This window comes from Agrobacterium sp. fls2-241-TYG-188a (assembly GCF_030209845.1).
This window is the reverse complement of record NZ_JARVRD010000011.1, coordinates 113,796-171,466: the sequence shown is the minus strand read 5'-3', so window position 1 is coordinate 171,466 and position 57,671 is coordinate 113,796. Positions and strand designations below refer to the sequence as shown.

General features: G+C 55.8%; 51 protein-coding genes, 1 tRNA gene and 1 pseudogene (1 of these 53 only partly in view). 25 read left to right on the top strand and 28 right to left on the bottom strand.

The features are described from left to right. Nucleotides 1-145: 145 nt before the first annotated feature. Nucleotides 146-1,513 (bottom strand): cytochrome P450, encoded by a 1,368-nt coding sequence (locus tag QRN85_RS24250; protein ID WP_113221512.1) that lies wholly within the window; start codon nt 1,511-1,513, stop codon nt 146-148. 119 nt (nt 1,514-1,632) lie between these two features. Between QRN85_RS24250 and QRN85_RS24245 the strand changes: the two genes are divergently transcribed. The 4 genes from QRN85_RS24245 to QRN85_RS24230 all read left to right on the top strand — a co-directional run bounded on the left by QRN85_RS24245 (nt 1,633) and on the right by QRN85_RS24230 (nt 6,967). Beyond that, nucleotides 1,633-2,295, top strand: coding sequence for a TetR/AcrR family transcriptional regulator (locus QRN85_RS24245; protein ID WP_113099775.1), 663 nt, complete (start codon nt 1,633-1,635; stop codon nt 2,293-2,295). 485 nt (nt 2,296-2,780) lie between these two features. Beyond that, on the top strand, nt 2,781-3,155 hold the full coding sequence (locus QRN85_RS24240) for a hypothetical protein (protein ID WP_113221513.1): 375 nt from the start codon (nt 2,781-2,783) through the stop codon (nt 3,153-3,155). Between the two features lie 216 nt (nt 3,156-3,371). Further along, nucleotides 3,372-5,576, top strand: a complete 2,205-nt coding sequence (locus QRN85_RS24235) for a FepA family TonB-dependent siderophore receptor (RefSeq protein ID WP_162739364.1) — start codon at nt 3,372-3,374, stop codon at nt 5,574-5,576. Nucleotides 5,577-5,659: 83 nt separating this feature from the next. Next, nucleotides 5,660-6,967: a class I SAM-dependent methyltransferase gene (locus QRN85_RS24230; protein ID WP_284760437.1), complete on the top strand. Its 1,308-nt coding sequence runs from the start codon at nt 5,660-5,662 to the stop codon at nt 6,965-6,967. 12 nt (nt 6,968-6,979) lie between these two features. Here the strand turns inward: QRN85_RS24230 and QRN85_RS24225 are convergent, their stop codons facing one another. Then, nucleotides 6,980-9,001, bottom strand: a complete 2,022-nt coding sequence (locus tag QRN85_RS24225; RefSeq protein ID WP_284760436.1) for a glycosyl transferase family protein — start codon at nt 8,999-9,001, stop codon at nt 6,980-6,982. Nucleotides 9,002-9,198: 197 nt separating this feature from the next. Between QRN85_RS24225 and QRN85_RS24220 the strand changes: the two genes are divergently transcribed. The 4 genes from QRN85_RS24220 to QRN85_RS24205 all read left to right on the top strand — a co-directional run bounded on the left by QRN85_RS24220 (nt 9,199) and on the right by QRN85_RS24205 (nt 12,876). After that, complete coding sequence (locus QRN85_RS24220) at nt 9,199-10,125, top strand: siderophore ABC transporter substrate-binding protein (protein ID WP_113221573.1); 927 nt, start codon at nt 9,199-9,201, stop codon at nt 10,123-10,125. A 78-nt stretch (nt 10,126-10,203) separates the two neighbouring features. After that, on the top strand, nt 10,204-11,166 hold the full coding sequence (locus tag QRN85_RS24215) for an ABC transporter permease (protein ID WP_113221518.1): 963 nt from the start codon (nt 10,204-10,206) through the stop codon (nt 11,164-11,166). Between the two features lie 4 nt (nt 11,167-11,170). Further along, the gene (locus QRN85_RS24210) at nt 11,171-12,124 is read left to right on the top strand and encodes an iron chelate uptake ABC transporter family permease subunit (RefSeq protein ID WP_284760450.1); all 954 of its coding nucleotides are present in this window, start codon (nt 11,171-11,173) and stop codon (nt 12,122-12,124) included. Then, entirely contained in the window at nt 12,121-12,876 is a 756-nt protein-coding gene (locus QRN85_RS24205) for an iron ABC transporter ATP-binding protein (protein WP_113221519.1), read from the top strand. Before QRN85_RS24210 ends, QRN85_RS24205 begins: the two co-directional genes overlap by 4 nt. A 734-nt stretch (nt 12,877-13,610) precedes the next feature. Here QRN85_RS24205 and QRN85_RS24200 read toward each other — a convergent pair. The 12 genes and pseudogenes from QRN85_RS24200 to QRN85_RS24145 form a co-directional block, all read right to left on the bottom strand. Continuing rightward, nucleotides 13,611-13,684 (bottom strand) — tRNA-Gln (locus QRN85_RS24200). A 467-nt stretch (nt 13,685-14,151) separates the two neighbouring features. After that, nucleotides 14,152-15,199 (bottom strand): annotated as a pseudogene (gene adhP, locus QRN85_RS24195) (alcohol dehydrogenase AdhP). Nucleotides 15,200-15,386: 187 nt separating this feature from the next. Beyond that, the gene (locus tag QRN85_RS24190; RefSeq protein ID WP_113221521.1) at nt 15,387-16,079 is read right to left on the bottom strand and encodes a ParA family protein; all 693 of its coding nucleotides are present in this window, start codon (nt 16,077-16,079) and stop codon (nt 15,387-15,389) included. 117 nt (nt 16,080-16,196) lie between these two features. Next, entirely contained in the window at nt 16,197-17,282 is a 1,086-nt protein-coding gene (locus QRN85_RS24185; RefSeq protein ID WP_113221522.1) for a protein-glutamate methylesterase/protein-glutamine glutaminase, read from the bottom strand. 9 nt (nt 17,283-17,291) lie between these two features. Next, nucleotides 17,292-18,119 (bottom strand): CheR family methyltransferase, encoded by an 828-nt coding sequence (locus tag QRN85_RS24180; RefSeq protein WP_284760449.1) that lies wholly within the window; start codon nt 18,117-18,119, stop codon nt 17,292-17,294. 35 nt (nt 18,120-18,154) lie between these two features. Continuing rightward, nucleotides 18,155-18,649, bottom strand: coding sequence for a chemotaxis protein CheW (locus tag QRN85_RS24175; RefSeq protein ID WP_062588527.1), 495 nt, complete (start codon nt 18,647-18,649; stop codon nt 18,155-18,157). A 3-nt stretch (nt 18,650-18,652) separates the two neighbouring features. Continuing rightward, nucleotides 18,653-20,350 (bottom strand): methyl-accepting chemotaxis protein, encoded by a 1,698-nt coding sequence (locus QRN85_RS24170; protein ID WP_284760431.1) that lies wholly within the window; start codon nt 20,348-20,350, stop codon nt 18,653-18,655. Between the two features lie 164 nt (nt 20,351-20,514). Beyond that, complete coding sequence (locus QRN85_RS24165; RefSeq protein WP_284760429.1) at nt 20,515-22,326, bottom strand: methyl-accepting chemotaxis protein; 1,812 nt, start codon at nt 22,324-22,326, stop codon at nt 20,515-20,517. Between the two features lies 1 nt (nt 22,327). Then, a complete protein-coding gene (locus tag QRN85_RS24160) occupies nt 22,328-22,870 on the bottom strand; it encodes a chemotaxis protein CheW (RefSeq protein WP_062588533.1) in 543 nt (180 codons plus the stop codon). Further along, nucleotides 22,867-24,858: a chemotaxis protein CheA gene (locus QRN85_RS24155; protein ID WP_284760426.1), complete on the bottom strand. Its 1,992-nt coding sequence runs from the start codon at nt 24,856-24,858 to the stop codon at nt 22,867-22,869. The genes QRN85_RS24160 and QRN85_RS24155 overlap by 4 nt, the downstream gene beginning before the upstream one ends. Further along, entirely contained in the window at nt 24,855-25,223 is a 369-nt protein-coding gene (locus QRN85_RS24150; protein WP_062588537.1) for a response regulator, read from the bottom strand. The genes QRN85_RS24155 and QRN85_RS24150 overlap by 4 nt, the downstream gene beginning before the upstream one ends. Next, nucleotides 25,220-25,534 (bottom strand): STAS domain-containing protein, encoded by a 315-nt coding sequence (locus QRN85_RS24145; protein ID WP_112963100.1) that lies wholly within the window; start codon nt 25,532-25,534, stop codon nt 25,220-25,222. The genes QRN85_RS24150 and QRN85_RS24145 overlap by 4 nt, the downstream gene beginning before the upstream one ends. Nucleotides 25,535-26,395: 861 nt before the next feature. Between QRN85_RS24145 and QRN85_RS24140 the strand changes: the two genes are divergently transcribed. The 6 genes from QRN85_RS24140 (at nt 26,396) to QRN85_RS24115 (ending at nt 32,685) form a co-directional block, all read left to right on the top strand. Then, nucleotides 26,396-27,631, top strand: a complete 1,236-nt coding sequence (locus QRN85_RS24140; protein WP_062588543.1) for an ABC transporter substrate-binding protein — start codon at nt 26,396-26,398, stop codon at nt 27,629-27,631. A 158-nt stretch (nt 27,632-27,789) separates the two neighbouring features. Next, nucleotides 27,790-28,692, top strand: coding sequence for a carbohydrate ABC transporter permease (locus QRN85_RS24135; protein WP_062588546.1), 903 nt, complete (start codon nt 27,790-27,792; stop codon nt 28,690-28,692). Continuing rightward, nucleotides 28,685-29,626: a carbohydrate ABC transporter permease gene (locus tag QRN85_RS24130; RefSeq protein WP_284760423.1), complete on the top strand. Its 942-nt coding sequence runs from the start codon at nt 28,685-28,687 to the stop codon at nt 29,624-29,626. Before QRN85_RS24135 ends, QRN85_RS24130 begins: the two co-directional genes overlap by 8 nt. A 5-nt stretch (nt 29,627-29,631) precedes the next feature. Further along, a complete protein-coding gene (locus QRN85_RS24125; protein WP_062588550.1) occupies nt 29,632-30,720 on the top strand; it encodes an ABC transporter ATP-binding protein in 1,089 nt (362 codons plus the stop codon). 45 nt (nt 30,721-30,765) lie between these two features. Further along, nucleotides 30,766-31,527 (top strand): sugar phosphate isomerase/epimerase family protein, encoded by a 762-nt coding sequence (locus QRN85_RS24120; protein ID WP_284760419.1) that lies wholly within the window; start codon nt 30,766-30,768, stop codon nt 31,525-31,527. Nucleotides 31,528-31,551: 24 nt separating this feature from the next. Then, nucleotides 31,552-32,685 (top strand): Gfo/Idh/MocA family protein, encoded by a 1,134-nt coding sequence (locus QRN85_RS24115; RefSeq protein ID WP_284760418.1) that lies wholly within the window; start codon nt 31,552-31,554, stop codon nt 32,683-32,685. A gap of 40 nt (nt 32,686-32,725) precedes the next feature. On the opposite strand, the gene QRN85_RS24110 is transcribed toward QRN85_RS24115, so the two are convergent. Both QRN85_RS24110 and QRN85_RS24105 read right to left on the bottom strand, forming a co-directional pair. Beyond that, the gene (locus QRN85_RS24110; protein WP_284760415.1) at nt 32,726-33,535 is read right to left on the bottom strand and encodes an endonuclease/exonuclease/phosphatase family protein; all 810 of its coding nucleotides are present in this window, start codon (nt 33,533-33,535) and stop codon (nt 32,726-32,728) included. Between the two features lie 73 nt (nt 33,536-33,608). Beyond that, on the bottom strand, nt 33,609-35,069 hold the full coding sequence (locus tag QRN85_RS24105) for a phospholipase D-like domain-containing protein (protein ID WP_284760414.1): 1,461 nt from the start codon (nt 35,067-35,069) through the stop codon (nt 33,609-33,611). Between the two features lie 239 nt (nt 35,070-35,308). Here QRN85_RS24105 and QRN85_RS24100 point away from each other — a divergent pair, with 239 nt between their 5' ends. After that, nucleotides 35,309-36,601 carry a L,D-transpeptidase family protein gene (locus tag QRN85_RS24100; RefSeq protein ID WP_284760412.1) on the top strand — a complete coding sequence of 431 codons (1,293 nt, stop codon included), beginning with the start codon at nt 35,309-35,311 and terminating at the stop codon, nt 36,599-36,601. Next, complete coding sequence (locus tag QRN85_RS24095) at nt 36,598-36,831, top strand: sulfurtransferase TusA family protein (protein ID WP_284760411.1); 234 nt, start codon at nt 36,598-36,600, stop codon at nt 36,829-36,831. Before QRN85_RS24100 ends, QRN85_RS24095 begins: the two co-directional genes overlap by 4 nt. A 14-nt stretch (nt 36,832-36,845) precedes the next feature. Here QRN85_RS24095 and queE read toward each other — a convergent pair whose 3' ends face one another. The 8 genes from queE to QRN85_RS24055 all read right to left on the bottom strand — a co-directional run bounded on the left by queE (nt 36,846) and on the right by QRN85_RS24055 (nt 44,831). Next, nucleotides 36,846-37,583, bottom strand: a complete 738-nt coding sequence (gene queE / locus QRN85_RS24090; RefSeq protein WP_284760410.1) for a 7-carboxy-7-deazaguanine synthase QueE — start codon at nt 37,581-37,583, stop codon at nt 36,846-36,848. Continuing rightward, nucleotides 37,580-37,948 carry a 6-carboxytetrahydropterin synthase QueD gene (queD, locus tag QRN85_RS24085; RefSeq protein ID WP_284760448.1) on the bottom strand — a complete coding sequence of 123 codons (369 nt, stop codon included), beginning with the start codon at nt 37,946-37,948 and terminating at the stop codon, nt 37,580-37,582. Before queD ends, queE begins: the two co-directional genes overlap by 4 nt. After that, complete coding sequence (gene queC / locus QRN85_RS24080) at nt 37,948-38,658, bottom strand: 7-cyano-7-deazaguanine synthase QueC (RefSeq protein WP_113099728.1); 711 nt, start codon at nt 38,656-38,658, stop codon at nt 37,948-37,950. The genes queD and queC overlap by 1 nt, the downstream gene beginning before the upstream one ends. Before the next feature lie 125 nt (nt 38,659-38,783). Continuing rightward, entirely contained in the window at nt 38,784-40,763 is a 1,980-nt protein-coding gene (locus QRN85_RS24075) for a phosphatase PAP2 family protein (protein WP_284760408.1), read from the bottom strand. Between the two features lie 162 nt (nt 40,764-40,925). Further along, nucleotides 40,926-41,747, bottom strand: a complete 822-nt coding sequence (locus QRN85_RS24070) for an ABC transporter ATP-binding protein (protein WP_284760407.1) — start codon at nt 41,745-41,747, stop codon at nt 40,926-40,928. Beyond that, the gene (locus tag QRN85_RS24065) at nt 41,744-42,784 is read right to left on the bottom strand and encodes a FecCD family ABC transporter permease (protein ID WP_112963088.1); all 1,041 of its coding nucleotides are present in this window, start codon (nt 42,782-42,784) and stop codon (nt 41,744-41,746) included. Before QRN85_RS24065 ends, QRN85_RS24070 begins: the two co-directional genes overlap by 4 nt. Continuing rightward, complete coding sequence (locus tag QRN85_RS24060) at nt 42,781-43,824, bottom strand: FecCD family ABC transporter permease (RefSeq protein WP_112963087.1); 1,044 nt, start codon at nt 43,822-43,824, stop codon at nt 42,781-42,783. The genes QRN85_RS24065 and QRN85_RS24060 overlap by 4 nt, the downstream gene beginning before the upstream one ends. Next, the gene (locus QRN85_RS24055; protein WP_112963141.1) at nt 43,821-44,831 is read right to left on the bottom strand and encodes an iron-siderophore ABC transporter substrate-binding protein; all 1,011 of its coding nucleotides are present in this window, start codon (nt 44,829-44,831) and stop codon (nt 43,821-43,823) included. Before QRN85_RS24055 ends, QRN85_RS24060 begins: the two co-directional genes overlap by 4 nt. A 228-nt stretch (nt 44,832-45,059) precedes the next feature. Here QRN85_RS24055 and QRN85_RS24050 point away from each other — a divergent pair, with 228 nt between their 5' ends. Beyond that, nucleotides 45,060-47,195: a TonB-dependent siderophore receptor gene (locus QRN85_RS24050; protein ID WP_112963086.1), complete on the top strand. Its 2,136-nt coding sequence runs from the start codon at nt 45,060-45,062 to the stop codon at nt 47,193-47,195. A gap of 33 nt (nt 47,196-47,228) precedes the next feature. On the opposite strand, the gene QRN85_RS24045 is transcribed toward QRN85_RS24050, so the two are convergent. Continuing rightward, nucleotides 47,229-48,128 (bottom strand): helix-turn-helix domain-containing protein, encoded by a 900-nt coding sequence (locus tag QRN85_RS24045; RefSeq protein ID WP_284760406.1) that lies wholly within the window; start codon nt 48,126-48,128, stop codon nt 47,229-47,231. 399 nt (nt 48,129-48,527) lie between these two features. Between QRN85_RS24045 and QRN85_RS24040 the strand changes: the two genes are divergently transcribed. Continuing rightward, on the top strand, nt 48,528-49,733 hold the full coding sequence (locus QRN85_RS24040; RefSeq protein WP_113094106.1) for a low temperature requirement protein A: 1,206 nt from the start codon (nt 48,528-48,530) through the stop codon (nt 49,731-49,733). Nucleotides 49,734-49,746: 13 nt separating this feature from the next. Here QRN85_RS24040 and QRN85_RS24035 read toward each other — a convergent pair whose 3' ends face one another. Beyond that, nucleotides 49,747-50,301 carry a helix-turn-helix transcriptional regulator gene (locus QRN85_RS24035; RefSeq protein WP_062588579.1) on the bottom strand — a complete coding sequence of 185 codons (555 nt, stop codon included), beginning with the start codon at nt 50,299-50,301 and terminating at the stop codon, nt 49,747-49,749. A 105-nt stretch (nt 50,302-50,406) separates the two neighbouring features. On the opposite strand from QRN85_RS24035, the gene QRN85_RS24030 reads away from it, so the two are divergent. The 3 genes from QRN85_RS24030 to QRN85_RS24020 all read left to right on the top strand — a co-directional run bounded on the left by QRN85_RS24030 (nt 50,407) and on the right by QRN85_RS24020 (nt 52,103). Then, nucleotides 50,407-51,123, top strand: coding sequence for a CoA transferase subunit A (locus QRN85_RS24030; protein WP_062588581.1), 717 nt, complete (start codon nt 50,407-50,409; stop codon nt 51,121-51,123). Between the two features lies 1 nt (nt 51,124). Beyond that, nucleotides 51,125-51,784: a 3-oxoacid CoA-transferase subunit B gene (locus QRN85_RS24025; protein ID WP_112963083.1), complete on the top strand. Its 660-nt coding sequence runs from the start codon at nt 51,125-51,127 to the stop codon at nt 51,782-51,784. A gap of 172 nt (nt 51,785-51,956) precedes the next feature. Beyond that, on the top strand, nt 51,957-52,103 hold the full coding sequence (locus tag QRN85_RS24020) for a DUF1127 domain-containing protein (protein WP_082469737.1): 147 nt from the start codon (nt 51,957-51,959) through the stop codon (nt 52,101-52,103). Between the two features lie 326 nt (nt 52,104-52,429). Here the strand turns inward: QRN85_RS24020 and dinB are convergent, their stop codons facing one another. Beyond that, the gene (gene dinB, locus QRN85_RS24015) at nt 52,430-53,518 is read right to left on the bottom strand and encodes a DNA polymerase IV (RefSeq protein ID WP_502870832.1); all 1,089 of its coding nucleotides are present in this window, start codon (nt 53,516-53,518) and stop codon (nt 52,430-52,432) included. 105 nt (nt 53,519-53,623) lie between these two features. After that, nucleotides 53,624-54,220: a TetR/AcrR family transcriptional regulator gene (locus QRN85_RS24010; protein WP_162723417.1), complete on the bottom strand. Its 597-nt coding sequence runs from the start codon at nt 54,218-54,220 to the stop codon at nt 53,624-53,626. A 316-nt stretch (nt 54,221-54,536) separates the two neighbouring features. Between QRN85_RS24010 and QRN85_RS24005 the strand changes: the two genes are divergently transcribed. From QRN85_RS24005 to QRN85_RS23990, 4 genes are all read left to right on the top strand, one after another. Next, entirely contained in the window at nt 54,537-55,445 is a 909-nt protein-coding gene (locus QRN85_RS24005; protein WP_284760446.1) for an XdhC family protein, read from the top strand. Nucleotides 55,446-55,571: 126 nt separating this feature from the next. Continuing rightward, complete coding sequence (locus QRN85_RS24000; RefSeq protein WP_112963081.1) at nt 55,572-56,102, top strand: 2Fe-2S iron-sulfur cluster-binding protein; 531 nt, start codon at nt 55,572-55,574, stop codon at nt 56,100-56,102. Then, nucleotides 56,099-57,088, top strand: a complete 990-nt coding sequence (locus tag QRN85_RS23995; RefSeq protein WP_112963080.1) for an FAD binding domain-containing protein — start codon at nt 56,099-56,101, stop codon at nt 57,086-57,088. Before QRN85_RS24000 ends, QRN85_RS23995 begins: the two co-directional genes overlap by 4 nt. Further along, nucleotides 57,085-57,671, top strand: partial view of a xanthine dehydrogenase family protein molybdopterin-binding subunit gene (locus QRN85_RS23990; RefSeq protein WP_112963079.1) — the beginning only. The gene runs 1,714 nt beyond the window's last position; the window shows 587 of its 2,301 coding nt (coding positions 1-587); its start codon is at nt 57,085-57,087; its stop codon lies off the right edge, out of view. Before QRN85_RS23995 ends, QRN85_RS23990 begins: the two co-directional genes overlap by 4 nt.

Genomic DNA, 57,671 nt, shown 5'->3' with positions numbered 1-57,671 from the left:
CATGGGCTCGCCATTAAGAGCGATTGTCGATTTCCATCAAACCCGGTTAGATCCGAATTGCTTTCGACTGGAACCCAAGTTCGGCAGCTGTTGTTGAAGTAGCGTAAGCGGTATGCGCCGCTTCGATACAGAGACAGTCCAGCTTCTAACGCAACACCTGTTTCAACCGTAGAGCTTTGTTCGGACGCAGTGTAACCTTCATAATTGGTTTAGGCGCTTGAGGCTCTATCGTCGCCAACCGAACTTTTTGCAGTATGACGGCTAAGATGGCGACAGCTTCCATCATCGCAAACGCGTTGCCGATACACACCCGAGGCCCGGCTCCAAAAGGCATATAGGCGTAACGGTGTCTTGCTTTGGCTGCCTCTGCGTTGAAGCGATCGGGAACGAATGCTTCGGGATCCGACCATATCGAGGCGTGGTGATGAACCGCGTAAATCGGAACGATTATCACGGTGCCAGCTGGTACGAGGTACTCGCCAAGCTTAAAGTCATGCAAGGCGGTTCTCGTGATGATCGGGGCAGGTGGATAAAGCCGCATCGACTCCGAAAAGACCTGGCGCGTATAGATCAGCTTAGAAACGTCTTCGGCTGTTACCGAACGCCCTCCCGTTACCGTATCGATCTCGGTCAGAACCTTACTTTCGATGTCGGGATGTCGGGCGAGCAGATCAAATGTCCATGACAGACCGAGCGCGGTAGTCTCATGGCCCGCCGTAATAAAAGTCATGAGGTTGTCGACGACCTCATCATCGGTCATCTTTCTTTCTGTCTCGGGGTCGGATGCGGACAGCAGCATATTAACCAGATCATGCCGCTCGTCAGGCGTGCTCCGTCGCTTCTCGATAACGCCCAGAAGGCTCGTTCGCAGAAACGTCACGGCTTCGTCCGCTTTGCGGCGCCCTGGATACGGCATCCATTCCGGTGCGTGCAGAAGGCCGAGCGCAAAACTCCAGCCGGTGGGACCCAAAAAGTCGGAAATGCCCGCCTCGACACGATCAACATCGATACCATTGCCGCCGGACATCATCGTCTCGACGATAATGTCGAACGTGGTGCGCATCATCTCATGGCCGATGTCCAGCGTACTCCGACTTTCCCGCAGCCACCGATCCCGGGTCCGCTCCGCAGCGGCAATCATTGCTGGCTGAAGCTCAAAAAGCTTCTCATGACGAAATGCGCCTGCGACCGACTGGCGTTGCCATTTCCAGTGCGCGCCATCCCCAGTCAACAGACCTTGGCCCAGCGCTGGCCCGAGGGTCCGTTGCACTTGATCCCCCTTCCAAAGGCAATCGGCATTCTTGACCAGAGCTTCATGGATAAGCGCCGGGTCGGCAAGATAGACCTTCATCTCTCCCGCCATCTTGGTGAAGACAAGCGGTTCCGTGAAAATCTCAGGTGGGAGTGCGTCCAGAGGGTTACGAACAACAGCCGCAAGCGCCTTTAGCGTTGATTGGTGTGTCAGCGGAAAGCTCTTCTTCGGTCCATTACTAGTCTTGCGAGCGGTGTCCATGCTGTGGCTCCTTGATTGCCAACCGGCAATACAGTACTTGTCTAAGGTAGGCGCCTTAGATAATTAAGGTGGGCACCTCATTTTTGCAAGGGGTAAGTTAGTTGAAGGCGGAGGTCGACGTGGGAACGACAAAACGGGTGAGCACACGGGATCGTATCCTCGACGCTAGTCTAGTTCTTTTCAACGACAGGGGACCGGACCTCGTGACGACGGCCGAGATCGCACGCGCCGTCAGAATCAACGAGGGCAACCTCTATTACCACTTCAAAACAAAGGCGGCGATTTTGGAAGCATTGTTTCATAGGCTTGAAGGTGACGCCGCCTTGTTCATGAAAGAAGCCGCTGTCAGTGCCTCCGGCCAACCTGGTGTCTATTCACAGTTCATGCGCCGTTGGTTCTCAATTGTCTGGGACTACCGACATATGTTCCGTGATCTACCAAGAATGATTGCGATTGCACCTTCCCTGCTAGAACCAGCTCGGTCGCTCAGTCTTGGAATGCGGGTCGTCGTTGAAGCCGCGTTGCGCCAGATGAGTGATGCACACCGGATTAGCGTTCCTGACCTTGAGGTTCCACAGCTGCTTGCCAATGTCTGGATCGTCTCGACCTACTGGCCGATCTATCTCACCCTACAGGAGGGTGTCGAAGACCTTGGGCCGGAACATCTCGACTGGGGGTTGAAGCAGGTTGCGAGCTTGTTCAAACCCTATCTATCCGACGAGGCAAAGATTGAGCTGGAAACGATGCTTGGACTCTCGTTCAAGAGGGTAGCGATGGATTAATGGACCCGCATACGTCAATGACAAAAGGAGTCTAGGTCGAAAACTAAAAATTTCTGTCAGCTAAGATGCCGACCCAAGGCAATCCCTATTCGATCACCGGCGCCACTACTGAGTTGGATAGACACCAGATCCATCTACTGGCACGGAGCCGCACCGTGGTCCCCTTTCGGATACCTCGGCAGCCACACGGCGAAAATGCAACTGCAGTTCATTGGATGGCCCCAGTAGAACTCAAATTGACTGTTGAGTATTCTCTAGCCTGTGCCCCGCTGTGTTTCTCGCATGTCCATGCCTGAAAGACGCCGGGCCTTCCGCGTACGACCAGCTCTGAGTCGACACCCTACTTCCAGCTCATGTGATCTGCCGCGGTGCATCCGAACGGTGCTCTGTCTTCACCGAAGCGTCTTTTCAGCTGATCGCAGCCCCATCGGTTCAGCGGTACAGGCATCACATTGTTGACGTCCATGCTAGGAGATTGAAATTGTGTGGGTGAGGTCTTCACATACCAGAGCCAAAAAACGGCACAGGCCGACAATCAGCAAAAGCAACGTCTCGAAGAAAATTTGCAGTCCTTTCCAAGCTGGCATCATCTTCTTCTCTGCAATGACTGCCGGCGCTTGATCGATTCCAATTTGATTTGCGAAGGACGCCAGTGCCGCGTTTCGCTCTTCGTCGGTCAATTTCTGCCGCAAGCACGGCATATCGATGCTAGCGTCTACAATACACAGCGAAGTATCGCGGCATGGACGAGTCGATACCCACAAAGTGAAAGCGAGAACGAGAGCCCCAGACTGAAGAAGTTGCTCGCCGAGGCCATACTGGACAATGCGATCCTGGAGGATGTCGCTGCAGAAAAATAATGATGCCTGGTGTGACGCAGGATGCGCTGGCTCAAGTGTGAGCGCGGGATCGACTGAGCTAGGGTCGGGCGTCCGCGAATCCGCCAAAGATTTTGCGCATTTGTGAATTCAGAATTGTTCTAAAACAAAGTCATTGAAATCCTAATGGCCCTGTCGGAAATAGCTGACAAAATTTGTCATGTATTGCGGGGGCCGAACTTGATGCCGAATATGAGAATGAACGTCCGACAGAATCAACAGCGCCAATATCTTTCGGCGACGGCTCTGGGCGTAATCTTTTTGGTCGGGGCGACGCCGGTTTTTGGTCACGAGGCTGAAGAGAAGGAGACCGGCACCACTGTTCTGAAGACGATCGTGATCACCGCTGACGAGCAGTTGAAGCACGCACCTGGTGTATCGACGATTACGTCAGACGACATAGCCAGAATGCCACCGGCCAACGATATTTCTGAGATTATCCGCAAGATGCCGGGCGCCAACCTTACCGGAACAACGGCTTCGGGACAGCGCGGCAACCAACGCCAGATCGAACTTCGTGGTATGGGACCGGAAAATACCCTTATCCTGATTGACGGCAAGCCGGTTCTTTCGCGCAATTCTGTTCGCATGGGCCGTGCGGGCGAGCGCGATTCACGCGGCGATACGAACTGGGTTCCCGCCGAAGCGATCGAACGGATCGAAGTTATCCGCGGCCCAGCCGCCGCCCGCTACGGTTCCGGTGCTGCTGGCGGCGTGGTCAACATCATCACCAAAAACCCTACAAAACTTTCCGGCTCGGCGACCACATATTTAAGCGTTCCGCAGCATTCCGAGGAGGGCGGTACGCGGCGCGGCAGCTTTATCGTCGGTGGACCGATTTCGGATACGATGTCGTTCCGCCTGACCGGCGGGTATGCCAAGACGGACGCGGATGATGCCGATATCAACGCGGATGCCAACGTCACCACGGATCCCGCCGCTGCAGGTCGTGAAGGTGTTGTTAACAAGGATATACGCGGCCTCCTTACTTTCGAGCCGACCGCCGATCACGCCTTCGATCTAGAAGCAGCTTTCAGCCGCCAGGGTAACATTTTCGCAGGTGACCGTCAGCTCTCTGCCGTCAATCCCACGTTGACGTCGATGATCGGAAAGGAAACCAATGTGATGAAACGCGGTACCCTTTCGCTGACGCACAGGGGGAACTACGACTTCGGTGATTCCAATAGCTATGTGCAGTGGGAGCGCACATTCAACAAGCGCCTTCTCGAAGGTCTCGCCGGTAGCTCCGAAGGTGCAATCAACACAGGCGAATTCGGCACGAGCCGTCTCGATAATCTGACGGCGAAATCCGAATGGGATATCCCGCTGGAAATCGGGGTGCCGCAGACCGTGACGCTGGGTGCGGAATTCCGCGGCGAATGGCTGGACGACCCGGTATCCACGCGTCAGGGCGTCACCACGGGTGTGACGATCCCCGGCGTATCCAACAGCGGACGCGATCCAAAGAGCAACGCCTGGATGATCGGCCTCTATGCCGAAGACAATATCGAGGTCACGGATGAACTGACCCTCACACCGGGCCTTCGTTTCGATCATCATAGCGAGTTTGGCGCAAACTGGAGCCCTAGCCTTAACGCCTCCTACGAACTGACGGAAACGGTATCGCTGAAGGCCGGCATCGCCAGAGCTTTCAAGGCACCAAACCTGTTCCAGCTGAACCCCAACTACGTCTATTTCTCAATGGGCAACGGTTGCCCAGTCGATTACCCGAACCTCGGTAACGGTTGCTATGTTGTCGGAAATCCCGATCTCGATCCGGAAACATCGATCAACAAAGAAATCGGCATCAATTATACCAACGACGACGGCTGGAATGCCGGTGTCACCTATTTCCATAACGACTATAAAGACCGTATCACAGCCGGTGTCGTACCGGAGGGTGTGTCGAACAGAGCCCAATATTTCCAGTGGTACAATGTTCCCGAAGCTGTGGTTTCGGGACTTGAAGCAAATCTTGCAGTACCGATCAATGACGTACTGACCTGGTCCACCAATGCGACCTACATGATCGAATCGAAGGACAAGCAAAACGGCCAGCCGCTGTCGCTTGTGCCTGACTACACGATCAACACATGGTTGGAATGGCAGGCGCGTGAGGATCTGCAACTGACGCTTTCCGCGACCCATTACGGCAAGACCGAATCTCCGAAATTGCTGGCAACCACGGGCGCCACCGTGACGAATCCTGACCCTCGCGACCCCTATACGCTGGTTAATCTGGCGGCGAATTATGACATCAACGAACATTTCCGGCTCGGCGCCGGTGTCAACAATATATTCGACAAGCGGGTGTTCCGCGAGGGAAGTGGTAACGATGCCGGTGCAAATACCTACAACGAGCCCGGCCGCACGTTCTATGTATCGTTGACGGCGAAATTCTAGGCCTTCATAACCAAACCCGCTTCGAAACCGTCCTCATGGACGGTTTCCCCGCGTTTCAGGCATTGCGATTTCAGGAGCAGCGATTGAGCGATACGGCCTATATTACCGACATCGCGTATCTCCCGCGCTTCCACAGGGAGCACTCCCCCGCCTGGCTTGTCGCAACGTTGACAGCCTTGGGGTTGGCTTCGCCACCGGTCCGCGGCGCACGCTGGTGTGAGATCGGTTGCGGCGATGGTTTTGGCGCCTGCCTGCTTGCCGCCGCCAATCCTGATACGCATTTCACCGGTATCGACATCAATCCTGTGCATATCGACGCTGCGCGCCAGCTGGCATCGGAAACGAGGCTTGTTAACATCGAGTTTCATCTGCTGGATATTGGCCGTGATCAGCGAAAAGCCGCACCGTTTGAATTCATTATTGCCCATGGGATTTATTCATGGGTTGCGCCACAGACCCGCGACGCGATCATGCGCTTCGCGGCGCAATCGATCGCACCGAGAGGTGTGTTCTATCTTCACTACATGACACAGCCGGGTGCTGCGCCTTTCGCCCTTTTCCAGAGCATTTTCCGCCAGATGGTGGCTGCAGAAAACGGGCATATGGAACGCGGGATTAAAGCCGGGCTCAATCTTCTCGCAAAGCTCAAGGCGGCGAATGCCGGTTTTTTCGTCGCTCACCCCGCCGCCGCTTCGACGCTGGATCATCTCGCCAAGGAAGAACCGGCCTATATCGCCCACGAATATCTCAATGATCATTTTGCCGCGTTGCACGTTGCGGAGGTGATGAAGACGGCCTGGGATGCCGGATTGCGTCTCGCCGGCAGCGCGACGCCCATCGAAAATATCGACGCGCTGTCCGTTCCCGGGAGCGTCATGCCAATCCTGCAGGATATAACAGACGGCGCTTTGCGGGAAACGCTGAAGGATGCGGCAAGAAACCAGTCGCTGCGTCGTGATCTTTACATGCGCGAACCGAGGCCTTTGGATCCTGCAACCCATACGGCCGCATTGAACGATATGGTTTTTGGGCTGCTGCCTGGCGTGCCGGTTTCGGACACGTGGAGGATCGACACCCGCATCGGCCCGATCGAACTGCCAGCCGCCTATGTTGCGCCGATACTTTCGAGCTTGTCAAAGAAGCCAGCATCATTTGCGCAATTGCAGCATGCCGGGCCGAGCCTGGTGCCAACAGGACTTCTGAACCAGATACTGCACGCGCTCATGGGCGCAGGGATGGTTCACCCCTTGCCAGGCACGAACGCCGATACTACGGCCTGCGATCAATTGAATGCCATTCTGGCCGAGAGGATCCGCACCGGAACGAAGGTCCCGGCTTTTGCCGCACTGGAGTTTGGTTCCGGCTTGCCATTGAAGCTAACCCAGCAGTAAACCGGCACCGACCTATTTTAACAGAGTGAGGGCGCGGTCGCGAGCTGCTGCAAAACCGTTCAAATCTGCCCGGAACGCGACAGCTTTCTTATTGTCGGGGCTTGTTGCGATAAGGCGAAGCTCGGTTCCCATGCGCAGTTTCTGCAGGAGATCCTGCTCGATGACGGCTGCGGCGTGGCAGCCGTATTCGCTGCATCCCTGGATCGACAGAGAGGTGACCGGAGTCCCCTGATCGACGGCGATCTTTACGCCGTTTGCAATATCGATGCTGAAGGGAAGGGTAATGACCGCCTGGACACGGCTGGCATTAACCGGTGTCAATTCAATAGATGCGTCCTGGCTTGTACCTTCGAGCGTTAGCGGTTGTCCGATGACGCAAACTCTCTTCATGTTGATGACGCCACAGGTGAGTTGCCAGCTGCCATATGTTTCGCTGACCTGACTGTTTCCTTTGGAAGTGCCGGGGCCATTCGGCCTTGCGTCCTTTTCCTGCGCCGATGCCATGTCAGGCAGTAGGGCAACAGCAAGCGTTGACAGGAGAGCCATAACAGGTGCGATCTTGCCGATGCGGGCGGTTCGATGCTCCATTTTCCCAATTCGCCGGGGATTGCGTCTTGCCCAGAGATCGGAGGCTTTTGTCAGGCAATCCTCGAACTTTGCATCCACCTTGGCGGAAAGGGAGAAGAGGGCGGTTGCTGCCGTGTAAAGTATCACCGCTTCGGCCTTTTGATCACGCGCAGCACCCGACCAAACGGCACGCCAGTATTCGCGCTGACTGAGCATGCCGGTCGTGCCTGCACGGCCCGTTCGGACGGCAGGCACAACGGTATCGACAGTCTGTCCCGTGGCAAGACGGAATATCTTGACTGCCTTGTCGGGTGTCAGTTCGGCGATATCGCGCGTCGAGCCGATAACCGCGATGTTCTCCAATTCAAGCTCACGTGCCGCATCTCGATAAAGGTCCCGTCGTGAGGCTTGTGATGCACCAACGATCGAAGCAGGGGCGATGAGCGGATTGATCAGGTTGACGGCGGCGTTGAGTGGATTGCGCATTTGCAACAGGGGGTAAAGTGCCAGTAGGCTCTGGACTTGTGGGGCGATCGCACCGATCGGCATATAGGCGATATTGCCGTTCTGAAACGCTGCCTCGACCTCCTGCACCGACAGGCATACCGGTATGTCGGCGTCACTGCAGGCCGTTTCCAGCTTGCCGTTATCAGGTCCACCGCCAAAATGGCCGTGCATCAGCACCTTGTAGCCGGCCATGGCGACCAATCGGGCCGAGTGGATGAACCAAGGCGCGGTCTGCAGACGTGGTGAAACATAGGCGGGCCAGTCCAGATCTGGCCTGATCGTGTTCCTGGATACACCCTTGATGGAATTCCTTATCCCGTCGGCGAAACCTGCAAGCTCACCCGCTGTCGGACCGCGATACTGGATCGTCATCAGCAACGCACCGATCTGGATCGGATCGCCCTGCCCTTCAAGGATGATCGACACGGCATCGCGTGCTTCATCCATTGTCAGAGGCCGGCTTCGTCCAGGTCCAGGCGCCGTGGTTGCGATATAGCGCGCAAGGCGCCGGTGTGGATCTGCGTTGTCGCCGATTGCAGCCAGCCGTCGGGCGTTGCAACTTGGTGTGGGAGCAGCATCCAACTGATCGGCAGGAGTGAGCTCCAACGGCAGGGGCGAGATCACCCCTTTGCCATGCCAGGCGTCACCTGCTGACTGCGTGCCGCGGGCCACCTGTCCGGTTTCGGTCGGCGAAAGCAAAGCGTCCGTCTCGACGCTGAAGGCGCGGACCCTGAGGCGAAGCGCTTCGGCCAGCGGCGTCGGTCGCATCCCGCGGCCCGTTCTCACAAGAATGGGATCGTTATAATGATCGCGAAGCTCACCCAATATACGGCTGACGGCAGAGACCTGCATGTCAAGGCTTGCCGCCGCGGCACTGACGCTGCCTTCGCGCAGAAGTGCATCCAGCGCAATCAGGAGCTTGATCCGCGACATGCGGGAACCGGCGCCTACTGTCGTCATCACTGAGCCTTTATCCTTCGCCCCCATTCATCACCTCTCGTAACAAACGCCAAATTGCAGCTACGGCAAATTAGAATAATTCAAAAAAAACTTCGTTGACCGTCTGACCGGGTCTACATAACTGTACCCAAACGCTCAACTTAAATAATCGCATCACGACAAATGTGATTTATCGCGATGCAGCATAAGGATTGATCATGGCTGTCTTCTCACGCCGTGCCGGTATTACGACACTCGTCGCAGGTATCGTTTCGCTTGTTTTCTCCGCAGGTACGGTCACCGCGGCCGACATCACCATCCAGCATGCGAGTGGTGAAACCGCTTTCAGCAAAACACCGGTGAAGGTGTTGACCTACGACATCGCAACGCTCGACACGCTGACGGCGCTCGGTATCGAGGTTGCCGGGGTGCCCGGTGGCAACAAGCCGGATTATCTTTCGAAATATGCAGGCGATGGGGTCGTCAATATTGGGACGCTGTTCGAGCCGGATTACGAAGCTGTTGCTGCAGCGCAACCAGATTTGATTGTCGTGGCCGGTCGCTCACGCGCCAAATATGCGGAACTTGCAAAGATCGCACCAACCATCGACATGACGATCCCTCCAGAGAATTTCCTCAGCGAAGCCGAACAGAATGTGCGCAAGCTCGGCACGCTTTTCGGAAAACAGGAACAGGCTGAAGCGCTTCTGGCAAAACTGTCGGCATCGAGGGCCGAATTGAAGCAGAAGTCCGCAACTGCAGGCAAGTCGCTGCTGGTACTGACCACCGGCGGCAAAATGAGCAGTTATGGCCCAGGCTCGCGTTTCGGCATGCTGTTTTCTGATTATGGCTTCCAGCCGGCGGAAGCGACAGGTGTCAAGGGGACACACGGCAATCCGGCCTCCTATGAATACATCCTGGAAAAGAACCCCGACTGGTTGTTCGTCATCGACCGCGATGCCGCGATTGGCCGCGAAGGCGCAGCAAGGACGATGCTTGACAACGAGGTTGTCGCGCAAACGACGGCCTGGAAGAATGGCCATGTCGTCTATCTCGACGCGACGTCCTGGTATCTCGTCGGCGGCGGCATTACCGCCATGCAGCGGACACTCGACCAGCTGCTTGCGGCCGTCGATAAGAAGTAATTGGCGGGTTCACTATCCGTCTGTGCAGAGAACCGCGCCAAAGCGCGGTTCTCTTAGTTGATAGAGTATTAAGCCGTCGTGAAATCTCTCATCCTTGCATTGCTGCTGATCTTCTTAATGGCCGCCGTTAGCCTATTCGTCGGCGTGAGCGCGGTGTCGCCGTGGTCCATTCTGGACGGCACTGCCGACCAACGACAGGTGATGATCCTTCTTGCCAGCCGCGTGCCGCGCACGGCAGCGCTTGTCCTGGCCGGATCGGGCATGGCGATCGCCGGTACTATTCTGCAGATGTTGGCGCGCAACCGCTTTGTCGAACCGTCCACGACCGGAACGGTGGAATCCGCCGGGCTCGGTATGCTGGTCGTGCTGCTTTTTGCCCCCGAAATGCCTGTCATGGCGAAGATGCTGGTTGCCGCAGTGTTTGCGCTTGCTGGCACCGGTTTATTCCTGGCTGTGCTGCGCGCCATACCATTACGCTCCGTGCTGATGGTGCCGCTGATCGGCATCATGCTGGGAGGCATGATCAGCGCCGTGACGACATTCTTCGCCTATCGTTTCGATCTTCTGCAATCGATGGGCGCCTGGGCCAATGGCGATTTTTCAGCCGTTCTTCGCGGGCGTTATGAAACGCTGTGGGTCGCGTTTGGGCTGACGATTGCGGCATATGTCGTCGCCGACCGTTTCACCGTCGCCGGAATGGGCGAAGAATTTTCGACCAATCTGGGGCTTAATTATCGGCGGGTCATGGCGATCGGGCTGTTCATCGTCTCGACGGTGACGGCAAGCGTGGTAGTGACCGCCGGTGTCGTGCCGTTTCTCGGCCTTATCGTGCCCAATATTGTCAGTATGGCGATGGGTGACAACCTGCGCAAAAGCCTGCCTTGGATTGGTCTCTGTGGCGCCGGTTTGATCCTTGCCTGCGATATTGTCGGGCGTACGATCAATGCGCCTTTCGAGATACCGGTTGGAACCGTGCTCGGCGTCATCGGTAGCCTGTTCTTCCTCTATCTGCTTTTGAAGAGGCAAAGCCGTGTTGCCTGACGAAATACGCAGAACCTCCCGATTAATCCTCCTATGCCTCGCGGGACTAGCGCTGATAAGCGTTGTGGCGTTCATGACGCTTGGTGCCAAGGGCAGCTGGTCCTTCGTTTTGAGTTTTCGCGGCACGCGGCTGGCGGCTATGCTGATCGTTGCATTTGCGATTGCGGTTTCGACCGTGCTGTTTCAGACGATTACCGGGAACCGGATACTGACCCCTGCTCTGATGGGCTTCGACGCGCTCTATGTGCTTTTGCAGACGTCCACCGTCTTCCTGTTTGGTGCCGTCACGCTGACCGGGCTAGATCCGCGTCTCATGTTCATCGTCGAAGTGGCGATCATGGTAGGGTTTTCGCTCGCGCTCTACCGGCTTCTGTTTGGCACCGGTCGGCATAATGTGCATTTGATCGTTCTGATCGGTATCGTGCTGGGCGGGCTGTTCCGCAGTCTGTCTGGCTTTCTACAGAGGATCATCAGTCCCGAAGATTTCATCGTGCTTCAGGACCGGCTGTTTGCCAGTTTCAACCTAACGGATTCGACGCTGGTCGGCGTGTCCGCGCTTTTGATAGGCTTGGTGACGATCGCTATCTGGCGGATGTTTTCTGTATTCGACGTGATGATGCTTGGCCGCGATACGGCGATTGCGCTTGGTGTCGATCACAAGGCGATGACGATGAGGATACTTGCTCTCGTCTCGATTCTGGTGTCGATCTCGACAGCGCTCGTCGGGCCGGTGACGTTTTTCGGGCTGTTGGTAGCGAACCTTGCCTATATCCTGATGCCCGCCGCGAAACACCGAATCATATTGCCTGCCGCGGTTCTGGTGTCGATTATCTGTCTCGTAGGCGGCCAGACAATCCTTGAGCGGGTCTTTGCCTTCGACACGGCTCTTTCAATCATCATCGAATTTGCCGGTGGGTTGTTCTTCATTCTGTTTCTTCTGAAAGGTCGCGTTAGATGATCGGCATTTCCGGTGTCAGCAAATCTTATGGCCAGACGATTGTCGTTGATGACGTGTCGCTGACACTGCCGAAAGGCGGTCTTACCTCGATCATAGGGCCGAACGGGGCGGGAAAATCGACGCTGATGTCGATGATCGCGCGGCTTCTGCCTATCGATCGCGGCACGGTCATGGTCGATGGGCTGGACGTTGCGCTGACTGCGGGCGATGCGCTGGCAAAACGGCTGTCAATCCTAAGGCAGGACAATCATCTGGCGGCGCGGCTGACGGTCTTCGATCTCGTTTCCTTCGGGCGTTATCCCTACAGCCGGGGGCGGCTGACGGTCGAGGACCAGGGACATATAGAGCGGGCACTCGCTTATCTGGGATTGGAAGAGCTGAAGCACCGGTTTCTTGACGAGCTTTCCGGCGGCCAGCGCCAACGTGCCTTCGTCGCCATGGTTCTGGCGCAGGATACTGACTACATGCTGTTCGACGAGCCACTCAACAATCTCGATATCCGACATGCGGTGGCGATGATGAAGCTGTTGCGCAATGCGGCAAAAGATCTCGGCAAGACGGTGGTCGTTGTGCTACACGACATCAACTTCGCCTCCTGCTATTCCGATCATATCGTCATCATGCGTAAGGGCAGGCTTTTCAGGCAGGGAGAGCCGGAACAGATCATTCGCGAAGACATCCTCATCGAGACCTACGAAACTGACTTCAAGGTGCGGGAGATGGACGGCAATCGCATCGCAACATTCTATTGAGAGCCGATCAAAACCTGCGCGGGCGACCACGTTTTCTATGTCGCTGTTTGAGGCTGATCGGAGCCCCCTGAACGTCCTGTTGATTTGATAGCATCTGTCACATCAAGGCGTCGGACCAATGAAGCGTTCACGGTTTACGGAAATACAGATCACTGGAGTATTGAAGGAGTGGAGGCGGGTGCGAGGCAACGCGATCCTTTAGGATATCGCTGCAAAAAATCGGTGATGCCCGATGGGACGCAACGTTGGCTGCGGGGGTCCTGTCGTTTGAACATGCGATATTGCAGCGTGCGGCCTGACGATGCGGCCAGATTGAAAAAATCAGGACTCTCTCTAAAGGAAAGATTGGCCATGGGCCTATCGCATCCTGCGCAGTTATACGAATTGGGCATTCCCTCTTCTTGAGATTACCGATCAGTCCACCCGTCCAGCGTGAAATCGAAAAGTCTGCTGGGCTATAATGTGCGTTGTGTCCGGAAACGTCTTCTGCGACGTAGCAGACCCCATCTTATCCATCACAGGACTGCTGGCATTCTAGGCACGGCAAGAGGGGAATAACATGCCCGTTGGCGAATTCGCGCTGTCGAAGCTATAGAAAGAGTCGGCAGCTCAAGTACGGAAAGCAGACCCTCATCCGCTGATCATCTAATTCGATGTTGATGAGATGACCAGCGGTACGCTTTGAGCGTACCCGATAGCCCATAAAGCTCTAAATTTAAAGAAAGAAAAGAGATTGGCTGGGGAACCTGGATTCGAACCAAGATTAACGGAGTCAGAGTCCGTCGTTCTACCGTTGAACTATTCCCCAACGCAACGAAGTGGGGTGTCCCGCTTCGTCATGGGCGTCATATAAATGATTTGCTTTACTATGCAAGTCCAAAAATGCGACTGGCGATTAAATTCGGCGGTGATCCTGACTTTGCACAGGACAGCTTTCGCACTGTTCGGAAGCGGGTCGTCACTGGAGTGGTTTTCGTGGAATCGGTTGGCTCAGCTGCGTCGCGTGTCCACTAAAATTAGCCGAATGAAAATCAGGCGCTGCACGGAAAGTCATACTAGGGGCGTAAGAGTTTTCGCGGGCCCGCTCTTTGTATGAATGCCGCATCTTTGAGCGGCGGCATTCCGCCCTTTGTTGCCAGCGCTGCACCGTGAGCCGCGGTTTCAAGTGCTCTATGCCCGTCGCGGAGGACCAACATTGCGACCACCGGCCTGGTTTTAGCCTGAGTGTGTTTTGCCAGGCAACTGACCGACCTTGAAAACACGGCACCGATCGCTTCAATCTTCTCCTGTGCCACGCGTGAAGTCGAGGACCATCCGGCCGTCGACCTTGCCTGCCTTCAAACGCGTGAAAATGTCGTTGATGTCTTCCACGGGAGCTCTTTTGGTCTCGGTTTTCACTTTGCCCTCCAGAGCAAAGGCAATTGCCTCCTCCAGGTCGCGGCGGGTGCCGACGATAGATCCGCGAATGGTGATGCGTTTTAACACGATGTCGAAAATCGGTGTTTCGAATTCACCTGGAGGCAATCCAACAAGGCTGATGGTTCCCTTTCGGCGCACCATCTTGATCGCCTGTGAAAATGCCGCGGGCGACACCGCAGTCACCAGAACGCCATGTGCACCTCCGCCCGTGGCAGCAAGCACCTGGTCGATTGCGCCGTCGTCACGCGCATTCACACATAGATCGGCGCCGAGATCTCGCGCCATGTCCAGCTTGTCGGCGCTAATGTCGATTGCCACCACTTTAAGGCCCATGGCCTTTGCATACTGGATGGCGACGTGGCCCAATCCGCCGATCCCGGATATTGCGACCCATTCGCCGGGCTTGGCTTCGGTTTCTTTCAGGCCCTTGTAAGTGGTTACACCCGCACAAAGAATTGGTGAAATGGCGGTGAAGTCCACATCCTTGGGAAGCCGGGCGGCGAAGGCAGCAGATGCGATGACATATTCGGCAAAGCCACCATTGCGGCTGTAACCGGTATTGTGCTGATGCTCGCACAAGGTTTCCCAGCCGGTTTGGCAATATTCGCAGCGCATACAAGCATCGTGAAGCCAAGCTACGCCTACCGCGTCGCCTTTCTCGAAGTCAGTGACGCCGGGACCCAGTTCGACGACAACCCCCGCCGCTTCGTGCCCGGGAATGAAGGGTGGAGTTGGCTTAACAGGCCAATCCCCGTCTGCAGCATGAAGATCTGTGTGGCATACGCCACATGCCATGACCTTGACCAAAATTTTCCCTTGGGCCGGGAACAGGAATCGGCACGCATTCGATCTTCAATGGCTTGGTGAATTCGTGAACGACTGCCGCTTTCATGAGTTTTGACATAGAAGCCTCTCCCGCTATCTGCGTTGGAGCCAATTCTATTCACGGCAGAGAGTTCTTCATTGACCGATATCAAGTCGGTAGCAGCGGCTTAGATCTGGCTATAGCCTGCCAAGGTGAGCGGCGAGGTGTAGCCCAAAGAGCAATGAGCCGGGAGCCCCCGGCTTGCTCCCCGGTGGCAAAAATGCGTTTACGCTGCAGATGACATCTGTGTGAGTGATTGGGCAGGCAAGAGCTTCAGGACTTCATTGGCGAAAGCGTCTGCATTGTGCAACGCCTTGTCGAGATTGCTCACCTGAGTGGGGGACATCATATGCAGATAGCCGCTGAACTCGAACATGTCGCGAAAGGCGGCGCGCTCGATGATGGGCGTATCAAGAACGTGCACATTCCGCTTTGCCAGAAGCGCCTTGGCTGCCAGCAAGGCGCGCGTCGTCACCATCGAGTTGACGCGTGAAAGAACGACCGAGTGTGGGATCTTGATCGATGCACGATCGTCCAGATAGCGCAGCAGTTCAAGGACTTGAGCGCCGCCCTGTGCATCCATGGTGCTTCCTTGAACAGGGATGAGGACATGATTGGAAAGACCCACTGCCGTTGCCAGCAGCGGTGATTGCGCGCCCGGCAGGTCGATGATGACATGGTCGAACTTTCTGCGGCTGTCTAGCACATGTTGCTGCAGGCTGGACGCGGAAACATAGGTTATGACCGACAGGTCGACGCGATGATCGGCGCCTTCGCGCCACTTCGACAGCCAACGTTGTGGGTCGGTATCGATGACGCAGACCTTCAACCCACGGCGAGCAAATTCAGAGGCAAGCAGCAAGACTGCCGTCGTTTTGCCTGCGCCGCCTTTTGTATTTGCAAATGTAATGACCGCCATAATCCGTTCCCGTAATGGGTGCGGCGATCATCGCCCATTTCAAGCTCCAGAATCATGGACCTTCGCCAATCATTGGGGAATATGGTTAAGAGTTCATAAAGAAATCTTACCAGATTTTTAGCGGCGACGGTCCTCGGCAAGAATCTCTCGGGCAAGCTGGTCGAGCGGTACGACCCGGTCCACGCCGCCGTGCGCGATGGCTTCCTTAGGCATTCCGAAGACGATGGAGGAGGCTTCGTCCTGGGCTATCGTGAAGGCGCCTGCCTGATGCATTTCGAGCATTCCGCGCGCGCCGTCGTCCCCCATTCCCGTCATGATGACACCCATCGCGTTGGAGCCCGCCGAGCGTGCGGCCGAGCGGAAGAGCACGTCTACGGATGGGCGGTGACGAGAGACAAGCGGACCATTCCTCACCGAGACATAGTAGCGTGCTCCCTGCCGTTCGAGAAGCATGTGCTTGTCGCCGGGCGCAATCAGGACATGCCCGCGCAAGACCGGATCGCCATCCTGCGCCTCCTTGATCTCGACGTCGCAGATCGTGTTGAGCCTTCTTGCGAAGGCGGCGGTAAATTTCTCCGGCATATGCTGCACGATGACGATGCCGGGCGAGTTCGCGGGCAACTTTTCAAGCATTTCGCGCAATGCTTCGGTGCCGCCTGTTGAGGCTCCCACGCAAACAACCATTTCCGTCGTCCGCGCCATGGCTTTGCCGGTGGGCGGGGGAAGGACGGCATCGGCCGTCAGTTTTGCCGTTGGCGCGCTGGCGACCGCACGTCGAGAGGAACGGACCCCGGTTACCCGCGCCTGGGCTGCGCTTTTGACGACCTGGCAGATGCGCTGGCCCGCCTCCGCCAGATGGTCGGCGGCGCCAATCCGAGGCTTGAGAATGACATCGACAGCACCGGCTTCGAGCGCTTGAAGAAGTGTCTCGGAACCCGCTTCGGTTAATGATGAGCACATGACGACAGGGATGGGATGCTGCGACATTATCTTGCGCAGAAACGTTATTCCGTCCATTCGCGGCATTTCGACATCGAGCGTGATGACGTCAGGTACATCTTCCTGCATCTTCTTTGCTGCCATGAACGGATCGGAAGCTGCCCCGATCACTTCGATGTCCGGATCGGACTCAAGCACAGCAGTGAGTGTCTGACGGACACTTGCGGAATCGTCAACGATCAGAACACGCGTTTTTTTTGCCATATGACTCTGCTATTGTTTTATGAATACGGTGTTGGCAACCTGCTTGATAGGTAGATTTATTCCTGTCACCGTTTCCGAATGGCCGATCAGCAAGTAGCCCCCCGGCATGAGACATTTGCAAAGCTGTGTCAAAACATGTGCCTGTGTCTTTTTGTCAAAATAGATCAGGACATTTCGACAAAAGATGATCTGATAGGGATCGCCGACATTGTAGCTTGGGTTCATCAGATTGAGCCGGGCAAACCCGACTTTTGAGCGCAGTCTGGGGGTTATTCTGATGTCGCTACGTGTCTTGTCTTTCGGCATCATCACATATTTGCGGACCATTTCTTGCGGGACAGGATCAATAAGCTCACGCGAATATATTCCGCTGTGCGCTTTTTTCAACACGTCCGTCGAAAGATCGGTCGCCAGTATATGATAGTCCGAGATGACTTTCCTCTCCACTGCGTCGGCCATGACCATTGCCATGGTATAAGGTTCTGCCCCTGTGGAACAGGCCGAACTCCACGCACGCACCCTTTGGTAGCCCTTGTCAGCAAGCGCTGGCAAAGCGACGTTCGTCATGAAGTCAAAATGGTTTGGTTCACGAAAAAAGTCTGTCTTGTTCGTCGTGACGACGTCGATCAGAAAGACCGCTTCCGTCTCCATGCCGCCATGTCGAAACAGGTAATCGCAATATTCGCTGAAAGTCGGGTAGCCCGTTGCTCTCAACCGCTTACGAAGGCGCCCCTCAAGCATGGAGCGCTTCGTTTCCGGCATCTTGATACCGCAATAATTGTATATGAACTCCGACAACTGGCGAAAATCGCGTACACTGAGAGCGTCATCGAACATGGTAGTGGCAAGGGCATTCAAATGCGATTACTCCATTACGCTGCGCGGACCGGTCCACTGATGACCTGGCTGAGACTGCCAGCTTCGGTCGAGAATAGTTCTGCAAGGTCGATGATGACGACGAAGTCTCCCTCGCGCCTGACGACGCCGGCGATGTAAGTCGAATTCCAACGGATACCGATGTCCGGCGCGGTCTCGATTGCTTCACGGCTGAACGGCGTGACTTCGAAAACCTTGTCGGCCACAAGCCCCAGAGCCAGCACTTTCTCCCCGATTGGAATATCGAGAACCAGGATCCGGGTGTTTTGCGTTTTTACCGTTTTGCTCATGCCCAGCCGCAGGCGCAGATCGATGACCGGAACGCCATGTCCTCGCACATCTCTGAGACCCAGCAAGTAGTCAGGCCCATTTGGAATTTTGAAAGCTTCCTCATGGTCGAGAATCTCGCGAACGACATCCACGGGGACGGCGAAAACCTCATCACCAAGACTGAAGGTTACGAACTGGGTATCAGAAGATGTGCTGGCCATGTTTTAAGCGCTTTCCCGGAAATCCGCGTCGTTTGCGTCAGGCCCGCCCATGGACATATCCAACGCAAAGCCCTTGGCGCGTGCTTGTTGTGTTCTGACGGTATTGTCGGATGACCCCTTGCCGGTTCGCGTCATCTGAGCCGGGCTGTGTCTGACGAATTCAGGCTGCTTTGAAACGGCCTTCGCTCTCTGGCCATTGGCCTGGTTGACCTTGAAGAACGCGATGCTGGCCTGGAGTTCTTCGGCCTGAGCCGCAAGTTCTTCCGACGTTGCCGACATTTCTTCCGAAGCGCTGGTGTTCTGTTGAGTTACCTTGTCAAGTTGCTGGATAGCTTCGTTGATCTGGCTGGCACCAATATCCTGCTCGCGGCAAGCTGCAGAAATTTCAGCCACGAGTTCCGCCGTTTTGCGAATATCCGGAACAAGACGGTTCAACATTTCGCCGGCGTCCGAAGCTGCCCTGACGGTGTCGCTGGACATAGTGCTGATTTCAGCGGCTGCAGCCTGGCTGCGCTCCGCAAGCTTGCGGACTTCAGAGGCAACAACGGCAAAACCCTTACCATGTTCGCCAGCGCGTGCTGCTTCGACAGCGGCGTTCAAAGCGAGGAGGTCTGTCTGCCGCGCTATTTCCTGGACGATTGAAATCTTCTCGGCAATGGTTCGCATGGCAACGACGGCCTGACTTACGGCTGCGCCGCTTGCTTCTGCGTCGGTCGACGACTGACGTGCGATCTTTTCTGTCTGGGCTGCATTTTCAGCGTTCTGGCGGATATTGGCAGCCATCTGTTCCATCGATGCAGATGCTTCTTCCGTAGATGACGCCTGTTCTGTGGCGCCTTGGGACACCTGTTCGGAGCTTGCAGACAGTTCCTGGCTGCCAGAAGAGACATTTTCAGCAGCAGAAATTGAATCGGCGACGACGCCGCGCAAGCGTTCGATCATCGTATTGACGTGCTGAAGCAGCTCGCCGATTTCGTCTTTCGTCGTAACAGTAGCTGTTTCGGTCAAGTCGCCATCGGAAACCTTCCGGACAACATTGATCGCTTTCGTCAGGCCACGGCTGATACCGATTGCGATCCAAAAGGCAACGACCGTAGAAATGATTACCAATGCAATTGAAACACCAACCAGAATGTTGCGCGACTCCGTATATTGAGCGTTTGTCGCCTCGTCTGTCTGGCGCAAATCTGCGGTAATGATGCCCGTTAGCGCATCAAGGTTACGCAGCAGATCTTCGGTGAATTTCGCGCTCTGGTCCATGGAAATGGCACCAGCACGCGTATTGCTTTCTGTCGTATTCTCTGTGGCGAGCGCAAGAATTTGGTCCTGAATAATGACCCAGTTGGTATAGATCGCGGCAAACTTCGCTACGCTTTCGCGGATAACGGCGTTATCCTGTTCTTCGAACTCTGCGACTTTGCTTTCGATCTTGCGGCGCTCCTGATTGACCGTTTCCCGATAGCCGGAGATTTTCTGTGGGTCCGTATTCAGAATAGCGTTTTTCTCCGCGCGTATGGAGGACGAAACGCCTTCGGTTAGAGCCGTCAAATCTTGGAGGTTTTTCGCAGGGCCCTGAACAATCTCCGTAATTGCGGAGTTCAGAGATGAGAGGTTGAGTATGGCCATCGTTGCCATGCCGCCGGACATGGCGATGATGAAGGCAAAAGCCAGCGCCAATTTAAGTTTAATGGTGAAATGCATCGATCATTCCTTGAAGAAAGGGGGTAACAAGATAATTTATCTTTTTTGCTTCAGAGCGACGTGACGGGTGACACATTCATCCACACACTCCAGGAACGACGATCATCGTCGCTTGGTTGTTGCTCCGAGACGCATTTCTCGGAGCAACGGTTTTAGCTTGCAGATCACGCGCTTTCGCGGAAATCCGCGTCATTCGCATCAGGTCCACCCATCGACATATCCAGAGCAAAACCCTTGGCGCGCGCCTGCTGGCTGGCGACCGTATTGTCGGGTTTACGGACCGGCGCAGCTTTTGGTGCTGGACGCGCCTGTACCGGTGCGGGGCGCATTGGTGCTCTGGCCGCAGGGACTGCGTGTCTGGCGCCTGCACGTTCGACCTTGAAGAATGCAATGCTGGCCTGAAGTTCCTCAGCCTGCGCTGCGAGTTCCTCTGACGTTGCCGACATTTCTTCCGAAGCACCGGAATTCTGCTGGGTTACCAGGTCAAGCTGCTGGATTGCTTCGTTGATCTGGCTTGCGCCGATGTCCTGTTCGCGGCAGGCCGCCGAGATTTCAGAGACGAGTTCCGCGGTCTTGCGGATATCGGGAACCAGACGGTTCAGCATGTCGCCAGCTTCGGTTGCAACCTGAACTGTTTCCCCAGAAAGCGACGAGATTTCTGCTGCCGCAGCCTGGCTGCGTTCTGCAAGCTTGCGAACTTCCGAAGCGACCACCGCAAAGCCTTTTCCGTGCTCACCGGCGCGTGCAGCCTCAACAGCAGCGTTCAGGGCAAGCAGGTCTGTCTGGCGAGCAATTTCCTGAACGATGGAGATTTTTTCGGCAATGGTCCGCATCGCGGTTACTGCTCGGCCCACTGCCTCGCCACTTGCTTCGGCGTCCTTGGAAGACTGGCGAGCAATCTTTTCTGTCTGCGCAGCGTTGTCGGCGTTCTGCTTGATGTTGGCCGCCATCTGTTCCATCGAAGCCGATGCTTCTTCAGCGGAAGATGCCTGTTCGGTTGCACCCTGCGAAAGCTGTTCCGAGCTTGCAGACAATTCCTGGCTGCCGGAAGAGACATTGTCGGCTGCGGCCAGCGCATCTGACACGACGCCGCGCAGACGCTCGACCATGCGCTCCAGCGACATGCCAAGGGTATCCTTGTCAGAAAGCGGCGTTGGCGTGATTGTCAAATTGCCATCGGCAATCTCGTTGGCAACACCTGCCGTATTGCGCAGATTTCCGGTCATGACGTTGATGCGGTCGACGAGGTCCTTGATTTCGTCATTCGTCTTGATGTCGACATCCTGATCCAGATCGCCGACGGAAACCGCTTCCGCAACGACCATGATCTTGCGAAGGCCACTGCTGATGCCCAGTGCGATCCAGAGTGCCGTACCGATCGCGATGATGACCGCCGCGATGGATGCTGAAATCAGCAGCAGGCGCGTATTTTCATATTCCGTAGCAGCAGACTGCTTTGATTTCTCAAGACGCGTGCGGTTCATTTTTACCGCTTCGTCCAGCTTCTGGGTCAACGCATTGGCCGCCTCGCGACCCTCTCCGGAAGAGTAAGCTGCTGCCCCGGCCGTATTGCCTTCGGCGACCAGCTGACGGACCCGCTCATCGCTTTCCTCGAAGCTCTTCGCTGCGTCCTGTATCGAAGCCCAGACCTGCTGCGTTTCTGGCGAGGCCGTTTTGGCCATGTCGTTGACGAGCGCATTCAGTTGCTGACGGCTCTCGTCACCAGCTTTCTTGAAGCTCTGAATTTCCGCAGCAGATGTGGAAAGAATGATGTTCTTCTGTATGCGTATAACGACAAGGGAAAGCGCATTTATCTGGTGCGCCTTGTCGAGACGGACAACTGTTCCATCTACAACATCATCCATGGCTTCCTTTGCCACACTCAGACTGTAGATGCCGTATCCGGCGGTGCCTGCCAGCATCAAGATTAAAAATCCAAATGCGACAGCAAGTTTCATCTTAATAGTAAATCGCATTCTAGAATTCCTTCGAGAGTTCGATGACATTGTTGCGAGAGATGCCCTTGGCGTTCGCGTCAGCTTGTGACGTGAAAATTGCGCTGAGATTGGGAAGGATCACGAATTCGCTTCCCCTCTTTATGAGGCAGTTGATGTAGTCGGGTCGCCACCGCATTCCCACGCTTGGTGGTTGTTCGCTAGCCGTTCTGGAAAAGGTTGTGACCTCATAGACCTTGTCGGTCCGCAGGCCGACCAGCGTCCTCTCACCGTCGAGCGGAAGCTCGATGACGATGATGCGGCTGTCGATCGTCTTCTCAGCCGCGCCCATTCCAAAGGCTAACCTGATGTCGGCGAGGGGAATGACCTTTCCACGAAAATTGATGACGCTGGCGACAAACGGTTTGCTGCCCGGCACCGCCGTTTCCGGCAGGAGGTCGAGTATTTCTTGAACGAGAACCGCCTCGATGGCGAATGTCTCACCTTCTATGCTGAAGGTCAGGACCTCAAGGTCCTCGCGCTCGCGCCAGATATCTTCTGGTTGTTTCAAAAGAGGCTGGTTCATCCGGCAAAACGCATCTGCGCCTCCTGTTGTTGTCCTGCAGTTACGAGATGTCCAACATCGAGAATGAGAGCGACGCTGCCGTCTCCTAGAATGGTCGCGCCAGAGAAGGTCGCGACATCGTGATGAAGTTTCGACATGGCCTTGATGACCGTCTGGTGGTCACCGATGATCTGATCAACGACGAGGCCGACGCGCTCCGAGCCGGTGGATATGACGACCACCTTTTGAAACTGGTCCGGTGTCGTACCCGTCTGGAAGAGTTCGCGCAGCCGTATAAACGGTACAAGGCTTTCGCGCAGGGATATGAAGGAACGTCCTCTCGATTTGACATCATTCTCTGGAGACAGTTCCAGGCATTCTTCAACTGCCGAGAGTGGGATGACGTAGCAGCCGGTGCCGACACGCACGAGAAGACCGTCGATAATCGCCAGGGTCAGCGGAATGGCAAGCGTGATCTCTGAACCTGCGCCCGGTGCGCTCGTCACATTGATCGTGCCGCGAAGAGCCTCGATGGTCTTTTTGACAACGTCCATTCCGACACCACGGCCGGAAAGATTTGTCACTTGCGCTGCGGTAGAGAATCCCGGTTCGAAAATCCGTTGCAGCAGTTCCTGATCGGTCAGCGTAGCGCCGGCCGCGATAAGACCTGAGGCTTCCGCTTTCGCGCGGACCCTCTGGCGGTTGATCCCGCGGCCATCGTCACGAATGGTGATCGTGACATCGCCGCCTGTCTGGCGTGCAACCAGCGTAACCTGGCCTGTTGGCTTCTTGCCTGCGGCGATACGCTCGTCCGGTGTTTCAAGCCCGTGGTCGCAGGAGTTTCTGACAAGGTGAACAAGTGGATCGGCCAGACGCTCGATCACCGCCTTGTCGACTTCAGTGCTTTCACCCTCTGTGACCAGCTCGATCTGTTTGCCGGTCTCGCGGGCCAGATCGTGAATCAGGCGGCGGAAGCGGCCAAAAAGCTGGGTAATCGGCACCATACGCAACACCATCATCGTATCGCGTAGTTCACCGGACAGGCGTTCGACATCCTCGGAGACGGCGCGGAGCTGAATGTCGACACTTGTATTGGCAAGCTGGGAGAGGCGTGACTGGGCAATGACCAGTTCACCGACCCGGTCCATCAATTCGTCCAGGCGTTCAGCCGGAACGCGGACGTTCTCGGCGCTCTTGTTCTGCTTGCCGTCGCCGCCGCCCTGTGGCGCGGCTGCGTTCGCCTTTGCAGCTTCCTCGACCGGTGCCGGTGGTGGAACGATCTCACTCGAAACCGTAGCTTCAGACGAAATTTTCTTCACCTCGATGTCCATGTCGTCCATGACGAATATGAACACGTCATCAATGGCAGAACGAGGCTGGTCCGTGGTCAAAGTAACCGACCAGGACAGATAGAGATTGGCAGGATCAAGGAGGTCGAGCGTTGGAATGGACTGAGTGTTGACGGTGATGACGCATTCGCCAAGTTCCGCCATCTCATCCAGCAAGCCAAGCGGGTTCGTTCCGTTCGCCATTGCATTTGCTGGCAGACTGAAGTCGATCTGCCACGTTGCGGTCGAAGGTTCTTCCGCCTTGGCAACGACAGGCGCTGCCGCACCGGCATGGGATGCGGCACCATTGCTACCGACAGCCGCTTCGAGTTTTGCCAACAGCCTGTCGCCGGTCTCGGGAAATGCGGTTGCCGGATTGTCTACCAGACGCCGCATGTGATCCTGTGCTTCGAGCACGGCTGCGATCAACTCGCTGGTGGCCGGTACTTCACCTTTGCGTACACGGTCAAAGGCCGTCTCACAGTGGTGAGTGAACGCGGCGAGCGCCTCAAAGCCGAACATGGCTCCGGACCCCTTAAGGGTATGCAGGCCGCGGAAGACGGCGTCGATCTGTCCCTGATTGGAAAGATCATGCAACAGATCCAGCAAGCCACTTTCGATCTGTTCGAAAAGCTCGGCTGCTTCTGTCCTGAAAACCTGAATGGGGTCCAGTATGGTCATCTACCAAGAACCTTCCTGACAATTTTGACGAGATTTTCTGGATCGAATGGCTTCGTGACCCAACCGGTGGCACCCGCAGCCTTCGCCCGTGTTTTCATGTCGGCATCGGATTCGGTGGTCAGAAAGATGATGGGGATGCCCGTGTGAGCGGGCGACTGCCGCAAGGCTTCGATCATTTCCAGACCGTTCATGTTTGGCATGTTCAGGTCGGTGACAATAAGATCGAAAGAGCCGCTTTTCGCTTTCGCAAGACCGTCGGCGCCATCAACAGCTTCCGTGATAGAATAGCCCGCATTTGTCAGGGCAATCTTGGTCGTCATTCTGATGCTGGCAGAGTCATCGACGGTGAGAATATTGGCGCTCATTGAATTTCCTTTCCATGCAGCCAGAAGAGGCGAGTGGCCTCGTCCATATTTGTGAGAAACCCGCCACGGCGAAGCGTGTCGATCACGCCGGGGGAGGCCGGTTTCGTCAGTGTGATGTATTTGCCTTCAGCCCGCGCATAGAGCCGGGATGCTTCGATAAGCTGAATAAAGCTCAGATCGACGTGAGCATCGTCCGGTATCTCGACAGTCACAGCGCTGTGCGTGCTGAATGCGTCGAGAAGGCTCTCATGCACAGCGGCGATGCCGCGTATGGAAAGAGAGTTGGGTAAGGTCAGCATTTCCGGTGTCATTGGGGGGAACGTCCTTGATTGCCAATTAGATGGATCGTGACGTCCAGTCGCTTTGTTCAAAGATCGCCGTGCAAAAAATTTCCCTATCGGCCGAGATATCGGCGGTGGAAATTCCGAAAAGTTGCCATTCGACCAGAACCCGCTGTTTTCGAAGCACAGGTTCTTGTGCGCAGCAGTTGAAGAAAAACTTCAACCGCTCCGCTCACACATCGGAGACGTGACAACAATGCAGCAGCGCTCTTTTCGCAAAGGCGAAAAAGCGTTCAAATCCAGTACATGTTTGAAAATCGAGCTGGCATCATGCAACTCGTTAGATAGTGCGCGCTGCTTGACGCAGCTTTTGGTTTTTTTAGTCGCCTATCATTGGCGTTATTAGTATTGTGCTGTTAGTTAAGACGCAGTTAATCTGGGTTGCGATTAGTCGTAAGGCCTTTAATGGTTGTAATGATATTGCTTCAATTTGTTGAAAAATGCTCATATGTCTGGTTTTCTCTACCAAAGATATACACTTTAAAAAATGATTATTGTTTAGAAAAGTTGTATATTTTAGTCAGTACACCTCGACTTGATGTCTTTTGACTTCCCCTGATCTTGGCCGCCGCGCTCCGCAATCTGTCCGTCCGGAGGGATGATTTTGAAGTTGAATTCTGCGCAAGGGGAAATCTCGGGGTCGGTGCGTCCAACTCGATTAAAATAGCCGCTATCGCACTCTTAGGCATCCCGATAATTTCCGGAAAATACTATAACGGCTTGTTTATAAACAATAAAAAATTCGCAGATTTTTTATTCAGATGTGCTGTTGCAGAACCGATATCTTTCGCATAGGTTTTTACGGCAACGTTTCAGTGAGGGAGGAGACTCATGCGCATTCGTTCTATTTTGGCCGCTTTGGCGGCCAGTGTCATGCTACCGGCAGGTATGGCCGGAGCCACTGACCTCGAGGTAACGCATTGGTGGACGTCAGGCGGCGAAGCCGCAGCCGTCGGAGAACTGGCCAAGGCGTTCGATGCAACCGGAAATAAGTGGGTTGATGGTGCGATTGCTGGTTCTGGCGGTACCGCACGCCCAATCATGATCAGCCGTATCACCGGCGGCGACCCGATGGGCGCTACGCAATTCAACCACGGGCGGCAGGCGGAAGAACTCGCTCAATCAGGATTGATGCGTGATTTGACCGATGTTGCTGAAAAGGGGAAATGGAAGGACGTCATCAAACCTGCCAGCCTTCTCGAGAGCTGCACAATTGACGGGAAGATCTACTGCGCGCCAGTCAATATCCATTCCTGGCAATGGCTGTGGCTTTCCAATGCTGCTTTCAAGAAGGCAGGTGTAGAGGTTCCGAAGAACTGGAACGAATTCGTTGCCGCGGCACCCGCCCTTGAGAAAGCTGGTATTCAACCGCTGGCTTTGGGCGGTCAGGCCTGGCAATCAAACGGTCTGTTCGACACTCTTTTGATCGGTATTGCCGGCAAGGATCTTTATGAAAAGGTCTATAAGGAGAAGGATGCCGAAGCTGCCGCTGGCCCTGAGATGAAAAAGATCTTTGAGGCTGCGGACGTCGCGCGCAAGCTGGCAAAGGGTTCGAACGTTCAGGATTGGAACCAGGCGACCAATCTTGTCATCACCGGCAAGGCCGGCGGGCAGGTCATGGGAGACTGGGCGCAAGGTGACTTCCAGCTTGCCAATCAGAAAGCTGGCGTGGATTACACCTGCTTGCCAGGGCTTGGGCTGAATGAAATTCTCACGGCCAACGGCGATGCGTTTTACTTTCCGCTTCTGAAAGACGAAGCGAAATCCAAGGCGCAGGAGGTTCTGGCCGAGGTGATCGTAGCTCCCAAGACGCAGGTTGCTTTCAACCTCAAGAAGGGATCGCTCCCGATACGAGGCGATGTCGATCTTGCCTCCGCCAATGACTGCATGAAAAAAGGTCTCGACATTCTGGCCAAGGGCGAAATTCTGCAAAGCACCGATCAGCTGATTTCTGCAGACACCCAGAAGCAGAAGGAAGATCTTATGTCGGAGTTTTTTGCAAATGCATCGCTTACGCCTGATGCAGCGCAAAAACGCTTCGCCGAAATTATCTCGGCTGCCGACTGATCTCCGTCTTCCATGATTGCTGTCCGACAGGGCCAGCAATCATGGACACCTCCTTGCCAGGCGTTGTGATGTTCTCATGCATGCCTGGAAAAGTGCTGCGGGATAGCTGAATGCTACCCGCTGCACGATCAACCCCAGTGATTGATAAGGAGTGGCACATGGCACTGAAAAGCCATTCTGGTCGTCCAAACCAGCTATTCCGCAATCTCAATTCGAAGATTGCATCTATCCCCATGATCCTGACCGCGATGGTCATTTTTCTGGGCGGAACGATCTGGACAGTCGTTTATTCCTTTACCAATTCGAAGCTGCTGCCGCGGGCGAGCTTTATCGGACTTGAACAGTATGAGCGGCTGTGGGCTGCGCCGCGCTGGATCATTTCCATTCAGAATCTTGCCATTTACGGCATTCTTTCCCTGATTTTCAGTCTCGTCATCGGCTTTGTGCTGGCGGCGCTGATGGATCAGAAAATCCGATTTGAAAACACGTTCCGCACGATCTTTCTTTATCCTTTCGCTCTTTCCTTCATCGTTACCGGCCTTGTCTGGCAATGGTTGTTGAATCCGGAATTCGGCATCCAGTCCGTCGTGCGTTCACTCGGCTGGGAGAGCTTCACCTTCGATCCGCTCTACAATTCACAGCTGGTCATCTATGGCGTCCTGATTGCGGCGCTCTGGCAAGGCACGGGCCTTGTCATGTGCCTCATGCTGGCGGGCCTGCGCGGTATCGACGAGGACATATGGAAGGCGTCACGGGTCGACGGCATTCCCATGTGGAAGACCTATATTCTTATCGTCATTCCCATGATGCGCCCTGTCTTTATCACCACTCTGGTGATCATCGCCAGCGGCATCGTCAAGGTTTACGACCTGGTCGTGGCGCAGACGAGTGGTGGGCCTGGCATCGCCTCGGAAGTTCCTGCCAAATATGTTTATGACTACATGTTCCAGGCACAGAATCTCGGGCAGGGCTTTGCCGCCTCCACCATGATGCTGCTTACCGTCGCAATCATCATCATTCCTTGGGCTTATCTCGAATTTGGAGGGCGCAAGCGTGGCTAACATCTCGACGCTCAACACTGTCGCTGCCGGCGCAGATGCCGTTTCCAAAGATCTGCATGGACCGCGCGGGCGCAAGCCGCGTAAGCGCCTGTCCCGCCGAAACATCATGCTCTACGGCACGCTCACGCTCGCTGCGCTCTATTACCTTCTCCCGCTTTACGTGATGATTGTCACATCGGTGAAGGGAATGCCTGAAATCCGCATGGGCAACATCTTTGCTCCGCCCCTGGAAATCACGTTCGAACCCTGGGTGAAGGCTTGGGCCAACGCCTGTACGGGGCTGAACTGCGACGGGCTTTCGCGCGGCTTCTGGAACTCGGTGCGCATCATGATCCCATCGACCATCGTTTCGATCGTGATTGCCTCGGTCAGTGGTTATGCGCTGGCGAACTGGAAGTTCAAGGGTTCCGAGCTGTTCTTCTCGATCCTCATCGTCGGGGCGTTCATCCCTTATCAGGTGATGATCTACCCGATCGTGATTGTTCTGCGCGAATTGGGAATATACGGCACCCTGAGCGGCCTCGTCATCGTCCACACGATTTTCGGCATGCCTATCCTGACGCTCCTGTTCCGGAACTACTTCGCCGGCCTGCCGGAGGAGCTTTTCAAGGCGGCGCGTATCGATGGCGCCAATTTCTGGCAGATTTATTTCCGCATCATGGCGCCGATGTCGCTGCCCATTTTTGTTGTCGCCATGATCTTGCAGGTGACCGGAATCTGGAACGACTTCCTGTTCGGCGTCGTGTTCACCAGACCGGAATATTATCCGATGACAGTACAGCTCAACAACATCGTCAACTCGGTTCAGGGCGTGAAGGAATATAACGTCAATATGGCGGCGACCCTGCTCACCGGTGCCGTTCCGCTGTTCGTCTATTTCGTTTCAGGCAGACTTTTTGTCCGCGGCATCGCCGCTGGCGCAGTCAAGGGTTAAGCTTCATGAATAAAAGCGTTTCCATTCGAGATCTGTCCCTTTCATTTGGCGCAGTCAATGTTCTGTCCGATCTCAATCTCGACATCTATGAAGGCGAGTTTCTTGTTCTTCTTGGCTCTTCGGGCTGCGGCAAATCCACTTTGTTGAATTGCATTGCCGGACTCCTGGAGCCAACGGAAGGGCAGATTTTCATCAAGGACCGCAACGTTACCTGGGAAGAACCCAAAGACCGCGGCATCGGAATGGTGTTCCAGTCTTACGCGCTCTACCCGCAGATGACGGTCGAGAAGAACCTGTCATTCGGCCTGCAGGTCGCCAAGGTTCCCAAGGAGGAGATCGACCGCCGGGTCAAGCGTGCCGCCGGCATCTTGCAGATCGAGCCGCTTTTGAAAAGAAAGCCCGCCGAACTTTCCGGCGGTCAGCGCCAGCGTGTTGCTATCGGCCGCGCCCTTGTTCGTGATGTGGATGTGTTTCTGTTCGACGAACCACTATCCAATCTCGATGCGAAACTGCGCTCCGAGCTTCGTGTGGAAATTAAGCGACTGCATCAGGCGTTGAAGAACACGATGATTTACGTCACTCACGATCAGATCGAAGCGCTGACCCTTGCGGACCGTATCGCCATCATGAAAAGCGGCGTGATCCAGCAGCTGGATGACCCGATTTCCATCTACAACAAACCGCGAAACCTGTTTGTCGCCGGCTTCATCGGCTCTCCGTCGATGAATTTCCTGCGCGGCGAATTGGCCGAGCGAAACGGCAAGGTGGAGTTCGTGGCAAATGGGGTCAGTTTTACCCTTGATGGATATGACGCCTCAAACCCTCTGAAAGCGGGTATTCCCGCTGTGCTGGGTGTTCGCCCCGAACATGTCCGGGTCGACAGCGACATAACCGGCGGCGATATCCACGACGCTGTTGTCGATATCGAAGAGCCGATGGGAGCCGACAATCTGATCTGGTTGAAACTCGCCGGTCACACGCTGTCTGTCCGCGTCGGCGGTCACAGACGTTTTTCGCCTGGCACAAAGGTCAAGCTGGCCTTCGACATGTCCATGGCCTCTCTCTTCGATGCGACGACGGAAGAGCGCATCTAGAAAATTTCAATCCACCAGACACAGCCCCAATGTCAGGAGACACAGATGACGAAACTTGGCTTCCAACTTTACAGCGTGCGCAATTTTCCGCCGCTATCCGAAACTTTGAAGAAACTGTCGGCTGCAGGCTATGCGCATGTGGAAGGCTATGGCGGTATTTACGGTGGCATGGACGATGCCGGGCTGAAAGCATTGCGCGATGATCTCGACGCGAACAATCTTACCATGCCAACAGGCCATTTCGGCCTCGACATGCTCGAAAAAGAACCGCGGCAGGCACTCAATATCGCAAAGATCCTCGGCGTAGAAACGATCTACTGCCCGCATCTCATGCCTGACCAACGTCCTTCCGATGCCGCAGGCTGGCTCGCATTCGGCAAGCGACTTCAGGAGGTTGCAAAGCCCTATCGCGAGGCAGGGCTGGCATTCGGCTGGCATAATCACGACTTTGAATTTGTGAAGCTTGAAGACGGGTCGACGCCGCAGGAGCAGATATTTGCCGGCGGTCCGGAGCTGGAATGGGAAGCGGATATTGCCTGGATCATCCGTGGCAAGGCTGATCCGCTTGAATGGATCGAACGCTATGCCAGCCGCATCACGGCTGTGCATGTCAAAGACATCGCCGCAGTTGGGGAAAATCAGGACGAGGATGGTTGGGCAGACGTGGGCCATGGCACCGTAGACTGGAAGGGCCTCGTCGATGTCTTGAAGAAGACGGCAGTCAAATATTACGTCGTTGAGCACGACAATCCCAAAGACGCAGACCGGTTGATCACGCGATCGATCGCGTCGTTCAACAATTACTAAAACGACCAATCTGGAGTGTCATATATGGCCGAGGAACTTGGCGTCGGCATCATTGGATGCGGCAATATCTCAACAACCTATTTCTCGCTTTCCCCTCTATTCAGGGGCCTGAAAGTTCTCGCCTGCGCAGACCTTAACCGCAGCGCAGCTGAACTGCGCGCCGAGGAATTCGGCGTAAAGGCGCAATCCATTGAGGAACTGCTTGAAAACAGCGAGATCGATGTGGTGGTGAACCTTACCATCCCCTCGGCGCATTATGCGGTCTCTAAAGCAATCCTCGAAGCAGGCAAACACGTCTATTCGGAAAAGCCTCTCGTTCTCACGCTGGAAGAAGGCGAGTCGCTGCGCCGCCTTGCTGCCGAGAAGAATCTGGCCGTTGGTTGCGCCCCCGATACGTTCCTGGGTGGCGCACACCAGCTCGCCCGCAAATACATCGACGATGGCAAGGTGGGTCGTATCACCTCCGGAACCTGCCATGTCATGAGCCCAGGGATGGAAATGTGGCATCCCAATCCGGGCTTCTTCTTCCTGGCCGGTGGTGGACCAATTCTCGATCTAGGTCCTTACTACATCGCCAACCTGATCAATCTGATCGGTCCGGTAAAGCGCGTCGGCGCGCTGACGTCCATGGCAAACCCGACCCGTACGATTACCAGCCAGCCGTTGCATGGCCAGACCATTCCGGTCGAGACGCCAACCAACATCCATGCTTTGCTGGAATTTGTGAATGGTGCGACGATAACCCTGTCTGCCAGCTGGGATGTCTGGTCTCATCGCCACGCCAATATGGAACTGTACGGCACCGAAGGATCGATCTACGTTCCGGACCCCAACTTCTTCGGCGGCGTCGTGGAGGCCAGCGGTCGCGACAAGGACATCCAGCCGCTCGAAAACTGGGATCATCCTTTCGGCATCGCCAATCAGGAAAGCCCACAGGGTGCTCGCGCCAATTATCGTACGGCGGGCCTTGCGGATATGGCGATTGCATTGACGGAAGGGCGCGATGCGCGCTGCTCTCTGGAGCGCTCGCTTCATGGCATCGATGTCATGACGTCTATTCTCAAGTCCGGAGAAGAGGGGCGCTTCATCGACCTGACGACCACCTGCACCCAACCCGCTGCTCTTGGAGCCGAAGAGGCTCAATCCCTGCTGCGCTAAGAAAAAGGGCGCCGGGGCAACCACTCACGGCGTCCTATCTCTAGGGATTTAGCAGATCCGTGCGGATTGCCGCTTTCAGTGGAAGATGATCCGACGCAATCCGTGACAGTGCACTGTCGTGTGCTGTCACGTTCTCGATAAGGCCGACGCGGTTTGAAATTATTCTGTCCAGCGCCAGGACTGGCATCCCCGACGGAAAGCTTGGAACCGCAGGCGGTAACGCGCCGAAGGCATCACGCAGTGTATTGAGCGACGAACCGCTGCCCAGCCTCCATTCGTTCAGATCGCCGAGCAGAATTGTCGGCTGCTCTTCTCTCGTCCCCAGAAGTGCCAGAAGCGCCTTCGCCTGTTGTGCCCGAGAGTGTCGCAAAAGACCGAAGTGGGCTGCGATGATGCGAAGTGTTCCGCCTTGCTTGAGCTCGAGTTCCACAACAAGAGCGCCGCGTGGCTCCAGACCCGGCAGCTTGAGGGGATGCACATCGCGCACGGCACCCTCGCGAAAGAGCACGACATTGCCGTGCCAGCCGTGGGCCTTGCTGGCCGCTGCAATGGGAACAGGCGTAAGTCCACATTCGCGCTCCAGTCGCATCAGGTCAAGCAGCCCCGTCCTTTCGCCAAAGCGGCTGTCAGCTTCCTGAAGGGCTATGATATCGGCGCTGATTTCCTTGATGACATGGCAGATGCGATCCGGATCGAACTTTCGATCACGACCGACGCATTTGTGGACGTTATAGGATGCAATGACCGGAGACGCGTCAGCGCTTTTGTTGTCGGACTGGCTTTGGCGTTTTTTCCGGTTTCGAAAAGATGTCATCAGAACGGAGGAGAGGCTTTCGGGCTTCGCGCGCATCAATATCCTATCTCGCATCAATAATTTCATGTCCGTGCCTGTGCATTTGGCCAGCAACCCCGTCTCTTGGTTTCTAGAGATAAGGCGAAGCCAACCACAGAACCCGTTCGAAAAGCCGCAAAACAAATGGTCGGGCTCGTAAATCTTCTAGCTTCACCGGATTCGCATTTTCCATGGCCTGGGCCATACGCTCCGAGATCGCCTGAGCAAACCTGTCATCGATAACTTCGATGTCCACCTCAAAGTTCAATCGCAATGAACGCGGATCGAGATTTGACGATCCGACGTAAGCCCATCGCTCGTCGATGACGAGAAGTTTGGAGTGATTAAACGCGCCGGCGCCGCGCCAGATCCTGCACTGGTTTCTCAAAATCTGATCGAACTGCGCCGTCATCGCGTAATCCACCAGCTTGAGGTTATTGTTCGCGGGAACGATGATATCGACCTGCACACCTCGTCTTGCTGCCGTCGTCAGCGCAGAGATCAGTTCGCGATCCGGAAGGAAATATGGAGACATGATGCGAATGGACGAACGGGCAATGGAAAAGGCGCCCATCAGCAACTTGTGACTGGTCTCGATACTGTTATCAGGGCCGGACGCGACGACGCGACCGACGACTGGCGAACCTGGTTTGCTTTCGGGAAGTGTGACATCCCATACCGGTCCGTCCAGCAATTCGCGGGTGGCAAAGCGCCAGTCCTCTGCGGCGACCGAAAAGAGATCGAAAACCAGCGGTCCCTTGACCTTGAAATGCGTGTCGCGCGAATAATTTTCCGGAGAAAACTCCGCTGTGAACCCCTCCCGAATATTCATGCCGCCGGTAAATGCCAAACGGCCATCCACGACGAGGATCTTGCGGTGGGTTCTCAAATTCGCATAGGGCAGGCGCAGGCCTATGATGACGTTGCCGTTGAAGACGGCTGCCCTTACATCTGCCTTCTCAAGGCTTGGCATGATGCTGGGGACGGAATAGCGGGCTCCCACGGCATCGACCAGAACACGCACCTCGACGCCGCGATCGCGGGCCCGCGACAGTGCTTCTACGAAACGAAGACCAATCCGGTCCTGATCGAAAATATACGTCTCCAAAATAATGGACCGTTTGGCGGCGTCTATGGCATCGAGCATTTCTCGATAGGCGATGTCGCCGGATGGGAGAACGTCGATTTCGTTGCCGGTCGTCAGGGCATTGCGGGTGACCCTGTCGCCGACATTCTTCATGGAGACGAAACGGCGGCCGAAGCGTTTTGCGACGAGCGCGCTATCGGCATCGAAACGAGCTACCCGATCCATGATCGTGCCGTGCATCAGAGACCGTTGCTGCCCTAGCGCACTACGCCGGATACGATTGATTCCAGCAATGCCATATATGACCGCGCCAATGACGGGTGACAACACGATGACGCCGACCCAGCCTAGAGCGGTACGAACTTCCTGCTTCGTCATGGTCGCGTGAATGGCCGCACTTGCCCCCATGAAAAGCGATAAGGCTGCCAGCAAATGGGGCCAGTAGGTGGTAAAAAGATCAATCATATGAGGAGTATAGTGCAGTTGACCTGCGCTGCAAGCGGACAGCTTTGATCTACGGTAGCGATGCGTTAAGTGTTTGTAAGCTATGATGGCCACAGAATTTGCAGTGAAACTCATGCTCAGATGATCATCAACCTCACCCTATCCGCTGGTAATTCCAGGCCGCTGACCCCTCTACGGGCTTGTAATCAAACCGAAATTATCTTACCAACGTGCGACATCCTGCAAATCGGTGAAACGCCATGCGTTTGAGACATATTGCGCTTCTTGCCTGCACTGCCCTGATGCTCGCAGGTTGTAACGAAACGCTCGAGACCGTCGAGCGGGACGTTTCCCATGTCAAGAATAAGGTCGACTACCCCCTGTCTGCGTCCATTCTGGCGGAGATGGACAAGAAGAACATGGATCGCAATGCGCCGATCCTGATCCGTATCTTCAAGGAAGAGGGCAAGCTCGAAATATGGAAGGCCAAGCGCGACAACCGTTTCGACGTAATCGCGTCCTATGACATTTGTGCCTGGTCTGGAAAGCTCGGTCCTAAAATCAAGGAAGGGGACAGACAGGCGCCGGAAGGTTTTTACAATCTGACGCCAGGTCATCTCAACCCGAATTCCAACTACTATCTGGCTATAAACACTGGCTTCCCCAATCGTTATGATCAGGCGAATGGTCGCAATGGCACCAACCTGATGATTCACGGTGCCTGTTCGTCATCGGGCTGCTATTCCATGACCGATGCGCAGGTTCTGGAGATTTACGGCTTTGCCCGCGATGCCTTCAAGGGCGGACAGAAAACCGTCCAGCTACAGGCTCTTCCCTTCCGCATGACCGCGGAAAACATGGCGCGCCATCGCAACAGCGAGCATTTTGAATTCTGGAAGATGCTCAAGGTCGGCTACGACAATTTCGAAGTCACGAAGCGTCCGCCTGAGGTCAATGTTTGCGAGAAGAAATATGTCTTCAACCAGCAGCTGGAAGGCGGACAGTTCAACGCATCTGCTGCATGTCCGAAGATGAGCACGCCGCCGGCTCTTGCCAGCGCGCTTGCGAGCTACGAAAAGACCTACGATCTGGCCTATACCAAAGCCGCCAAGAAACTTGACGGCATGGTCTGGTATGATCCGAGCGAGGCTGAACGCAAAGCACTGGTTGCCGAAAAGCGCAAGGGACGGGAGCCTGCCTATGCGCCAACTGGCTCTGCGCTCAAGGCCGGCAAGCTTATGAAGGAAACGGAATTTGCGGCGTTGATGGAGAAGAAGGCTGCCAAGGGGCTGACCGCTCCAGCAGCGACGGCCATTGCGTCTTCTGCCAATCCACGCGCCACAGTCGCTCCGACAATTGCCGCTCCTCAACCCGCTCCAAGTGCTTCAGCATCGACAATGATGGCATCTGCAGCGCCTTCAGCTTCCGGCCAACAGGTCGCAGCTGCGCAAAGCGTGCCGGTTCCAGCCGTCAATCCGTTGGCATTTACGGCGCAGCAGCCAGCTGAAGATGCCGAGAAAAAGCCGTTCTGGAAATTCTGGGCCAAGGAATGACCCCAAAGGCTGCGAAATTCTACGATTTAAGGGGGCTGAAATGCCCCCTTCCTGTTTTAAAAAGCCGCAAGAAATTATCTGCGCTGAACGAAGGCGATGAGATTGTGGTGGAGACGAGCGATCCGCTCGCCATCATCGATATCCCTCACATGTGCCGTGAGGATGGAAACATATTGCTTGAAGCGGTCGCGACCGATGATGGCCACAGGTTCCGCATCCGCAAATCCTGAAATGGACAAAGCCTTCAGACTCCGCGCTTGTTGCCCCACAACAGCACGTGCAGCTGCGGCAGGACCCGTACGTCAAACCAGCGATCATCGCTGACCTTATCCACCAGCCATAACATCCGGTCCATCACGCCATCGATGTCGACAATTGCGTCATCGTCATCCGGTGGTGGCGGCGTGTGGTTTCCTGGCTGAAGATAGACAGGAAGATGGGGGTAGCGGGCCGAAGCGCTTCTGGCATAGGCGTAGTCGGTATCGTCAAATATCACGAGTTTCAGCGCGATTTTGGGGCCATGACCTGCGGCTTCAAGACAGTTGCTGAGCGCTGCCCAATCCGTATCCATCCCACTGGACGGTGGCTTGGGACTTAATACGAGATAATCAAGCTCGGCAAACCAGTCCTTGGCGATGCTGCCTTGGGTTTCCAGCGCGAACCGATAGTTTTCACGATGTCCCCTGGCAATCAATCCCCTCAGTGGCTGGATTGCCGGGTTTCCGCCAGAAAGGGAAACGGTCAGTGGCACGCCGCCCGACAGCCGTGTTACCTCTGCCCAGATTTCATCACTGGACATGGGTTTCCAGTCACCCCGGTATTCGCTATCGACAGCATGGAGCGTATCGCACCACGAACAGCGATAGTCACACCCACCGGTGCGCACAAATACGGTGGGCAGACCGATAAGCAGGCCCTCTCCCTGAATGGTCGGGCCGAATATTTCGCTGATCCGAACAGGGGCGTCGCTGATTTCGCTCATTGTCTTGGCCCGGGACGGTATTCGGCCCAGGTCTTTGCGGTTTCGCTGACCCTGACGGCGCTCGTTTCCGGCAGGCGCTCCTTGCACCAATCATAGAAATGCTGGGCCAATCGCTCTGCCGTGACCATATCGTGGCCCAGCACATCGTTAAGGTGGCGGTGATCGAAACTGGCATCGATGTAGTGCTTCAACGGTGCAAGTTCATGATAATCGCGCACGAAGCCGTGCTCGTTCAATTCCGCGCCCGAGAGTTCGACCTCAACGATGTAGTTGTGGCCATGCAGCCGCGCGCACTGGTGATCGGCAGGCAATCCCTTTAGCTGATGGGATGCGGAGAAATGAAATTCCTTGGTTATCCGAAACATCATTGCACCTCGCGGGCGGCATATCCGCTGGTAGCAGCCATCCAGAAATCCGGATCTTCGTAATCCGTGGGATCGGCGACGCCGGCAAGATGAAACGCCTCCCGCCGCTCCACACAGGTCCCGCAGCGCCCGCAATGCCGCAGGCCGCCCTTGTAACACGACCACGTGTCGGCAAAAGGCGTGCTGTAGCGGGCGCCGTCTGTCACGATGTCCGCCTTGGTAACGGTCACGTAAGGGGCAAATAATGTGACGTCTGCGTAGCCATCCAGCGCGTGTCGCTGCATCTCGTTGAAGCTGTCGATGAAGCCGGGGCGGCAATCGGGATAAATGAAATGATCGCCGCCATGCACGGCAATGGCAACAGCCTTGGCTTGCTGAGCCGCAGCAAGACCAAACGCGATGGTCAGCATGATTGCGTTTCTGTTGGGAACGACAGTCGAACGCATGGTTTCTTCGGCATAGTGCCCATCTGGAACGTCGACATCATCCGTCAGCGCCGATCCCGTCAGATGCGCGCCGATTGTTCTGATGTCGATGATGTGGTGTGGAACGTTGAGACGGCTGGCGCAAAGAGCCGCGAAGTCCAGTTCCTTCTTGTGACGCTGGCCATAGTCGAAGGAGACGAGGGCAACGAGTTCATGTTCCGCGGCAATTCTGTGCGCGAGCGAAACGGAGTCCAATCCGCCGGAGCAGATGACGATAGTCTTCATAATCAAGGATCCCTTGTTTTGACCGGGTGGGCTGCGACCGGATTTACGGTGCGGCTTCTAAAGCAACTCGGGACCATTGTGAAGAGGCGCGTCGATGATGACGTGCCTCTTCGATGTAGGGGGGGCTATTCTACGATGACGGAAACGGTGTTGCCGGTATAGACGGCGCGCATTCTCACGCCTTTGCTGTCGATGGAAGAGAATGTGCCGTTGATGCGGTTTGCGGAGAGCACATCGAACCGCGTCCCTGCAGCTGGAGTGGTGCCCGCAAAATCGATCTCAAGCACGGTGTTTCCAATGTCAGCCGAGCCAGCAACATGCAATGCGGTCTTGGCCGGGTCGAGCGAAAGCTTTCCGTTGCTCTGGACGTAGTTACCGGATACGGTAACGGCATCAGATGCCGCAAGCTGCAACGTGCCATCAGAGACGCGAACGCTTCCCGCGCCGAGAGCTTTGGGAGATGCGGCAATCAATGTGCCGCCACGCAGTTCGGTACCGCCGGAATAGCTATTGGCGCCACTCAGCTCAAGCGAGCCGGATCCGCTTTTTATCAGGCCGCCTTGGCCTGAAATGTCATTCGACCAGCGATCCCGCGCATGAAAACCGCCTGCGGACGCGTCCATATCCACGGAGACATCGCCATCGAAAGAGCCGTAACCTGCCGCCGCGGCGACGAGATTGAGGCGGCCCCAGCCATGGCTGTCATCAAGCAGCGGGTAGCCCGATTCTATTCCGGTCGAAAAAAGTACGGCTCGTCGTTGCGCAGCATCGAGATAGGGAAGGCGGGTTTCAAGCAGCACTTCAGCGCCCTCCGGCACGATCATGGCGACATCAGGCTTCGCCGGATTCCGGGTGAATGAGTAGGTCATCCGCTTACGAAAATTCGCCTTGTTCTCGATTTCGTCGGCAAAGCGATCTGTAGCGACCGTTTCGCTGTGAGCAAAATCATGCAAGCTTTGACCTTCAGGAAGCATCTTCTCGAAATAGGCGTGAACCTCGTCGTGAGCGGCTTTCTTCAATCCGGCGACCTTGGGGTCCTGCAGGACGGCCGCAGCAATGGCCGTGGCGGTGATCCGGCCACCCATGACGTCGAGCGGCGAATGCATTCCCGCCACAATGCGGCTTTCTCCCAGTTGGGATGCTTTCGTCAGCAATTCGGAAAAACGCTCCGGTACGGCATAGGCGTAGGCTATTGCCGCAAGATAAGCAGCATTGGTGTGCCCGCTTGGGAAGCCACCATCTTTTGCCCGGCCACGGTTTTCACGCGCATACCGCAGCGCCGGAACGGTAACGTCGGGCTCGGTTTCGTAGCGCTCGAATGTGCGGTCGCCGATGGTTTCGGTGCCGGTTTCGATTACCTCACCCTTCGCATTCATGCGCCATGGACGGGGTGACGAATAGAAATATTTGGACGGTGATGTTGTCCCTTCAGGGCCGCGCATCACGGCCATGAAGGCAACGAAATTTTGCAACTGCGAGTCTGGTGAGCCTGCTTCGGTTCCCTTGTCGTCCTCCCGCCTGGTTATGACGTCATTGACATTGAAGTCACCAAGCGTGTGGTTGATTGTAGTGGTCGCGCCGGCACCGTCTCTGTACCAGCCCGCCAACGGCCCCAGACCTTCAATAACGCTGTAACTTTGAGAGCGGCGGTCATTGAGATAGGCATCCAGCGCTGCTGCATCGGTGCGATTTTTGCCTGTAACGGAAAGCACGTAGCGCATGTTTTCCGCCCATATATCGGTATCGACGACCGTTGCCTTGCTGAAATCCTTCGGGCCGTGGCCATTGGCGCCGCCGTGTGCCCAGGCGTCGTCGCCAAGAGTCCAGATATGGTTGAAACCGGACAGTATGTTAATGACCGGGTTGGTCTGATCGCTATAGGCATCAACGGCTTCCCCTTGCGCATTCTTACCCGTCTGGTTGCGATAGTTCTCAGCAACGGGCAGCGGATATTTGACGAAAGGGGACGGTATCGAAACGCTGTAGCCGGCGCCTGACGGCAAAGCGAGGTCGGAAGCCAAGGCCGGGGTCACAAACCCAAGCAAAGTGACCGATGTGACGACAGCGGAGCGAAATATCGGGAAGGGAGCGAGAAGACTGGCCATCATGGCCTCCTTGAAACATCGAATGCAATGCCGAGGAGCAGATCAATGTTTCCATCCGCCACGGCTCGGCCGCGTGCAAAATGCCCAGCAATTGTGACAGCTTGTTTACAGCGTCGGTGGTTCAGACAGCAGAAGCGTTCACATTGAGCGCCTGCTGCCATTTCAGTCCCTTGCGCTGGCCGACACGGAGCTCATCCGGTGACGACCAATCGGCAGCATCATTGGACGGTTGGAGGTGGGGTCAACTATGACACGGCTTTCTATTCCGAAAACATCGCGGACGGTGTTTTCGGTCAGGACCTCTTCAGGTGTGCCGATGCTGTGCACACGTCCATTCGCCATTGCAACGAGTTGATCGGCATAGCGCGAGGCGAGATTGAGATCGTGCAGAACCATGACGATTGTCGTCGCGCGGGCCTGGTTGAGGTCGGTCAGGAGATCGAGGACTTCCACCTGATGATTGATATCCAGAAACGTTGTCGGCTCGTCGAGCAACAGGATGTCGGTTTCCTGGGCAAGGGCCATGGCTATCCAAACACGTTGCCTCTGCCCGCCGGAGAGTTCGTCGACGGACCGTTCCGCCAGATCGAATGTCCCCGTTGCCTCAAGCGCTGCAGCAACGGCGTCGTCATCCTTGTTTGTCCAGCGAGACAGAAGCCCTTGGTGAGGGTGGCGGCCTCGGCTGACGAGATCAGCCACGGTTATGCCTTCTGGAGCAACGGGCGATTGTGGAAGCAGTCCCAAAGTCTGTGCAAGTTTGCGGGGAGAGGTGCTGTGAATGGATTTTCCGTCAAGCAGGACATGACCGCTGCGCGGTGACATGAGGCGAGACATTGTACGCAGAAGTGTTGACTTGCCGCAGGCATTGGCACCGACGATGACGGTGATCTTCCCGGGCGAGACGGAAAAATCCAGACCATCCAGAATGATCGTGTCGCCGTAACCAGCAGAAAGACCGCAGGCATTGAGAGAATGGGCAGTCAAAGCGAGCCTCCGGATCTATTGGCGCGGATGATCAGGAAAATAAGATAGGGTGCGCCGAGCGCCCCGGTCACGACGCCGACTGGGTAGCGGCTGAAAAGCAGGAACTGCCCGGCGTAGTCTCCAGCCAGAACAAGCACTGCGCCGACCAGTCCGGCGGGAATGAGCGGCGAGTTTCCCGGCCCGACGATGCGGGCAGCGATGGGGCCCGAAAGAAAGGCAACGAATGCAATTGGTCCTGTCACGGCCGTTGCGAAAGCGATCATCCCGACGGCGGCCACGATGACGAGAACGCGCGTTGTCCCGACCCGCACCCCCAGGGCAGCTGCCATTTCGTCCCCCAGCCTCAGGGCCTCCAGATCGCGCTGGCGGCTGAGAAGAAGGCCACCGAAAATGACAAGTGAGAGCAGGAGCGGAGCAGCCTGTGAAAGCTGCGCGCCGTTGACGCTGCCCGTCAGCCAGCGCATTGCTTCCTGTAGGTTCCATGCGGGCGCTGTTGAAAGAATATAGGCGATGATACTTTCCAGCATGGCGGAAACACCGATGCCGACAAGAATGAGGCGTGTTCCGGCCACACCATTGCGAGAGGAAAGGCCGTAGACCGTAAGCGCAACACCAAGCCCGGCCACGACCGCGAAGACCGAAACGATCGGTCCTTTCAGCGATAGAACGACAATTGCAAAGACCGCTGCAGCACTTGCCCCGGAACTGATGCCGATAATGTCAGGGCTGGCCAAAGGGTTTCGAAGCATGATCTGGAAAGCCACGCCGCCCATGCCGAAGCTCAATCCAGCAAGGACGGAAAGCAAGGCCCGCGGCAACCGCAACTGGCCGACCGTAAAGCTCGCGCCCGCGACATTTTCCCCCAATAGAACCCTGAGGACGTCAGTGGGCGGGGTGAAGGACTGGCCGAGAATGAGCGTTAGCGAAAAAATGGCGGCGAGCACCGATACAAGCAGCGCAATGACCGCCGCGCGTCGTCGCGCATGTCTCGTGCGTTGTGCGACGATCAGACCTGTGATTGTTGTTCGCGCCGTCATAGGTCACGCACGCGCTGGCGTCTTACGACCCAGATGAAAAAGGGGGCGCCGATGAGGGCGGTGACGATGCCGACGTCCAGTTCGCCCGGGCGGGCCACGATGCGCCCGACGATATCTGCGGTGAGCAAAAGGAAGGCGCCGCCCAAAGCCGAAAATGGCAACAGCCAGCGATGGTCCACGCCGACAAGGAGGCGACAGAGATGTGGTACGACAAGTCCCAAAAAGCCGATTGGCCCACAGACTGCGGTTGTTGCACCACAGAGCATGATTGCGCCGAGCGCTGAGACGGCACGGGCGACAGCAACGCGCTCACCAAGGCCAGCCGCAAGTTCATCGCCCAGTGCAAGTGAATTCAGCTTTCTGGCTGACAGCAGGCTGATCAGGAAGCCGACGGCCAGAAACGGCAGGATATGGGAAATGCGGTCGAAGGTTGCGCCACCTACACCGCCTATCTGCCATGAACGAACACCGCCCGCGATATCGTTGCGAGGCAGAACGACCGCAATGACCAGAGAAGAAAAGGCAACGGATGTCGCAGCACCAGCAAGCGCGAGCTTAAGAGGTGTTGCTCCACCGCGGCCAAGCGACCCGATGGTATAGACGAAAATCGCGGCAGCACCCGCGCCTGCAATCGCTGTCCAAATGAAGGCGTTACTTGACGCCATATTGAACCATGCGACGCCGATGACAACCGCCAGCGATGCTCCCATGTTGACCCCAAGAATCCCCGGGTCGGCAAGAGGATTGCGCGTTACACCCTGCATGATGGCACCCGAAAGCGCCAATGCCGCACCTGCGATGAGGGCAAGCAGTGTCCTCGGAATGCGCACCGCCACCGCCGCCTGTCCGATGTTTTCGACCTGTCCATGCAAGGCCGAGACGATATCCGCCCATGCGACATCACGGGTCCCGATGGCGACGGAGAGAAGGCATTGAATGGCGAGGGCGGAAACCAGGACCCCAAGCCAGATCGACCTGACGCCGTTTGATCGCTTCAAGACAACATTCGACCCGCGCGACTTGACAAAGCTGCCAGTCATTTCGGCTTTCCATCCGCTTTTGCGACAGCATCTGCCAGCAGCTTTACATAATCCTTCAGGACCCAGGAAATCGACAGCGGGGTGGGGTTGGCCGCGGTACCCAACGGGTTTCGTCCCAGCATGACAATCGAGCCATGCTCGACAGCGGGCATTCGCGACAGCAGCGGATCTGCCTTGACCGCGTCCAACAGCGCCTGTCCACCATAGGTTACGAGGATATCGACATCGTCGAATGTATCCACACGTTCAGCACTGACGCTGGACGAAAACTGGCCGGGCCTCGTTGCGTCCCTGACGCTTTTGGGGGAACCTAGACCCAGATCGGTAAAGAATTTCACCCGTGTATCATTGGCCGTGTAGAAGTTGACCGTGCTGAGATTGCCGCTGTCGAGATGGGTTACAAACATAGCCGATTTGCCCTTGAGTTGAGGCACATCGGCAACCACGTTTGCGATTTCCTCTTCCGTATGCTTGATCAAGGCCTCGCCCTCAGCCGCCATTCCCATGCCGGCACTGTTGATGCGGATCATCTCGCGCCAATCTGTCGACCAGGCCGATTCCGGGTAGGCGATAACCGGAGCAATCTGGCTCAGCGTATCGTAGTCCGATTGGCTCAGCCCTGAATATGCTGCAAGGATGACATCCGGCTGCGTTCCGGCCACCGCTTCAAAATCGATGCCGTCACCCTCATCGAAGAGGACGGGTGTCTTGGCACCAAGCGATTTTAGCTTCTCCGCGACCCATGGAAGAAGGCCATCGCCGTCATCATCGCCGAAATTGGCGGCGGCAAAACCGACGGGTACGATCCCCAGAGCGAGCGGAACTTCATGATTTGCCCAGGAGACAGTGGCAACGCGCTCCGGCTTTTTCTCAAGCGTTGTCGTTCCAAAAGCATGTTTTATCGTTAGCGGGTAGACGGTGCCGTCGGCTGACCATGCCGGAATTCCGGCAGACAGAAACAGGATTGCTCCAAACAGGGACGCAATTGCGCGGAGGCGTCGCAACATCAGCCAGACTTTCTTCATATTAAAGTTGACTTCAAGTCTCAGCTTCATAGCTTGAGGTCAAGACTGTTGTTCGACGCACCGGTAGAGGGGAATGAAGTTTCCGTGGTTTTTTACAAAACCGCAGAAAATTACAATACCGGATGATCCCACTCAAGTTATCAGCGCTGACGAGGGGCAGCCGCATGTGTTGGCCGCCAAGGGTCAGCAACACTATTCCGGATTTCGATCATGATATTTGACACGACGGGCGCGCGCAAAAGCCGATATTTCAAGGCTGTTTTGTTGGGATGCACGGCTCTCGCCGCATTTTCTCCCTCTCGGCTTGTTGCCCAGGACGCAGCAACGCAGGGCGGCTCCACCGTACTCGAAAAGATCACCGTCCAGGGTGGCGGCGGCGATGATGACGACAATTCGATCGTAGCCCGCAAGACAACCGGTGCCGGAAAAATGCCGGGTGAGGTGCTAACGACACCCGCGTCTGTTTCCGTCATCACCGCCAAGGAAATCAAGGAACGCGCTGCGACCAGCGTCGAGCAGGTCGTGCAATACACGGCGGGTGTTGTGACCGATTTCTATGGCTCGGATGATCGCTACGACTACTTCGATATCAGAGGCTTTACGCCCTACACATACCGCGATGGCCTTTCCATTGGCCGTACCTTTGCGGGCATTCGTGAAGAACCCTATGCCTTCGAGCGTATTGAGGTCCTCAAAGGCGCAAGCTCGTCTTCATTCGGCGCGGCGGAGCCAGGTGGATCGGTCAACTACGTTACCAAGCTGCCCAAAAGCGAACGGTTCGGTGAAGCCTATGTCACCGGCGGCTCTTACGCCCACAAGGAAGTCGGACTGGATTTTGGCGATAACATTACCGAAGACGACACGCTGTCCTATCGCCTGACCGGGCGCCTGCAGGATGCAAACGCGGAATATGACTATTCGAAAGACAATGAGAAATTCATCATGGGTGGCCTGACGTGGCGCCCGACGGATGTCACAAAATTGTCCTTCGTTTTTGACCACCTGAACCGCGACGGAGTGCCTGGCAGTGGCGGCCAGCCGCTGGGCACGGACTTCGACAGAGACGCGTTTTTCGGTGAGCCCGACTATTATTTCAAGAACACCAACCGCAACACATACAGCCTGATGTTCGACCATGATTTCGGCAATGGTCTGAGCTTTGGATCCAAGGCGCGGTATAGCAAGTCCGATGATGGGTTCGGAAGCGCCTATCTCTCGAGCACATCGACGAACGGCTCCAATCTCGCGAATCGTTACTTCTTCGGAAGCGACAAGGGGTCGGAACAGTTTATTATCGATGCCAACCTGATCTACGAAGCGAATTTTGACAATGTCGAAAGCCGCACGCTTGCCGGTATCGAATACAACAAGTTCAAGTCGCAGACCTATACCCTGTATGACCCGAGCACACCTCCCATAAACTGGGTCAATCCTGTCTTTTCCGGTGGCCCGGCTTCAACGGCTCCAAATTCCGGAACTCTTGCGGACCAGAATAACAAAAGCATCTATTTGCAGCAGGATTTGACGTTCTCGGATCGCCTGACCGCAAGTGTCGGGATGCGCAACGACTGGTTCGATCTGAGCGAAACCAATCTGGCGGCCAACAGCAGCGGTAACCTTGTGACCAGCAGTTCTGGATCTGCCAACCATTCCGAATTCACTGCCCGGTTTGGCCTGAGCTACAAGCTGACGGATGAATGGGCAACCTATGCAAGCTATGCGGAGTCCGCGGCACCTCCCGGTACCGGCACAGAGCCTACCACCGGCAAGCAGTATGAGGTTGGTGTGAAATACCAGCCGGAGGCGTTTCCGGCTCTGATTACCGCGTCTGTCTACGATCTGACCAAGGGAAATATCACCGTCTATGACAGCGTGACCTATTTGCCTGCGTCTGTCGAAAAGGTTCGTCATCGCGGCTTCGAACTGGAAGCGAAGGCGGAACTGACGAACAATATCAATCTGGTGGCGGCTTACAGCTATATCGACAGCAAGATCGAGGAACCGGGCGGGGCTAATGACGGAAACCGTTTGATGCGCGTTCCCAAGCACCTGGCTTCCGTCTGGGCGACATATACTCTGGAGGGAGAAGGCGCCCGCGGCGACATGACGTTCGGTCTTGGGGCCCGCTACTCAGGCAAGTACTTCACCAATCTCCAGAACTCGATTGCATCGGAAAGTGCTGTCGTGTTCGATGCGGCATTCACCTACAAGATCAAGGAAAACACGATGCTGCAACTCAACGCCAGCAACCTGTTTGATGAAAAGCATGTTGCGAGCCAGGACAGTGGCGGCGTCTATTACAATCCTGGACGGACAGTTCTGGCGACGCTTCGCCAAACCTGGTAAATCACGGGAAGCATTTTGCGGCGGGGGATATGCTCAGTTCCCCTGCCGCATTCGACGCCATGCGGCAGGGGTGGCACCTGCGACTTGCCGGAAGGTCTTGGTCAAATGGGCCTGATCTGAAAATCCAAGTTGCGCTGCAATGGCGGCCACGCTGAGATCGCTTTGCTCCAGCATCTCCTGGGCAATCCCTATTCGTTTCGTAAGTTGCCATTGGAGCGGTGTCTTGCCTGTCGTCTGCTTGAAGACATTGGCAAACCAACTTTCCGAAAGCCCGACCGCTTCGGCCATTTCTCCCACGCTCATGCGATAATCCGCTCGCTCGTTGACGACAGCGATCAGCCTGTTCATTTGCGCCTGCGTGAGACGCGCGTTTGCTGGCTCAAGCTCATGACTGTCCATATCGAGGTTCAACAAGCCAGTGACGATGCTGCCGACCAGACTTTCCGCGAAAGCAGCGTGTCTGGACGGGCTTGAAACCTCATCCACCAGCAGACCCGCCAGGGTCTCGATGGCTGCAGCGTCTTGGATTTCTACCGGGCGGCGCAGAGCCGACAGAGCCAATGAAGCGCCGAGTGACGGCGTCAGATATTTCAGCAGCCTGTCTCTGTGAAGGTGAATGTCGAGATGCGAGAAGCGATGAAACGATGTGAAGCTTGTCCAGAGAGGCACGCCCGCCGGCACGTAAATGGCCCGCTTCATAGGCCGATATTGTAAGTTGTCGCCGCCTTCGAGATTCGTCATGCGGATATGGGAAGAGACGTCATTGAAGAAAATGACGATGCGCGGATCGGGAGAGAGATAGTATCCCGTTGCTCCCGCATGTCCTTCGGCATCCCAGAACACGCTGACCAGCCCATCAAGTCCGCGCCATCGGGCAGGTGCCAGCGCCCGGATGCCGTCGGTTGATGATGTCATGGAGTGGAGATAGGTCACCGTGTTCTTTCCGCTGTTTGATCCGCGCAGGGCCGCCAAGGAGTTTCGAATAGAAACCTGGCCAAAACGATAAAGCGCGGCGTGAAATTATGACATCAATAATCATGTTTTAGTTTTGTGGCAAGTATGGACCATGTATTTGGCGGTTTGGGCGCGTGGAACCAAACCGATCTCTTTTCGGTTGTTCGGCCACACAGTCAGCTTTCCGGAGATTGTTTGTTAAACGCGTTGCCCACGGTGCCGCTGTTGGAGCTCCACACTTTGCCTGTCTCAAGCTTTGCGCAGGAGAGGGAAGGGGCAGGCCCAAGCGCCTGAGCGATGCGAAGCGCGATGACAGCTTGCTGCGAAACAATTGCTTTAACATTAGATTTCAGTCTACTTATCCAAAAGGCAAAAAGTATGAATAAAGATATGGCGGCATCGGGTAAGGATAACCCAAAATGGCGTCTTATTCGGCAGGATGACGCCGAAGCCGGGAAACCGACTTTCCCCGAACTTTTTTTCGACCTTGTTTTCGTTTTTGCCCTCATCCAGCTTTCGCACACGCTTGCAAAAGATTTCGGCTCGACGGCCCTTCTCGAAGCAGGGCTTTTGATTCTGGCGCTCTGGTGGCTCTGGGTTCAGATAACCTGGCTCACCAATCTCCTGAATACAGAGGCAGGGCTGGTGCGCCTGTTTCTGTTTTCGGTAATGTTCGCGGGCGTTCTGCTCGCAATCGCGCTACCCAAAGCGTTTGAGGACCAAAGCCTCATCTTTGCGGTAATCTATAGCACGATGCAGATCATGCGCTCCCTGTTTGCGCTTTATGTCTTCAAAGGTGTCGACCACGAAAACTCGCTGACATTCGCCCGTATGGCGCTGTGGCTCGCAGTTTCCAGTGTCTTTTGGATCGCAGGGGGGCTGGCGGGCAGTCTGGGAGCGCAAATTGCGTTGTGGAGCGTTGCAATTGGTATCGAATATCTTGGTCCTATCGCCAAATATTATTTCCCCGGACTGAAAACCGGGAAGGATGAGAAACTTCACCTTTCAGGCGAGCATCTGGCCGAACGATGTGCACTTTTCGTCATCATCTGTCTTGGCGAAACCATCCTGACGACGGGCCGCACGGCCACCGACTACATGAATTCCAGCCTGACCTTCGTCGTTTTCTGTTCAGCCTTTGGAAGTACGGTTCTGATGTGGTGGATCTATTTCCATCATGGGCAGGAAAAGGCTTCCGAGAAGGTTGAAGAGACGGAAGAGCCGGAGAAAATTGCTCAGAACCTTTTCAGTTACGGGCATCTGCCAATCGTCGCCGGGATCATTCTGACAGCAGTTGGAGAGGATTTCAGCCTCTCTCACAGCTACGAACATTCGACCTTGCGGGAGGCGTCCGCCATTGTGGGTGGGCCGATACTCTTTCTGGCGGGCAATATCGGCGTGAAGATTGCCGCGTCCTACATCAGGCCTGTTTCGCATTTTGTCGGCATCGCCGTTCTATGCGTGCTTCTTCTGCTTCAGGGGATGCCGCTCTACGCCCTGCAGATTTCTGCCGTCAGTGTGCTTCTCCTCGTTGCAGGCTGGGAGTATTTTGCGCTCAGGAAACAGGCGCCGACCGTCGCTTGATCGGGCGGGGCGATCATTCCGTGTTGAAGTGGGCAATGAGTTCTGCTGTGTTCTTCACGCCGGATGCCTTTATCAGCCGCGACCGATGCGACTCTATGGTTCTGGTTGAAAGGCCAAGCTCATCGGCGATTGCCCTGTTCGTCTTGCCTTGAGATACAAGAGCGACGATCTGCTGTTGGCGATCGGTTAGGTGCAGTCGATCCTGTGCGAAGGGTCGTGACAGGGGCTGGAAGCAATAGAGTGCCTGCGCAAATGGATCGACCGGATGGCGTGTTCGGCCATGAACCTGGCACCAGAAGCGCCTGCCATCGCTGGCCGTCATGATGCGCTCGTCGTAATAGACCTGTCCTTCGGCGAGATGGACCTTCCACATCGCGCCAGTCCGCACGAAGTCGGCGTGCTTGGGATAAAGCCGAGCGAAGCTCTGATCGATCAGATCACGCTTGGGATAGCCGAACAGTCGCGCAAACTCTTCGTTGCAATCCCGGATGATGCGATGTGTGGCATAGACCATTGGCACCGGCATCTCCGCCAGCGCAAAACGTTGATCCTGAGCCTCGTCCCTCATGAAGTCTCCCCCGAATTTGCAGTATAAATACGGCTAACCGGGCGGCGGAATCAAGCTTACCTTTTTTGCTCTTCCGCCAAATCGTGCGGGGGTAAAGGAGGAGACATGAGAAAGCTGAAAGCGACCGCAGCGGAGGCGCTGGCGGACGTCTTGCGAGACGGCATGACCATAATGTCGGGCGGGTTCGGCCTGTGCGGTATTCCCACAAGCCTGATAGAAGCCGTTCGTCTTTCCGGCGTGAAAGACCTCACGGTCATATCCAACAACGCCGGTGTTGACGGTTACGGGCTTGGCGTCCTGCTGGAAACGAGACAGATCAGGAAAATGATTTCGTCCTATGTGGGGGAAAACAAGCTGTTCGCTGAACAATTCCTGTCCGGCGCGCTTGAGCTTGAATTCAACCCGCAGGGAACGCTGGCCGAAAGAATTCGGGCGGGTGGCGCAGGTATTCCTGCCTTTTTTACCAAAACCGGCGTCGGCACCTTGATTGCCGAAGGCAAGGAAGTCCGTCGTTTCGGCGACAGCGATTACATCATGGAAACCGGTCTGTTTGCCGATCTGGCAATCGTTCATGCCTATAAGGGCGATAGCGAGGGCAATCTCGTTTACCGGAAAACAGCCCGCAACTTCAATCCGGTGATGGCAACGGCGGCAAAGCTGACTGTCGCCGAGATCGAGCATCTGGTGCCGCTTGGGGAGATTGACCCGGATCACGTGCATACCCCCGGCATTTTCGTTCAGAGACTGGTGCATGTGCCGAACCCGGCAAAGCGGATAGAGCAGCGCACCACAAGACCCAGATCGCAGAAGGAGGCTGTGTAGGATGGCCTGGACACGAGAACAGATGGCGGCACGGGCCGCAAAGGAATTGCAGGACGGCTTCTACGTCAACCTTGGAATAGGCATTCCTACCCTTGTCGCCAACTACATCCCGGATGGAATGGAAGTAACGCTGCAAAGCGAAAACGGAATGCTTGGCATGGGCCCTTTTCCTTTTGAAGGAGAAGAAGATCCAGATCTCATCAATGCCGGGAAACAGACGATCACCGAACTTGCAAAGACGAGTTATTTTTCCTCGGCAGACAGCTTTGCAATGGTGCGGGGCGGGCATATCGATCTTTCGATACTAGGGGCAATGCAGGTCTCGCAGAGTGGCGACCTCGCGAACTGGATGATCCCGGGCAAGATGGTAAAGGGCATGGGCGGCGCAATGGATCTTGTCGCCGGCGTCAAGCGTGTCGTCGTGGTGATGGAGCACGAGGCTAAGGGCGAGCCGAAATTGCTCAGCGAATGCAATCTTCCTCTCACCGGCGCCCGGGTTACGGATCTCGTCATTACCGATCTCGGCGTTTTTACGGTTGCCCGCCAGGGACCTCCGAGCCTCACGCTGATCGAATTGGCTGAAGGTGTTTCTGTGGAGGAAATCCGCGCGAAGACCGAGGCGTCGTTCGGTGTTGCACCAGAACTCGTGGCGCGCGGATGAGATCTTCGTCGTTTAACGAGCCGACTCCATCATCCATGCGCCAGTTGCATGGCCGTTGTGAAACCTTGTGTCTTATCGAATAGCTGGAGGTGGCTTATATTCCAGTCATCGAAACGACGTTGGGACCGAGACTGGTAGCTGACGTCAAGATACCTCACGAAAGGGGATCATCATGAACGTAGCACGCTCTTTCAACAATTGGCGCAAGTATCGTCAGACCGTAACCGAACTGGGCCGTATGAGCACACGCGAGTTGCAGGATCTCGGCATTAGCCGCGCAGACATTCACAGCGTTGCCAGGGCATCCGTCGGCCGTTAATCGCTGATTGTCTTTACAAATTGATTACATCGGCGCCTGCGGCAACGCGGGCGCCTTTCTTTTTCGCAGCCGTATTCGAAGTCATGCGAAATTTGCATATCTGCGCTGCAATGAAATCTATTTATTAGGCGGTCAAAAACGATATGTTTGTCTCATCGAAGCGATGCACCTCCTCCCGCAAAGCTTCGAATTCAGACGGTCCATCCTCCTCCCAGGGTCGTCTGTCGGAACAGCGACACTCCTCCTCCCAGTCGTTGTTCGGTTTTTTTCGGAAAGCCTGCCGCACCTCCTCCCGCGGCAGGCTTTTTCGTTTTGACGCTTTCGGTTCAAAGGCCGAGATCCAGCTGATGCAGGGGAAATGCTTGTTCGGTACTGAGTGAGGACAGCGTGACCCCAAGCAGGCGTACGGGACGCTTGAAGGGATAGACGGAGGACAGCAAGGCGTCGGCTATCTCGAGTACCAACTCGATGCTCGATAGTCCCTGGGGGACAGTCCTGCTGCGTGTCGCCTGTGTGAAGTCTGAATACTTGATCTTGACCGTGACCGTCTTGCCGGTGATGTCGTGTGCTTCGCAGTAACGCCAGATTTTCTCAGCAAGAGGACGTAATTCAGTTTGGGCAGCGTCCAGCGCATCAATATCCTGCGCGAACGTATCTTCCGCCCCTACCGATTTTCGGACCCTGTCAGCCTTGACCTGTCTCTCATCGATGCCGCGCGCGATACCGTAAAAATAAGGTCCGGACTTCCCAAAATGCTGCTGCAGGAACTGAAGGCTTTTCGATTTAAGGTCATGCCCGGTTTCTATTCCATGACGCTTCATCCGTTCGGCGGTCGCGGGGCCGACGCCGTGAAATTTCTTGACCGGCAGAGCCTCCACAAAAGCCGGGCCGTTCTTCGGTGTAATGACAGCCTGGCCATTGGGTTTGTTCAGATCGCTCGCCATCTTAGCCAGGAACTTATTGTAGGAAATCCCGGCCGACGCGTTGAGACCTGTGACAGACTTGATCCTGGCGCGAATTTCCGTCGCGATCTCAGTGGCGATCTCCATTCCCTTGAGGTTTTCGGTCACGTCCAGATAGGCTTCATCCAGCGATAGTGGTTCTATGAGGGGCGTGTATTCCGCGAATATGGCCCGGATTTGCTGCGAAACCTGACGGTAGACTTCAAAACGAGGAGGTACGAAGATGAGGTGCGGACACTTCCGCTTCGCCGTTACGGAGGGCATCGCGGAATGGACGCCGAAGGCTCTTGCCTCATAGCTTGCCGCTGCAACCACGCCTCTAGCGGCCGATCCGCCGACTGCAACAGGCTGGCCACGCAGTTGCGGATTGTCACGTTGTTCCACGGAAGCGTAAAACGCATCCATGTCAACGTGAATGATCTTTCGACTGGAGTGGGTGACCATGTCACTCATGGTTGGCAAACTGCGATACCGGCTGGAAACAAAAGAAGAACATAGCAGCATTCTGCAATATGTCCAACCAGCCTTCAGGTTAGCAGCGCACTATTTTAAGGTCAGTCACGCTGTCGAAGGAGCGCGCAGCCCGTCCATTACAAGGCGCACCAATCTGTCCGCGCGGTCACGCCAGTCGGGACCTTCCGGAATGGAATATATTCCAAAAAGCGCATTCAGTACGTCATCCGCTATGATGTCGGATTTTATCAGGCCGGTCTCGACAGCTGCCGTTATCAGACGGTTGAAAGTCTGGTGCAACAGGGTTGAACCCTCGGTAAAGAGTGTCGAGTTGGATGTGAACAATAGTTTCAGGCTGCTCGCCATGCCGCGTTTTGCAGCCATGTAGCTGACGAAACAATGCATCCACTCTTCGAGCGCCAGATCAGCCCGTTTTTTTGCCAGCAGCTCTGTTGCAGCCGTTGCGAGAATTTCCAGTTCGCGCCTGTAGACCATCTCGACAAGATGTTCGCGGGTGGGAAAATGCCGGTAGAGGGTGCCAATACCGACGCCTGCTCGGCGCGCTATGTCTTCAAGCGACGCGGTAGAGCCCTGTTCCGAAAATGCCAATGCCGCGATCTCGATCAACTTTTCCCGGTTTTTCCGGGCGTCGGCGCGTTTTGGCAACTCGGAAGGCGCTGAAAGGGATCGCTCCTTCGACACTTGAATATTACTCCATGCGAAAGGACTTGACGAATGAACGTAAGTCGCTAAGTTAAACGGAGGCGCCTCCGTTTATTTGGGCGCCAACCAATTCATAGTTCAGTTCTGGGGTTGCTGTCATGCACAAAGCACAAGTTCATCCCGGGAATGCCGGAAGACGTGGAACTAACCGAAGGTCAAACGGATTGGGCGTTTATCTGGCGTCGCAACGCAGGAGCTAAACATGATACGACCCATCACCACTATCCTGCATAACGACGTGGACGAGAACGAGTTCCCTTCGCGCCCAAGCGCAAATCAGAGCTCTCCCGAGGCCATGGTCCCGAAGAAGGCTTTCTCGACAGACGATTCTTCCACTATTTTGGGCTTTGCATCGCAGATAATGAACGAGGGTGGGCAGGTGGCTTTGTGCACACTTGTCGAAATCCGCGGTGGATCGTCACGTCCGCTTGGAGCCCACATGGCCGTTGCCGCCAATGGCCTCTACTGCGGCTATGTCTCTGGCGGTTGCACCGAAGCGGCTGTTGCTGCCGAGGCGCTGGAGGCAATCAACAGCGGTCATGACCGGTTCATGATGCTCGGTGAAGGATCGCCTTTCTTCGATATCGTCCTTCCTTGCGGCGGTGGCATCACGGTCGCCATCCATGTTCTTAAAGATGCCGCTCCGCTGCGTACAGTCCTCGAAATGGTCAAAGGTCGCAAGGCTGCCCGCCTTAGCTATAGCCCTAGCGGGCAACGTCTGTCGGTTGGAGAAACCCACCAGAAGGCGGGCTGGGGCGACGACGCCTTCGTCACCTGTTACCGCCCTGCCGTTCGCGTCGTTCTGTCCGGTCGCTCCCTCGAAGTCGAGATGGCGGCCAGTGTCGCGAGAGCTGCAGGGTACGAAGTTTTTCTACAGGATCAGGCTGGGCCCGACGGGTTCGACATCTCCCTGATCGATGACGACACTGCGGTCGCGCTTTTGCAGCATGATCTGGAGCTGGAAATGCCGGTTCTAGAAGCGGCGCTGTCAAAAACGCCCTTCTATGTGGGCGCGCTTGGCAGCAGCCGCACGCATGAGAAACGCACGGAAAGACTGCGAGATGCCGGCGTCGCGCCCGAGGTCATCAGTAAGGTCAAAGCGCCGATCGGTTTGTTTGGAAAGGCAAGGGATGCCCGATCTCTCGCACTGTCGGTAATTGCTGATATCGCAGCCTGTCGCCAGGCTGCTCTGTCTGCAAGCTAGCATCCCTGCTCGCCGCACGCCTGGCAGGCGTCGGCGTCAATAACTCATGAATGATCTCAATCACCCCGTGGAGACTCATGTCTTACGGCCACGTCACCGCCCATGCGCGGATAATGGAGATGTCCTATGCATTTCAAGATTAACGGAGCATCGGTCGAAGTGGAGGCGGATATCCGTACCTCCCTGCTCGATCTCATGCGAAACCATCTGGGTTTTACCGGCACAAAAAAGGGATGCGATCAGGGTGCCTGCGGTGCCTGTACGGTACTTGTCGATGGAGAGCGTATCAATTCCTGTCTTGCACTCGCAGTTCAATATCAGGGTAGAAGCATCACGACCGTCGAAGGGCTCGCAAGCGATGGCCATCTGCATCCCTTGCAGAAAGCGTTCATTGAGCATGACGGTTTTCAATGTGGTTACTGCACACCCGGCCAGCTCTGCTCGGCCATCGGCATGGCCGGTGAGATTGATCGGAATATTCCAAGCTCCGTTTCGAAAGATTTGAACGGGGCGAGTGTAGAACTCAGCGATATCGAAATCCGTGAGCGGATGAGCGGTAATCTCTGTCGATGCGGAGCCTATAACGGCATTGTCGAAGCGATTTCCGAAACCCTGCGTGACAGCTCGTCTGCATCCGAAGCGAGGGCCCGGGCATGAATATCTTCTCTTTCCACCAGGCGTCGGATGTGGCCTCTGCCATCGCGCTCAAGCAGTCCAGTGCCTCTACGAGATACCTTGGGGGCGGCACAAATCTCGTTGATCTCATGCGTGAAACGATCGAGCACCCCGACACGCTCGTGGACGTCTCGCATCTGTCTTCTACGATAGAGCAAGGCCCGGATGGGCGTTTGTCGATAGGGGCAGGCGTCAAAAACACCGCCCTTGCCGCCAATGATATCGTGCGGGCGCAGTTTCCTCTCCTGTCGCGCGCCATCCTTGCTGGTGCAAGTGCGCAAATCCGTAACGTCGCGACCGTCGGAGGCAACATTCTGCAGCGAACGCGTTGCCGGTATTTTTATGACAACGCCGCACGCTGCAACAAGCGTGAACCTGGAGCGGGCTGCGATGCCCTGGAGGGCTTCAATCGCTATCACGCCATCCTGGGTGCATCGCAAAGCTGTGTGGCCACGCATCCATCGGACATGTGCGTGGCGCTTGCAGCTCTTGATGCGGAAGTTATTTTGGATGGACCAGAGGGCCAACGCCGTATGGCCTTGCGTGACCTTCATCGTCTGCCCGGGGACAGACCGGATATCGAGACCGAGTTGAAGCCGAATGAACTGATTACGTCGGTCGAAATCCCCTCGCATTCATTTGGCCAACGCGCTGTCTACCGCAAGGTCAGGGACCGCGCCAGCTACGCCTTTGCTCTGGTGTCCGTTGCTGCCATGCTTAACGTAGATGAGGCTGGGGCGGTGCGAGATGTCAGGGTGGCGCTTGGTGGCGTCGCTCACAAACCATGGCGGGCTTTGACGCTCGAGGGCAGGCTGAAGGGCGAAAAAGCCACCGCCGAGAACTTCCGCGCAGCCGCAGAGGCCGAACTCGCGGATGCCGTGGGCTTAAGAGACAACATGTTCAAGATCGAACTGGTCAAACGAACCATCGTCGCAGTTCTAGAAGAATTGAAGGGAGAGAAGGCATGAGTGCCGAGACCCGCATCCAGACAGAGACAAGCAAGCCTGGCCGTTGGCAGCCAGCGATTACGGCCGACCCGATGCTGCGCAAGCACGGAGCGCTTGGTCAGCCCGTCTCCCGCATAGAGGGGCCCATGAAGGTACGGGGTGAAACGAAATTCGCCGCGGAATTCCCATATGACAACATGGCCTATGCGGCACTGTCTTTCAGCACCATCGCGCGCGGTCGCATCAGCAGACTGGACGTTGCCGCAGCAGAAGCCGCCCCTGGCGTTGTGCTGGTTATGACCTACAAGAACGCACCGCGCATGAAGGCACCATCGCTGATGATGTCTTCAGCCACTGCGGCTGGCTCAAGTGATCTCCCCGTCATGCAGGACGATGAGATTCACTGGAATGGACAACCCATCGCGCTGGTACTGGCTCAGACGCAGGAGCAGGCGGATTATGCGGCCTCACTTGTGAAAGCCGAATACACGCTTCTGCCGGCTGTCACCTCCTTCGAAGAAGCCCGGAAACATCCAAGGAAGCTTGATAATATTCTCGGGCAGCCGCCGATGCTGGAGATTGGCGATGCGCAAACCGCGCTGGC

Excerpts from the sequence above, each read along its gene's own strand:
- QRN85_RS24250 (WP_113221512.1), bottom strand. The coding sequence starts at position 1,513 with ATGGACACCGCTCGCAAGACTAGTAATGGACCGAAGAAGAGCTTTCCG.
- QRN85_RS24235 (WP_162739364.1), top strand. The coding sequence starts at position 3,372 with ATGAACGTCCGACAGAATCAACAGCGCCAATATCTTTCGGCGACGGCT.
- QRN85_RS24225 (WP_284760436.1), bottom strand. The coding sequence starts at position 9,001 with ATGACGACAGTAGGCGCCGGTTCCCGCATGTCGCGGATCAAGCTCCTG.
- QRN85_RS24220 (WP_113221573.1), top strand. The coding sequence starts at position 9,199 with ATGGCTGTCTTCTCACGCCGTGCCGGTATTACGACACTCGTCGCAGGT.
- QRN85_RS24205 (WP_113221519.1), top strand. The coding sequence starts at position 12,121 with ATGATCGGCATTTCCGGTGTCAGCAAATCTTATGGCCAGACGATTGTC.
- QRN85_RS24190 (WP_113221521.1), bottom strand. The coding sequence starts at position 16,079 with ATGGCGGTCATTACATTTGCAAATACAAAAGGCGGCGCAGGCAAAACG.
- QRN85_RS24185 (WP_113221522.1), bottom strand. The coding sequence starts at position 17,282 with ATGGCAAAAAAAACGCGTGTTCTGATCGTTGACGATTCCGCAAGTGTC.
- QRN85_RS24180 (WP_284760449.1), bottom strand. The coding sequence starts at position 18,119 with ATGTTCGATGACGCTCTCAGTGTACGCGATTTTCGCCAGTTGTCGGAG.
- QRN85_RS24175 (WP_062588527.1), bottom strand. The coding sequence starts at position 18,649 with ATGGCCAGCACATCTTCTGATACCCAGTTCGTAACCTTCAGTCTTGGT.
- QRN85_RS24170 (WP_284760431.1), bottom strand. The coding sequence starts at position 20,350 with ATGCATTTCACCATTAAACTTAAATTGGCGCTGGCTTTTGCCTTCATC.
- QRN85_RS24165 (WP_284760429.1), bottom strand. The coding sequence starts at position 22,326 with ATGCGATTTACTATTAAGATGAAACTTGCTGTCGCATTTGGATTTTTA.
- QRN85_RS24160 (WP_062588533.1), bottom strand. The coding sequence starts at position 22,870 with ATGAACCAGCCTCTTTTGAAACAACCAGAAGATATCTGGCGCGAGCGC.
- QRN85_RS24155 (WP_284760426.1), bottom strand. The coding sequence starts at position 24,858 with ATGACCATACTGGACCCCATTCAGGTTTTCAGGACAGAAGCAGCCGAG.
- QRN85_RS24150 (WP_062588537.1), bottom strand. The coding sequence starts at position 25,223 with ATGAGCGCCAATATTCTCACCGTCGATGACTCTGCCAGCATCAGAATG.
- QRN85_RS24145 (WP_112963100.1), bottom strand. The coding sequence starts at position 25,534 with ATGACACCGGAAATGCTGACCTTACCCAACTCTCTTTCCATACGCGGC.
- QRN85_RS24140 (WP_062588543.1), top strand. The coding sequence starts at position 26,396 with ATGCGCATTCGTTCTATTTTGGCCGCTTTGGCGGCCAGTGTCATGCTA.
- QRN85_RS24135 (WP_062588546.1), top strand. The coding sequence starts at position 27,790 with ATGGCACTGAAAAGCCATTCTGGTCGTCCAAACCAGCTATTCCGCAAT.
- QRN85_RS24125 (WP_062588550.1), top strand. The coding sequence starts at position 29,632 with ATGAATAAAAGCGTTTCCATTCGAGATCTGTCCCTTTCATTTGGCGCA.
- QRN85_RS24120 (WP_284760419.1), top strand. The coding sequence starts at position 30,766 with ATGACGAAACTTGGCTTCCAACTTTACAGCGTGCGCAATTTTCCGCCG.
- QRN85_RS24115 (WP_284760418.1), top strand. The coding sequence starts at position 31,552 with ATGGCCGAGGAACTTGGCGTCGGCATCATTGGATGCGGCAATATCTCA.
- QRN85_RS24110 (WP_284760415.1), bottom strand. The coding sequence starts at position 33,535 with ATGCGCGCGAAGCCCGAAAGCCTCTCCTCCGTTCTGATGACATCTTTT.
- QRN85_RS24105 (WP_284760414.1), bottom strand. The coding sequence starts at position 35,069 with ATGATTGATCTTTTTACCACCTACTGGCCCCATTTGCTGGCAGCCTTA.
- QRN85_RS24100 (WP_284760412.1), top strand. The coding sequence starts at position 35,309 with ATGCGTTTGAGACATATTGCGCTTCTTGCCTGCACTGCCCTGATGCTC.
- QRN85_RS24095 (WP_284760411.1), top strand. The coding sequence starts at position 36,598 with ATGACCCCAAAGGCTGCGAAATTCTACGATTTAAGGGGGCTGAAATGC.
- queE (WP_284760410.1), bottom strand. The coding sequence starts at position 37,583 with ATGAGCGAAATCAGCGACGCCCCTGTTCGGATCAGCGAAATATTCGGC.
- queD (WP_284760448.1), bottom strand. The coding sequence starts at position 37,948 with ATGTTTCGGATAACCAAGGAATTTCATTTCTCCGCATCCCATCAGCTA.
- queC (WP_113099728.1), bottom strand. The coding sequence starts at position 38,658 with ATGAAGACTATCGTCATCTGCTCCGGCGGATTGGACTCCGTTTCGCTC.
- QRN85_RS24075 (WP_284760408.1), bottom strand. The coding sequence starts at position 40,763 with ATGGCCAGTCTTCTCGCTCCCTTCCCGATATTTCGCTCCGCTGTCGTC.
- QRN85_RS24065 (WP_112963088.1), bottom strand. The coding sequence starts at position 42,784 with ATGACGGCGCGAACAACAATCACAGGTCTGATCGTCGCACAACGCACG.
- QRN85_RS24060 (WP_112963087.1), bottom strand. The coding sequence starts at position 43,824 with ATGACTGGCAGCTTTGTCAAGTCGCGCGGGTCGAATGTTGTCTTGAAG.
- QRN85_RS24055 (WP_112963141.1), bottom strand. The coding sequence starts at position 44,831 with ATGTTGCGACGCCTCCGCGCAATTGCGTCCCTGTTTGGAGCAATCCTG.
- QRN85_RS24050 (WP_112963086.1), top strand. The coding sequence starts at position 45,060 with ATGATATTTGACACGACGGGCGCGCGCAAAAGCCGATATTTCAAGGCT.
- QRN85_RS24040 (WP_113094106.1), top strand. The coding sequence starts at position 48,528 with ATGAATAAAGATATGGCGGCATCGGGTAAGGATAACCCAAAATGGCGT.
- QRN85_RS24035 (WP_062588579.1), bottom strand. The coding sequence starts at position 50,301 with ATGAGGGACGAGGCTCAGGATCAACGTTTTGCGCTGGCGGAGATGCCG.
- QRN85_RS24030 (WP_062588581.1), top strand. The coding sequence starts at position 50,407 with ATGAGAAAGCTGAAAGCGACCGCAGCGGAGGCGCTGGCGGACGTCTTG.
- QRN85_RS24025 (WP_112963083.1), top strand. The coding sequence starts at position 51,125 with ATGGCCTGGACACGAGAACAGATGGCGGCACGGGCCGCAAAGGAATTG.
- QRN85_RS24020 (WP_082469737.1), top strand. The coding sequence starts at position 51,957 with ATGAACGTAGCACGCTCTTTCAACAATTGGCGCAAGTATCGTCAGACC.
- dinB (WP_502870832.1), bottom strand. The coding sequence starts at position 53,518 with ATGAGTGACATGGTCACCCACTCCAGTCGAAAGATCATTCACGTTGAC.
- QRN85_RS24005 (WP_284760446.1), top strand. The coding sequence starts at position 54,537 with ATGGTCCCGAAGAAGGCTTTCTCGACAGACGATTCTTCCACTATTTTG.
- QRN85_RS24000 (WP_112963081.1), top strand. The coding sequence starts at position 55,572 with ATGCATTTCAAGATTAACGGAGCATCGGTCGAAGTGGAGGCGGATATC.
- QRN85_RS23995 (WP_112963080.1), top strand. The coding sequence starts at position 56,099 with ATGAATATCTTCTCTTTCCACCAGGCGTCGGATGTGGCCTCTGCCATC.